This is a genomic window from Mucilaginibacter ginsenosidivorax (assembly GCF_007971525.1).
In the GTDB taxonomy this organism is placed as follows: Bacteria; Bacteroidota; Bacteroidia; order Sphingobacteriales; family Sphingobacteriaceae; genus Mucilaginibacter; species Mucilaginibacter ginsenosidivorax.
The window spans coordinates 2,875,433-2,933,103 of record NZ_CP042437.1 but is presented as its reverse complement, the minus strand read 5'-3'; the positions used below and the strand labels follow the sequence as shown (position 1 = coordinate 2,933,103).

Annotated in this window: 48 protein-coding genes (1 of these 48 cut by a window edge); 25 read left to right on the top strand and 23 right to left on the bottom strand. The window is 43.9% G+C overall.

Going from position 1 to position 57,671, the window contains the following annotated elements; translation table 11 throughout:
- Positions 1 to 497: 497 nt before the first annotated feature.
- Both FSB76_RS12170 and FSB76_RS12165 read left to right on the top strand, forming a co-directional pair.
- On the top strand, positions 498 to 3,737 hold the full coding sequence (locus FSB76_RS12170) for a SusC/RagA family TonB-linked outer membrane protein (protein ID WP_147053839.1): 3,240 nt from the start codon (positions 498 to 500) through the stop codon (positions 3,735 to 3,737).
- An 11-nt stretch (positions 3,738 to 3,748) separates the two neighbouring features.
- On the top strand, positions 3,749 to 5,215 hold the full coding sequence (locus tag FSB76_RS12165) for a SusD/RagB family nutrient-binding outer membrane lipoprotein (RefSeq protein ID WP_147053838.1): 1,467 nt from the start codon (positions 3,749 to 3,751) through the stop codon (positions 5,213 to 5,215).
- 391 nt (positions 5,216 to 5,606) lie between these two features.
- Here FSB76_RS12165 and trpC read toward each other — a convergent pair whose 3' ends face one another.
- From trpC to FSB76_RS12115, 10 genes are all read right to left on the bottom strand, one after another.
- On the bottom strand, positions 5,607 to 6,389 hold the full coding sequence (gene trpC / locus FSB76_RS12160) for an indole-3-glycerol phosphate synthase TrpC (RefSeq protein ID WP_147053837.1): 783 nt from the start codon (positions 6,387 to 6,389) through the stop codon (positions 5,607 to 5,609).
- A gap of 209 nt (positions 6,390 to 6,598) precedes the next feature.
- A complete protein-coding gene (locus tag FSB76_RS12155; RefSeq protein ID WP_147053836.1) occupies positions 6,599 to 7,216 on the bottom strand; it encodes an anthranilate synthase component II in 618 nt (205 codons plus the stop codon).
- Between the two features lie 74 nt (positions 7,217 to 7,290).
- Positions 7,291 to 8,700, bottom strand: coding sequence for an anthranilate synthase component I family protein (locus tag FSB76_RS12150; RefSeq protein WP_147053835.1), 1,410 nt, complete (start codon positions 8,698 to 8,700; stop codon positions 7,291 to 7,293).
- Positions 8,701 to 8,934: 234 nt separating this feature from the next.
- On the bottom strand, positions 8,935 to 9,363 hold the full coding sequence (locus FSB76_RS12145; RefSeq protein ID WP_147053834.1) for a cytochrome B: 429 nt from the start codon (positions 9,361 to 9,363) through the stop codon (positions 8,935 to 8,937).
- A gap of 70 nt (positions 9,364 to 9,433) precedes the next feature.
- Positions 9,434 to 10,222, bottom strand: coding sequence for a DoxX family protein (locus tag FSB76_RS12140; RefSeq protein ID WP_147053833.1), 789 nt, complete (start codon positions 10,220 to 10,222; stop codon positions 9,434 to 9,436).
- 234 nt (positions 10,223 to 10,456) lie between these two features.
- Positions 10,457 to 11,080, bottom strand: a complete 624-nt coding sequence (locus tag FSB76_RS12135) for a thiamine phosphate synthase (protein ID WP_147053832.1) — start codon at positions 11,078 to 11,080, stop codon at positions 10,457 to 10,459.
- A gap of 224 nt (positions 11,081 to 11,304) precedes the next feature.
- Positions 11,305 to 13,023, bottom strand: a complete 1,719-nt coding sequence (pafA, locus tag FSB76_RS12130) for an alkaline phosphatase PafA (RefSeq protein ID WP_147053831.1) — start codon at positions 13,021 to 13,023, stop codon at positions 11,305 to 11,307.
- 246 nt (positions 13,024 to 13,269) lie between these two features.
- Complete coding sequence (locus tag FSB76_RS12125; protein ID WP_147053830.1) at positions 13,270 to 14,355, bottom strand: acyl-CoA dehydrogenase family protein; 1,086 nt, start codon at positions 14,353 to 14,355, stop codon at positions 13,270 to 13,272.
- A 131-nt stretch (positions 14,356 to 14,486) separates the two neighbouring features.
- A complete protein-coding gene (gene pnuC / locus FSB76_RS12120; RefSeq protein WP_147053829.1) occupies positions 14,487 to 15,125 on the bottom strand; it encodes a nicotinamide riboside transporter PnuC in 639 nt (212 codons plus the stop codon).
- A 277-nt stretch (positions 15,126 to 15,402) separates the two neighbouring features.
- Entirely contained in the window at positions 15,403 to 17,859 is a 2,457-nt protein-coding gene (locus FSB76_RS12115; RefSeq protein ID WP_317131372.1) for a TonB-dependent receptor, read from the bottom strand.
- A 407-nt stretch (positions 17,860 to 18,266) separates the two neighbouring features.
- On the opposite strand from FSB76_RS12115, the gene FSB76_RS12110 reads away from it, so the two are divergent.
- The 11 genes from FSB76_RS12110 (at position 18,267) to FSB76_RS12060 (ending at position 25,414) form a co-directional block, all read left to right on the top strand.
- Positions 18,267 to 18,506, top strand: coding sequence for a hypothetical protein (locus FSB76_RS12110; protein WP_147053828.1), 240 nt, complete (start codon positions 18,267 to 18,269; stop codon positions 18,504 to 18,506).
- Positions 18,491 to 18,784 (top strand): type II toxin-antitoxin system RelE/ParE family toxin, encoded by a 294-nt coding sequence (locus tag FSB76_RS12105; protein WP_147053827.1) that lies wholly within the window; start codon positions 18,491 to 18,493, stop codon positions 18,782 to 18,784. Before FSB76_RS12110 ends, FSB76_RS12105 begins: the two co-directional genes overlap by 16 nt.
- Before the next feature lie 92 nt (positions 18,785 to 18,876).
- Positions 18,877 to 20,622 carry an aspartate--tRNA ligase gene (aspS, locus tag FSB76_RS12100; RefSeq protein WP_147053826.1) on the top strand — a complete coding sequence of 582 codons (1,746 nt, stop codon included), beginning with the start codon at positions 18,877 to 18,879 and terminating at the stop codon, positions 20,620 to 20,622.
- A gap of 62 nt (positions 20,623 to 20,684) precedes the next feature.
- Positions 20,685 to 21,164: an FKBP-type peptidyl-prolyl cis-trans isomerase gene (locus FSB76_RS12095; protein WP_147053825.1), complete on the top strand. Its 480-nt coding sequence runs from the start codon at positions 20,685 to 20,687 to the stop codon at positions 21,162 to 21,164.
- A 181-nt stretch (positions 21,165 to 21,345) separates the two neighbouring features.
- Positions 21,346 to 21,825, top strand: a complete 480-nt coding sequence (locus FSB76_RS12090) for an FKBP-type peptidyl-prolyl cis-trans isomerase (protein WP_158642888.1) — start codon at positions 21,346 to 21,348, stop codon at positions 21,823 to 21,825.
- A gap of 98 nt (positions 21,826 to 21,923) precedes the next feature.
- The gene (locus FSB76_RS12085; RefSeq protein WP_147053823.1) at positions 21,924 to 22,151 is read left to right on the top strand and encodes a hypothetical protein; all 228 of its coding nucleotides are present in this window, start codon (positions 21,924 to 21,926) and stop codon (positions 22,149 to 22,151) included.
- Positions 22,085 to 22,381, top strand: a complete 297-nt coding sequence (locus tag FSB76_RS12080) for an FKBP-type peptidyl-prolyl cis-trans isomerase (RefSeq protein ID WP_147053822.1) — start codon at positions 22,085 to 22,087, stop codon at positions 22,379 to 22,381. The genes FSB76_RS12085 and FSB76_RS12080 overlap by 67 nt, the downstream gene beginning before the upstream one ends.
- A gap of 119 nt (positions 22,382 to 22,500) precedes the next feature.
- Positions 22,501 to 23,796: an amidohydrolase gene (locus tag FSB76_RS12075; RefSeq protein ID WP_147053821.1), complete on the top strand. Its 1,296-nt coding sequence runs from the start codon at positions 22,501 to 22,503 to the stop codon at positions 23,794 to 23,796.
- A gap of 101 nt (positions 23,797 to 23,897) precedes the next feature.
- Complete coding sequence (locus FSB76_RS12070) at positions 23,898 to 24,404, top strand: nuclear transport factor 2 family protein (protein WP_147053820.1); 507 nt, start codon at positions 23,898 to 23,900, stop codon at positions 24,402 to 24,404.
- A gap of 22 nt (positions 24,405 to 24,426) precedes the next feature.
- Positions 24,427 to 25,092, top strand: a complete 666-nt coding sequence (locus FSB76_RS12065) for a hypothetical protein (protein ID WP_147053819.1) — start codon at positions 24,427 to 24,429, stop codon at positions 25,090 to 25,092.
- A gap of 7 nt (positions 25,093 to 25,099) precedes the next feature.
- Positions 25,100 to 25,414 carry a low molecular weight protein tyrosine phosphatase family protein gene (locus FSB76_RS12060; RefSeq protein ID WP_147053818.1) on the top strand — a complete coding sequence of 105 codons (315 nt, stop codon included), beginning with the start codon at positions 25,100 to 25,102 and terminating at the stop codon, positions 25,412 to 25,414.
- 44 nt (positions 25,415 to 25,458) lie between these two features.
- Here FSB76_RS12060 and FSB76_RS12055 read toward each other — a convergent pair whose 3' ends face one another.
- Positions 25,459 to 26,805, bottom strand: coding sequence for an energy transducer TonB (locus tag FSB76_RS12055; RefSeq protein WP_147053817.1), 1,347 nt, complete (start codon positions 26,803 to 26,805; stop codon positions 25,459 to 25,461).
- Positions 26,795 to 27,367: an RNA polymerase sigma factor gene (locus FSB76_RS12050; protein WP_147053816.1), complete on the bottom strand. Its 573-nt coding sequence runs from the start codon at positions 27,365 to 27,367 to the stop codon at positions 26,795 to 26,797. The genes FSB76_RS12055 and FSB76_RS12050 overlap by 11 nt, the downstream gene beginning before the upstream one ends.
- A gap of 80 nt (positions 27,368 to 27,447) precedes the next feature.
- Here FSB76_RS12050 and FSB76_RS12045 point away from each other — a divergent pair, with 80 nt between their 5' ends.
- Positions 27,448 to 29,412: a vWA domain-containing protein gene (locus FSB76_RS12045; RefSeq protein WP_147053815.1), complete on the top strand. Its 1,965-nt coding sequence runs from the start codon at positions 27,448 to 27,450 to the stop codon at positions 29,410 to 29,412.
- A 114-nt stretch (positions 29,413 to 29,526) separates the two neighbouring features.
- On the opposite strand, the gene FSB76_RS12040 is transcribed toward FSB76_RS12045, so the two are convergent.
- On the bottom strand, positions 29,527 to 30,360 hold the full coding sequence (locus FSB76_RS12040; protein ID WP_147053814.1) for a mechanosensitive ion channel family protein: 834 nt from the start codon (positions 30,358 to 30,360) through the stop codon (positions 29,527 to 29,529).
- Between the two features lie 483 nt (positions 30,361 to 30,843).
- Between FSB76_RS12040 and FSB76_RS12035 the strand changes: the two genes are divergently transcribed.
- Positions 30,844 to 32,745: a beta-N-acetylhexosaminidase gene (locus FSB76_RS12035; protein ID WP_147053813.1), complete on the top strand. Its 1,902-nt coding sequence runs from the start codon at positions 30,844 to 30,846 to the stop codon at positions 32,743 to 32,745.
- Between the two features lie 92 nt (positions 32,746 to 32,837).
- On the opposite strand, the gene FSB76_RS12030 is transcribed toward FSB76_RS12035, so the two are convergent.
- Positions 32,838 to 34,163, bottom strand: a complete 1,326-nt coding sequence (locus tag FSB76_RS12030; RefSeq protein ID WP_147053812.1) for a 3-deoxy-D-manno-octulosonic acid transferase — start codon at positions 34,161 to 34,163, stop codon at positions 32,838 to 32,840.
- 143 nt (positions 34,164 to 34,306) lie between these two features.
- Between FSB76_RS12030 and FSB76_RS12025 the strand changes: the two genes are divergently transcribed.
- The 8 genes from FSB76_RS12025 (at position 34,307) to FSB76_RS11990 (ending at position 46,530) form a co-directional block, all read left to right on the top strand.
- Positions 34,307 to 35,620 carry a UDP-glucose dehydrogenase family protein gene (locus FSB76_RS12025; RefSeq protein WP_147053811.1) on the top strand — a complete coding sequence of 438 codons (1,314 nt, stop codon included), beginning with the start codon at positions 34,307 to 34,309 and terminating at the stop codon, positions 35,618 to 35,620.
- A complete protein-coding gene (locus FSB76_RS12020; RefSeq protein WP_147053810.1) occupies positions 35,620 to 36,603 on the top strand; it encodes a UDP-glucuronic acid decarboxylase family protein in 984 nt (327 codons plus the stop codon). The genes FSB76_RS12025 and FSB76_RS12020 overlap by 1 nt, the downstream gene beginning before the upstream one ends.
- A 137-nt stretch (positions 36,604 to 36,740) precedes the next feature.
- Positions 36,741 to 37,763, top strand: a complete 1,023-nt coding sequence (gene galE, locus FSB76_RS12015) for a UDP-glucose 4-epimerase GalE (RefSeq protein WP_147053809.1) — start codon at positions 36,741 to 36,743, stop codon at positions 37,761 to 37,763.
- Positions 37,764 to 37,779: 16 nt separating this feature from the next.
- On the top strand, positions 37,780 to 38,832 hold the full coding sequence (gene rfbB, locus FSB76_RS12010; protein ID WP_147053808.1) for a dTDP-glucose 4,6-dehydratase: 1,053 nt from the start codon (positions 37,780 to 37,782) through the stop codon (positions 38,830 to 38,832).
- A gap of 2 nt (positions 38,833 to 38,834) precedes the next feature.
- Positions 38,835 to 39,575 (top strand): tyrosine-protein phosphatase, encoded by a 741-nt coding sequence (locus FSB76_RS12005; RefSeq protein ID WP_147053807.1) that lies wholly within the window; start codon positions 38,835 to 38,837, stop codon positions 39,573 to 39,575.
- Positions 39,576 to 39,922: 347 nt separating this feature from the next.
- Positions 39,923 to 42,307, top strand: coding sequence for a beta-glucosidase (locus FSB76_RS12000; RefSeq protein ID WP_147053806.1), 2,385 nt, complete (start codon positions 39,923 to 39,925; stop codon positions 42,305 to 42,307).
- A 195-nt stretch (positions 42,308 to 42,502) separates the two neighbouring features.
- Positions 42,503 to 44,839, top strand: coding sequence for a glycoside hydrolase family 3 protein (locus FSB76_RS11995; RefSeq protein WP_192910147.1), 2,337 nt, complete (start codon positions 42,503 to 42,505; stop codon positions 44,837 to 44,839).
- A 146-nt stretch (positions 44,840 to 44,985) separates the two neighbouring features.
- Positions 44,986 to 46,530, top strand: coding sequence for a carboxylesterase/lipase family protein (locus tag FSB76_RS11990; RefSeq protein ID WP_147053805.1), 1,545 nt, complete (start codon positions 44,986 to 44,988; stop codon positions 46,528 to 46,530).
- An 89-nt stretch (positions 46,531 to 46,619) separates the two neighbouring features.
- Here the strand turns inward: FSB76_RS11990 and prfH are convergent, their stop codons facing one another.
- The 5 genes from prfH to pdxA form a co-directional block, all read right to left on the bottom strand.
- Positions 46,620 to 47,234: a peptide chain release factor H gene (prfH, locus tag FSB76_RS11985; RefSeq protein WP_147053804.1), complete on the bottom strand. Its 615-nt coding sequence runs from the start codon at positions 47,232 to 47,234 to the stop codon at positions 46,620 to 46,622.
- Between the two features lie 4 nt (positions 47,235 to 47,238).
- Positions 47,239 to 48,639 (bottom strand): RtcB family protein, encoded by a 1,401-nt coding sequence (locus FSB76_RS11980; protein WP_147053803.1) that lies wholly within the window; start codon positions 48,637 to 48,639, stop codon positions 47,239 to 47,241.
- An 11-nt stretch (positions 48,640 to 48,650) separates the two neighbouring features.
- On the bottom strand, positions 48,651 to 49,376 hold the full coding sequence (locus tag FSB76_RS11975; protein ID WP_147053802.1) for a hypothetical protein: 726 nt from the start codon (positions 49,374 to 49,376) through the stop codon (positions 48,651 to 48,653).
- Between the two features lie 731 nt (positions 49,377 to 50,107).
- A complete protein-coding gene (locus FSB76_RS11970) occupies positions 50,108 to 51,292 on the bottom strand; it encodes a DUF5009 domain-containing protein (RefSeq protein WP_147053801.1) in 1,185 nt (394 codons plus the stop codon).
- Between the two features lie 83 nt (positions 51,293 to 51,375).
- Positions 51,376 to 52,431, bottom strand: a complete 1,056-nt coding sequence (pdxA, locus tag FSB76_RS11965; RefSeq protein WP_147053800.1) for a 4-hydroxythreonine-4-phosphate dehydrogenase PdxA — start codon at positions 52,429 to 52,431, stop codon at positions 51,376 to 51,378.
- Between the two features lie 460 nt (positions 52,432 to 52,891).
- On the opposite strand from pdxA, the gene rsmA reads away from it, so the two are divergent.
- A complete protein-coding gene (rsmA, locus tag FSB76_RS11960) occupies positions 52,892 to 53,671 on the top strand; it encodes a 16S rRNA (adenine(1518)-N(6)/adenine(1519)-N(6))-dimethyltransferase RsmA (protein WP_147053799.1) in 780 nt (259 codons plus the stop codon).
- Between the two features lie 146 nt (positions 53,672 to 53,817).
- Here rsmA and FSB76_RS32110 read toward each other — a convergent pair whose 3' ends face one another.
- On the bottom strand, positions 53,818 to 53,955 hold the full coding sequence (locus FSB76_RS32110; RefSeq protein WP_158642887.1) for a hypothetical protein: 138 nt from the start codon (positions 53,953 to 53,955) through the stop codon (positions 53,818 to 53,820).
- A gap of 127 nt (positions 53,956 to 54,082) precedes the next feature.
- Between FSB76_RS32110 and FSB76_RS11955 the strand changes: the two genes are divergently transcribed.
- A complete protein-coding gene (locus FSB76_RS11955) occupies positions 54,083 to 55,135 on the top strand; it encodes a hypothetical protein (RefSeq protein WP_225976489.1) in 1,053 nt (350 codons plus the stop codon).
- 358 nt (positions 55,136 to 55,493) lie between these two features.
- On the opposite strand, the gene FSB76_RS11950 is transcribed toward FSB76_RS11955, so the two are convergent.
- The 3 genes from FSB76_RS11950 to FSB76_RS11940 form a co-directional block, all read right to left on the bottom strand.
- Positions 55,494 to 56,252 carry a peptidase associated/transthyretin-like domain-containing protein gene (locus FSB76_RS11950; RefSeq protein WP_147053798.1) on the bottom strand — a complete coding sequence of 253 codons (759 nt, stop codon included), beginning with the start codon at positions 56,250 to 56,252 and terminating at the stop codon, positions 55,494 to 55,496.
- A gap of 325 nt (positions 56,253 to 56,577) precedes the next feature.
- Positions 56,578 to 57,438: a glucosaminidase domain-containing protein gene (locus FSB76_RS11945; protein ID WP_147053797.1), complete on the bottom strand. Its 861-nt coding sequence runs from the start codon at positions 57,436 to 57,438 to the stop codon at positions 56,578 to 56,580.
- A 50-nt stretch (positions 57,439 to 57,488) separates the two neighbouring features.
- Positions 57,489 to 57,671 carry the final stretch of a glycoside hydrolase family 73 protein gene (locus tag FSB76_RS11940; protein ID WP_147053796.1) on the bottom strand. Its footprint extends 354 nt past the window's final position, so 183 of the gene's 537 nt are visible here — the last part of the coding sequence; the start codon falls outside the window, past its right edge; its stop codon occupies positions 57,489 to 57,491.

The following is a 57,671-nucleotide window of genomic DNA, read 5'->3' as shown; positions in this document are numbered from 1 at the left end:
TTACTTTAAAGAAAATGGTATTTAATATGAATTATTTGCAATAATAAATATTGTTAATAAAGCCACCTGCTTGGCTTTTTCCGGCTTTTTTGTGGGTTTGGTGGCATCATTGCAAAATTATCTTTTGATGCTTTAAAATGTTTGCCTCAAAACAAGGCTTTGGGTGACTATGGTATGTCTTATCTTTTTTAAAGAATGAAGCTCGCTTTTTGATTTGTTTTGTGGAATAGGTAATAAAAGCAAACAGGGAAAATGCCTCGCGCATTTTCCCTGTTCTAATTAACTTTATTAACTGTCTTATTATTAACTAAAATGAATTAGTAATAGGAAAAGAACGCACAAAGAAACAAAATGTTTTATAACTTTTTATAAAAATATTCTTTAGGCGTAATAATATGTAGGTAAAGGAAATTTTACAATTATTAATTTGATTATAATATAAATGTTATATAGATTTAGCCTCTCAAAGTTTTTAACTATTAACTAACACATTATTCATGAAAAAAAGTCTACTTACGACTTTGTGCATCTTTTTACTTGCTGCAACACAGCTATATGCGCAAAACCATACCGTAACCGGAAGGGTTACGGCCAAGGAAGATGGCTTACCGGTGCCGGGGGTATCAGTAAGCATTAAGGGCACAACAACCGGTACTCAAACCGATGTAAGCGGTAAATACTCCTTATCCGTGCCCGACAATGCAACATTATCATTTAGCTTTATTGGTTACATCACCCAATCTTTGCCTGTAAACGGTAATAGAATGGATGTGGTATTGATAGCCTCGAGCCAGCAACTTGGCGAAGTTGTTGTAACCGGTGCATTGGGTATTTCCAGGACCCGCAACCAGCAATCTTATGCCGCACAACAAGTGTCGGGCGATGAGGTTAACAAAACACGGTCTTCAAGCTTTATTAATGGCTTATCGGGTAAAGTTGCTGGTTTAGAGATCCGCCAAAATAATGCCCTGGGTTCGTCTACCAACGTTGTATTGAGGGGTGTAAAATCAATAACAGGAAACAACCAGGCGTTGTTTGTTATTGATGGCGTTCCGGTAAATAACAGCAATAATAACAGCTCTACCCAGCAATCTGGCGGTGGCGGTTACGATTACGGAAGCCCTTCATCAGATATTAACCCTGACGATATTGAGTCGGTTACGGTGTTAAAGGGTGCTGCAGCCAGTGCGCTTTATGGTTCACGTGGTAGTAACGGCGTTATCTTAATCACCAGTAAAAAAGCAAAAAAAGGTGTTGGTATTACAATCAACAGCAGTGTTAGCGTTGGCGAAGTAGATAAATCTACTTTTGCAAAATATCAACATAGCTATGGCGCAGGTTACGGTAATTACTACAATGACCCAACCGGATATTTCTTTTACGGAGATGTAAACGGAGACGGCAAAAATGATTTAGTTACGCCAACAACAGAGGATGCATCATACGGTGCTAAATTTGATCCAAACCTGAAGGTTTACCAATGGGATGCTTTTGATAAAACATCTCCGAATTTCGGCAAAGCTACTCCCTGGGTTGCTGCAACAAACGATCCTACTTCGTTTTTTGTAAAACCGGTTTCAAATAACCAAAGCATCATGATTACCAACGGAACCGATGGCGGATCATTTAAATTAGGATTTACCCGTAATGATGAAAATGGTATTATTCCTAACAGCAGCATCAAAAAAAATATAGTTGATTTAGGTGGAACTTATAACATCACCTCTAAATTATCTGTAGGTGGTAGTGTTAATTACTACAATATTAATGGTGTTGGCCGCCCCGGAACAGGTTATGATGGTGCAAGTGCCAGAAACGTTATGACCAACTTCAGGCAGTGGTGGGAAGTAAATAATGATGTTAAGGCTTTGAAGGCTGCTTATGACAGGACAGGTAAAAACATTACCTGGAACTATGCCGATCCTTTAGCAGGTAATTTAACCCCGATATTTTGGGATAACCCATATTATGTACGCTACCAGAACTTTGAAAGTGATACACGTAACCGGTATATTGGTAACGTTAACGCTACTTACAAACCTGTTAGCTGGTTAACTATTACAGGAAGAACTTCGTTAGATTCTTATACAGAATTAGATGAGGAACGCAAGAACGTGAGCAGCGTTGGCGTGCCATATTATTCACGAAACAATAAGAGCTTTTCTGAAACTAACTATGACCTGTTGGCAAACGTTGATAAAAACCTGTCAAAATCTTTCAACCTGAAAGCTTTGTTAGGAACAAACGTGAGGAAAGAAAACACTCAAAGTGTATATTCAGTTACTAATGGTGGTTTAATTGTTCCAAGTGTATACTCGCTTTCAAACTCTTTAAATACGCCTAACGCACCTATAGAGTACAAAGGCCTAAGAGAGGTTGATGGTATTTTTGCCGGGGCAACGCTTACTTATAACAATTTACTAACGTTAGACGGAACTATCCGGAGAGATAAATCTTCAACCCTGCCAAAGGCCAATAATACTTATTACTATCCCTCGGTAGCAGGTGGTTTCATTTTCTCTGAATTGTTGAAACAGTATACCTGGTTATCATATGGTAAAATACGGGCCAACTACGCACAGGTAGGTGCCGATGCCCCTGTATATAGCGTTAATGATACTTACACTATTACTCCGCCATTTGGAGCAAGCCCGCAATCGGCTGTTAACACAACCAAAAATAACCCTAACTTAAAACCAGAGCGTACAAAAAGTGCCGAGGTTGGTTTGGAGTTGTCGTTCTTTAATAATCGTTTAGGTTTTGATGGTAGCTACTACGCAACATCAACCTTTGACGAAATATTGCCTGTAAACGTATCAACAGCTACAGGTTATTCTTTCAGCTATTTAAATGCCGGTACGGTTAAAAATAAAGGTATCGAGTTATCATTAAACGGCACCCCTATCCGCACACAGGATTTTAACTGGAAAATGACCTTGAACTTTACAAGAAACAGAAGTAAGGTTACCGAGTTATTTAAAGATGGTACAGGCGAAGAGTCTAAAAACCTGGAGTTGAATAGCTACCAGGGTGGTGTATCAATTAACGCCAGCTTAAACCAGCCTTTTGGCATGATAAGGGGTACTGATTATAAATACGCCTCTAACGGACAAAAGATTGTTGGTGCTAACGGACAATATTTACAAAGCGGCCCTAATGAAAACATTGGTAACTCAAATCCTGATTGGATAGGTGGTATTAACAACAGCTTTACTTACAAAGGCTTTAACCTTAGTTTCCTGGTAGATATCAGGAAAGGCGGCTCTGTATTTTCAACAGATATGTACTATGGTTTAGCTACCGGTTTGTATCCTGAAACAGTTTATACCAACGATTTAGGAAACCCCGTACGTAATACACTTGCAAATGGTGGTGGTTTTATCAGGCCAGGTGTAACTGAAAGCGGTGCGCCAAATACTGTACGTGTAAGTGCAAGTAACTATGGTGCTTTTGGTTATGCACGCCTGCCCGACAAAGCTTTTGTGTATGATGCGAGTTATGTAAAGTTAAGAGAAGCCCTTATCGGTTACTCTCTTCCACAAAAAACGATATCAACCCTTGGCCCGATTAAAGAAGTTACCTTCCAGCTTATTGGAAGAAACCTGTGGATAATACATAAAAATTTACCTTACTCAGATCCTGAAGAAGGTTTAACATCCGGCAATTTACAAGGCTACCAGGTAGGTGCTTATCCAACTACACGCACCATTTCACTGAATTTGAAATTACGTTTTTAAGTAAAAGAATTATGAAAAAAATATTAGGAGTATTTTTACTAACGTCGATAGTGTTTTCGGCGTGTAAAAAGGATCTTACGAGTCTGAATAACGACCCGAAGAATCCGTCGATAGTTCCTTCTTACGCCTTGTTTACCAATGCTCAGAGAAGGTTAACCAATACCGTAACGTCATCAAACGTAAATTTAAATATATTCCGTTTGATTGAACAGCAATGGCAGGAAACAACCTATACTGACGAGAGTAACTACGATATTACTACCCGTCCGATACCTGATGATATATGGAATGCATTGTACCGGGATGTAATTTATAATTTCGAACGTACAAAAGCGCTGATACCAACTGATGTAACCGGTGCTGATATACAAAAAAACGAAATTGCTATTACTGATGTGATGCAGGTATATACGTACTATTATCTTGTAACAACTTTTGGTGATATTCCATATACCGAGGCGTTGGATATAAGCAAGCCTTTCCCGAAGTTTGATGATGCCAAAACAGTTTATTACAGTTTGCTAACCCGTTTGGATGCTGATATTGCAGCTTTAAATACCGGGGCTGCAAGCTTTGGCTCGGCAGATGTGATTTACGGAGGTGATGTTACCAAATGGAAAAAGTTTGCTGCTACCCTTAAGCTTAAAATGGGTATCACCATAGCCGATCTGGATAATGCGAAAGCAAAAACGGTTGTTGAATCGGCTGTTGCTACAGGGGTATTTACTTCAAATAGCGACAATGCTCAATTTCAATATTTAACCAGCCCGCCAAATACCAACCCGGTATGGGTTGATTTGGTACAAAGCGCAAGACAGGATTTTGTTGCCTGTAGCACTATCATGGGTTTCTTAAAACCGCAAACTGCATTTGCTGATCCAAGGCTTCCATATTATTTTACAGTGAATTCTGCCGGCACCTATACTGGAGCAGATCCTGGATCAAGCGCAACTTTCAGCTTGTTTTCGAAGCCATCTGGCCCGTTATTGGTTAGCTCTTCAATCGGAAAAATAACAAACCCTGATTTCCCTGGTTTGTTATTAGATTACTCAGAAACTGAGTTTAACCTTGCCGAGGCGATATCAAGAGGCTATGCGGTTGCAGGTTCGGTTGCCGGGCACTATAACAGCGCGGTAACAGCTTCCATAACTTATTGGGGCGCTTCTGCAACAGCAGCAGCAGCCTACCTGTTACAACCTACAGTTGCGTTTGCAACAGCCACTGGCGGTACAGATTTGCATAAAATCGGGCTTCAGAAATACCTTGCCTTGTACAACAGAGGTTGGGATGCCTGGACAGAAACAAGAAGGCTGGATTACCCTGTGCTTACAGCACCGTCAACAGCTCAAACGGCGTTTCCAGTTCGCCTCACATATCCTGTTAATGAGCAAAACGTGAATGTAACCAACTATAACAAAGCTGCTACAGCAATAGGTGGCGATTTGGTAACCACCAAATTGTTTTTCGATAAACACTAATTTATAGTACCCATAAAAAAGCGGGGCTGCCAATTGGCGGCCCCGCTTTTTTATGGGTTTTTCTCCCGGTTTTATCGGTTCCGTTTTTAATTTATTTTATCGGCCGGGTTTAATTTATCCGCTCAACCCATTAATAAAATTGTGGCAATGCTAACAGTTTTGAAAACCTGGAGAACTCCGATTATTCAAGCTGCTTTTTTGGGGTTTTTTGTACAAAAAAGCACATTTCAATTTTTGTGTAAATAAATGTGTTATTTGTATCAATTAATAACGCATTTGTTGCTAAAAAGTACCAAATAATTGCTTGTTTTTTACCTATAAATACATGAATAAAGGGCGGTTTTGAATTAAAAAAGAAAGCGTGTAAATTTGTACTGTTTTCTGGCTTTCGTTACAACTGCGCCACAAATTCCCGCATAGCCAATCCCGGGTCTTGCTGTTTCATAAAGGTTTCGCCAATTAAAAAGCCGTTAAAACCGGCCAGCTTCAGGTGCCTGATGGTTTCCGGATCGCTGATGGCGCTTTCAGATATCTTCATAAATTCGGCAGGGATATGTTTAGCCAATTGGTAAGATGTTTCTACAGATACCGTAAAATCGGCCAGGTTGCGGTTATTTACCCCAATGGCATCCAGTTTTGGGTGGATGCTGCGTTCCAGCTCTTCCAGGTTATGTACTTCAAGCAGTACATTCAGATCTAAACTTTTGGCCAGGGTGGCAAGCTTGTCAATTTCTGCCGGGGTTAAAATGGCAGCTATCAGCAGGATAATATCAGCGCCTAATGCTTTGGCCTCAATTACCTGGTATTCATCTATCATAAAATCCTTGCGCAAAACAGGGATGTTATTTACAGAACGAGCTTTTTTTAAATCGGCTTTGCGACCCATAAAAAAATCGCGGTCGGTTAAAACAGACAGTGCGGATGCACCTGCAGCAGCGTAATCGGTTGTTACCTTGCTAACTCTTACCTTGTCATTAATAATGCCTTTTGAAGGCGATTTACGCTTAAATTCGGCAATGATACCGGTGCGGGCAGGATCGAGCAGGAAATCTTTGAATGAATATGTTTCCCTGTGAAAATATTCAGATTCCTCTAACTCAATGTATGATGTCCGTTTTTTGGCATATGCCACTTCCTTTTTTTTATTGGCAACTATTTTATCAAGTATCGTCATAAAGCCTAAGCCCCCTAACCCCCTGAAGGGGGAATGTTTAGTTAATATTTTAATAGTCCCCTTGTCATGCTGAGGGACGAAGCATCTATTCACGAACTATGCAGGCGGCAATGCATGGCGGTGGCAGATGCTTCGTTCCTCAGCATGACAGGGGTTGTAACCCGTTTTTAATATTGTGCTGTTAATGCAAAGTTATCAATATCTGTTAATTAGCCATTCAGCCAATTGCCCATCATTTCTTTACCATACTCGGTCAATATCGATTCCGGGTGAAACTGGACGCCGCGCACATCGTATTCGCGGTGTGACAGGGCCATGATAGAATTATCCTCCTCGTCGATAGCCGTTACTTTTAATACTTCGGGCAAATCATTCGCGCTTACAACCCATGAATGGTAACGCCCCACTTTAAAGTTTCCGGGTAAATCGCGAAACAATTGCTCGTCGGCATCGGTCACTTTTATGGGGGTGGCAATCCCGTGCATGGGCTGGCTCAGGTTATACAGGCTGCCGCCAAATACTTCGGCAATGGCCTGCTGCCCCAGGCAAACACCAAATATGCTTTTGGTTGGCGCATATTTTTTGATCACATCCAGCAACAAACCTGCTTCAGATGGTATGCCCGGCCCCGGCGACAGGATGATCTTATCATAAGCATCCACATCTTCCAAAGCAAATTTATCATTCCTCCAAACCTCGCATTGCAGGCCAAGCTCATTAACCAAATGCACCAGGTTATAGGTGAAGGAATCGTAATTGTCTATTATCAGGATATTGCCGCCCTGGCCTCCCGGCCCCCTAAAGGGGGAGTTTATATGTTCGTTCATTGTATATATCTAAAAAAATATCACTCAATTGTTTATTATCAAACCATCGTTCCCCCTTCAGGGGGTTAGGGGGCCTACAGCTCTTCGGCCAGTTCAACAGCCCGCCTTAATGCTGCAATTTTATTGTCCACTTCTTTCAGTTCGCTTTCGGCAACAGATCCGGCTACAATGCCGGCCCCTGCCTGGTAGTGCAGCGTGTTGTTTTTGCTCAGGAACGAGCGGATCATGATGGCGTGGTTAAATTCGCCATTAAAACCCATAAAGCCTATGGCGCCACTATAAAAGCTGCGTTTGGCTTTTTCATTTTCGTCAATAATTTCCATTGCCCTGTATTTTGGCGCCCCGCTCAGGGTACCTGCGGGATAGGTATCGGCAACTATTTTGAAGGATGACACGCCGGGCAATAACTTACCGCTTACATGCGATACCAGGTGGATAAGGTGCGAATAGTATTGTACTTCTTTAAATGCTTTAACCTGTACCTGCTCGCAATGGCGGCTCAGGTCGTTACGGGCCAGGTCAACAAGCATTACGTGCTCTGCCGATTCTTTAGGGTCATTTTCCAGGTTGCGGGCTATTTCGGCGTCCTTTTCATCGTCGCCGCTGCGTTTAAAAGTGCCGGCTATAGGGAAAATGCTGGCCACATTGTTTTTGATAGTGATTTGCGCTTCGGGCGATGAGCCGAAGATGCGGAAATCGCCATAGTCAAAATAGAATAAATAGGGTGATGGGTTGATGGAGCGTAAAGCCCGGTAAACGTTAAACTCATCGCCCTGGAAGGTACGGGAGAATGCCCTTGAAGGCACTATCTGGAAAACATCGCCCCGGTAAATGTGCTGCTTCATTTTTTCAACAATGGCGATAAACTCCTCGTTAGTAAGGTTCGATTTTTCTACATCGCTGCTTTTAAAGCTGTACTCGGGAAAGTTTTTGTTTTTGATGAGGTATTCCAGTTTTTCGATACCGCCGTTGGTTGGGCCGCCTTCGGCCTGGTTGTGGAAAATGTAAAGCTCATTTTTAAAGTGATCTACAGCGATAATATAGCGGTAAATGTGGTATTGCATTACCGGGATTTGCCTGGGATTATCGTCGGTTTGTTTTAGTTTGATGGTTTCAAAATGTTCAACCGCCTCATGAGTGAAATAGCCAAACAAGCCGTTCGAGATAATTTTTAATGGATTAGGGTCGGTTTCAAAACTGCCAACAAATTGGTTAAGCTGGTCAATCAATTCAAAGCTGCCGGCTTCAAGACTTTCGCCACTGCCATCTGGATAATGCTTTTTTAGTATGCCGTTGTTGAGCACAAAGCCAGCTATGGGTTCACAGCAAATGTAGCTTAAGCTGTTTTCACGGCTGTGATAGTCGGAGCTTTCCAGCAGCAGCGAGTTTGGGAATACATCGCGCAGGCGCAGGTAAATGCTCACCGGCGTGGTGGTATCGGCCAGTAGTTTTTTATGGGTGGTTGTTATTTTAAAAGTGCTCATGTTATGTTTTCAAAAAATATATAAATAAAAAAACCCGGCGAATTGGGGTCGCCGGGTTTTCCACTTAGGTTTACAATTGATTAGATCATCGCTGACTAAAAACGTATCCGGCTGCCAAATTTAATTGGTGCCACCAGCTGTTTTTATTTGTGTTTTTAATCATCGTGGGCACAAATTTATAAAGAAAAATGAATTATCAAATTTTTTTGAAAGTTTATTTGTTGCTAAATCCTATTAGCTACGTGGGATAAGTATAATACCGGCTAAAATTATCACTAAAGCTATCAAATAGAAGGTGACAATGGCTTTATGTTTGGCTTCGCCGGTAGCTGCTTTTTTTGATTTGCTATGACCAATGGTAATTAAGGCAAGTGCAATCAGCATGATAACCCAATGCTCTACAGTGAAATACCGGGTCACTTTGTTTTTCATGGTTTCGCTGTTAAACTGTACCAGCGGGCTTACAAAATAAAGTACTATACCAATAAGCAGCTGCGTATGTGCCGATATCATGGCAAACAAATTTAGCTTGCGGTTGCCATTGGTATAAGGCTTTTTGCCTGTCAGCCCAATAAACGCACCAATAATGGCGGCCAAAATTAATGCCAGTACAATATACCTGAAACCCGAATGGAGATGTTGTAAAAAGCTATAAGCTGTCATGAGTTTTAAATTTTGCGTGAATATACAACAAAACCATTTTAGCTAAAACATACGCAACTGATTTGACCAATTATTGACTGGCTGCCGTTTGCGCTGGTTTATAAGTACCGGCTATTAAAAATGCAATGCCGCTAAATGCTAAGGCCTCAAAAACGCTTGTCCATTCATTGGCGTGGTCGACTATGGAAGTATCGAGCCCGCGTGGGATGTGCACCATGATAAGCCATAAAAACAGCATTAAGCCTAACAGGGAAGCCGCAAGTTTTACTTTGAATTTAAGCATAATGGCCACGCCGGCAGCAATAAGCGCTATCCCTGCGAAACACACCCAGAATAAGTGAAACGGAATCCACGATGGTACCAGCAGCGCCACAAATTTTGGATATATAAAATGCTCGATGCCAAAAACAATCATAGTTGTAGCAAAAAAGTATGGCCCGGCCGGCCGTATTTTCTCGGTAACTGCGTCGATACCGCTAACCTTGTCAGATGGTATTGATGTGGCTACAATAAATGCCCCGCCGCATAAAGCCAGCAGTTTAAATGCATCGTTCCATCCCGCTAAAAAAAGCTGGTTTATTTTAATGTTATAAGGCACGTGCGAAAGGATAATCATCAACAGCATGAATGCCCCCAGGTAGTCGGCAACGATGTGCGAGTTGATGCCCGATATAATAGCAGCAGATACCAGTATGAGCAAAATGCCGGATACGCACATGCAAAAGGTACTTTGGCCTATAAATGCTGGCTCGGGAGGCATAATAACCGGCCTGAAACCAGAGCAAATAAATTGTTGAACCGCGATTGAAACTAACGCAATAGCAAAGAACAACCGCCACAGTCTATTATAGCTTTCCATAAAGAGGGATATAGGTTATATATTGGATTTACATGCAATATATAAAATCAACGGCTCATTTTGTTCAATGAACTAAAATATTCTTTGTTATAGTTAAATGTGCATCGTTGAAACAAAGCCCCAATCTTTTTTGACCAGCTATTTTGTAGCAGTTTTGGCATGTAGGAAAGGTGCCTTTGTTATTCAGAAATAACAAATACCAAAAATGGAACTTACTATGGGGTTATAATAAGTTTAGTACACTTTGCGGTAAAACTCCTTCACCATTCCGCCCGGATCAACAGAACGATTAATGGCCGATGAAACCGCTATACCGTAAATGCCAGTTTTAAGCAATAGTTCAACATCCTGTAACTGGATTCCGCCGGTTGCAATAACCGGAATTTCAACTGGGGCTTTTTCTAATTGACGGTAACCATCGTAACCCAGCAAGGGGAAATTATTTGGCCTGGTTTCAGTATGGGCGAACGGGCCCAATACACAATAATCAACTATGCCTGAATCCTGAGTTTTAAGCAGGCCGGCCAGGTTGGTGGCCGATGCCCCTAAAGTTTTATCATCATTAATTGCCTCGCGGATCGCGCTAAAATCGGCAGCTTCATCTTCGATATGCACACCTTGAGCATCAACTTTATCAAGCAGTTGATAATGGTTGGTAATAATAAGCGTAGCGCCCCAATCATCACAAATGGCTGCTATCTGGTCAATTTCAGCAATAAGCTCGTTTTCCGGCTTGGTGTTACAGCGATATTGTATCCAGTTGGCCCCGGCATTACACGCAATTTCAACCTGTTGTATATGGCTGCGCTGCGGCATATCCTGTGTGATGTAATGAAACCTGGAGATGTATTTTTTCATTTTGGTGGCGTGTTGCGTGGTTATTGTTGCCTGTAGCTAATCAACTAAAAAGAGACGCAAATATACGCTTTCAGAGGTTCGTGTTACGCGGGGCGTGTTGCCGGTAAAATATCAAATTCCTGAACCTGGCTATGTGGTTCGTGTTGCGAAGGGCGTGTTGCCGGTAAAATGTCAATTCCCGAACCTGGCGACACGCCCCTCGAACCACGCAACCCGCAACCGAACTACCGGATTACCTCGCTAATGGTTTTGCCTATACAGCCATCGGGGGCTTGTATGTGTAATAGTGATGCTACGGTAGGGGCAATATCCGTCATGTGGGTTTGGCGTGTAGTATTGCCATGGTTAATGCCCCAGCCCATAAATACCAGTGGTATATGAGTGTCATAAGGCGCCCAGGTGCCATGGGTTGTTCCGGTTGCTCCGTGGCCCGAGTAATAACCTGGTTTTAACACAATTTGTATTACCCCACTATGTTCTGTGTTATAACCGTTTACAATGCGGCTGCGCAAATCAACCGGGATTGTTGCATCGTTTGCGTTTTGCATATCAACGGCAAATTGTACAGCCGGTTGTTTTTGCAGATAGCTTATACAGTCAAGCCTTATGGCAGCTTCGCTGATGCCTGCTTTTTTTATGGCGGCATTGTTAAGGTTAACCTGGTAATTATCCATGCTGATAACAAGGTTTTGAACTTTGTATTTATCGTTTAATACTGTATTCATTTCTTTCTGTGCGGCTGCATCGTCCCAGGTTCCGGCAGGTACGTTGTGGTCTTTCAGGAATGTGGCGTTATGGGCAGCGCCATGGTCGGCTGTTAAAAATACCGAGTAGCTGCCTTTACCCAATGTGCCATCTAAATAAGCAAAAAAGGCAGCCAGGTCATGATCAAGCCTCAGGTAAGTGTCCTCTATCTCTACAGAGTTAGGGCCAAACTGGTGCCCAATGTAATCTGTTGATGAAAGGCTTACCGCTAAAAAGTCGGTAACTGTGTTTTTGCCTAATTGTTCATTTTCTATAGCTGCTTTGGCCATATCAAGCGTCATCGAATTGCCGTAAGGGGTAGATCGGATCATGCCTAAATGGCCGTTGTACAATGCCGATGTATTAACCGGCATGGTTGGCGCACTGGTGCCGGCAAATTTGCCCTCGTATTTGCCGCTGTTATCAGGGGCGCTTTGCAGGTAGGTGGCTATTGGGTAAAGGGTATTCCAATCCTGTTTAAGGTATTTTTCGGCAATTTTTTGGCTGTTAAAATTTTTAACCCAGGCAGGTAAATCGGTCATGTAGTAGGTGCTGCTTATCCAGTTGCCGCTGGCGTCATCAAACCAGTAGGCGGCATTGGCGGTGTGCCCGGCGGGCAAAATTCCACCACGATCTTTTAGGGCGATGCCGATAACTTTTGAGCGGAAATTGGTAGCCAGCCTAAGCTCGTCGGTAACGGTGGTTACCAGTAAATTGCGTGGCGACATTTGCCCTGCCTTTGACGTGCTGCCAACGGCGGTTACCGTGCTGTCGTCTGTGCAATACATCGATTTTCCGGTAGCCTGCACAATAAAATCATTGCCCGCGATGCCATGAATGGCAGGCACCGACCCGGTGTAAATGCAGGTATGGCCTGCGGCGGTTACTGTGGGGATATAATCAATATTGGTATTCTCGCAGGTAAAGCCTTCGCCCAACATTCGCTTAAAGCCGCCATCTTCGTAACGGTCAAAATAGCGGTACAGGTAGTCCCAACGCATTTGATCAACTACAAGACCTATAACCAGTTTGGGGCGTGGCAGGCCGGTAGGCATGGGCATAGAGCGTTCGCGGTGGTAGGTAATTTCGCTATCGCTGTTCCTCCTTGCGGTATGTTTATGTTTTTTTTTGTGAGATTGTGCCGATGCCGAAAGAGAGGCAGTGGCTAAAATTAAAAGCAACAGATATTTAAGCTTCATTTTTTTTGTTTTGGATCGCCAAATATCAACAATGAAATTAAAAAGCCATATGAAGTTTATGTTAAGTATGGGTTTTGTTACAAAATTAGAGTCAAGAATTAAGAGTCAAGAATCAAGACAGAAGTTTTACTTTGTGCGCACATCATGAGCAGGACATCTTAAAGTCTCCCTTCCGGGGGCGATTATTAGCATTTAGTTTTTTTACATTGAAGGAGCTAATGGGGGCTTCGCCGTTTAGAGGGGGGCTCAAATGCTATTTAACAAACTATGCTGGCTTGCGGTATGCAAATCGCGCCAGGTTTGGCTTATTTCGGTATCGGGGTTGGCAGCTTGCAGGCCGCAGTAGGGGTATAGCTTGTCGACACTCTCGCGTGCTGTTTTGGCCAGTTTGCGGCTGGTGGCGCTTACCTCGGTCAAATACCCGGCTGGGCCGGTTAAACCACTCTGCCAGGAAGCATCAACGGCCCGGTAAAATTCGGCCCGGGTGTTATTAAGCTTGGCGGTAAGTTCATCCAGCAGTTGTTTTGTGGCATCGCGATAGGTGCCTGGCTGGCGTTTGCCTAATTGTTTTTCATCAAATAAGGGCCCGCAGAGGTCAAGAAAGTGCACAGCCATGCCCGATATATTTGCCGCCAGCGTAGCTTCGGCTAATTGTAAAAAGGGGTATTTGTACAAAGGTTCGTTGATTACTGCATATGCCGGATCGATCTTAAAACACCTGTTTGCTTTAACAAACAGGTTGCTTACCTGGTAGGCATCGCTGCCGGTGGCCATCATGCCAATGTATTTCCAGGCGGGGAAAATTTCCACGTCTTTTTTATCAAAAATAAAAGGTAATATCAGTTCGTTTCCGTCGGCATCTAAAACAGGTTCGTCGCCATTTTTGATAATGCAGTTGGCTGTTATGTGGGTGGCATGGTGTGCGCCGCTGGCATATTTCCAGGTGCCGTTAATAATGTAGCCGCCATCTGTAATAGTTGCCGTACCTGTTGATGCGCCGCTGCCTGCCAGGCATAGTGCCGGATTGTTCAATAATTCCGGGGCGACATCTGCCGATAAAAAACCGCCGAACCAGCCCGCACCACTGCAAAGGGTAACCACCCAGCCCAAGCTGCCGTTGGCCCAGGCCAGGCTTTCTTCCAAGCGCACCATATCCGGCAAAGGCAGCTGTAAACCCGAATAGGCTTTCGGCACCAGAAATTTAAACCAGCCCTGCTCGTAAACCAGTTTCAATTGATCAGGGTGAAGCATGGCCAGTTTTTCGGCCTCTGCGCCAGTATCCCGGATTGTTTTTACCCATTCGGGCTTTAGTAAGTATGATGGATGGGGCATGGGGTAGATTTTAGATGTGCAGATTTCAAATTTCAGATGTGCAGATGATAGATTTTGGTCATGATAAAAAAGGCTGATAATGAACCTGTTTAAAAAGTAAACGGAATCCAGCTAACAACCTTATCCCTCGTTCAATTTCCTGTCTTAACTCTTGATTCTTGACTCTTGACTCTCGCAGCCCAGTCAAAGTATCCAAAAATAGCTACAACAAATAAAAAGATGGTGAGCAGCGCAAACATGGGCAGGTGTTTGTAAAACAGGATGGGTACGGCAAACAGGTTTGATATGTTTAAAAAAATCCAGTTCTCTATTTTTCGGCGGGCCAGCAGCCACATGCCTGCCCAGGCGGTCGACGATATCAGCGCGTCCCAAACAGGTACGTTTGATGGGGTGAAGTATTTGGCAGGCAGGTTTTTAAGCAGTACATAAAAAAATATCCAGCCAATAACAGATATGGCAATGCTTATACCCCATTCGTTTTTGGTGCTCCATGAAATTTCTACAGGCGGCTCGTTGCGCCGTTTAACCCAGTACCACCAGCCGTAAACGCTCATGATCACATAATAACCATTCAGTATCGATTCGGCATAAAGCCCAACATTCAATAACAGGTAAATAGCAATTGCGGTGCCCAAAATACCGGCCGGATAAAGCCAGATATTGTTTTTTCGCGCCAGCAAAACCTCGGCAACACCCAGGGCAACGGCAAGCCATTGTACCCAGGTGGTTTCTTTTATCTGATCAATAAAAAGCTTTATTAAATCATGCATAAACGCGGTTTTTAATTAATGTAAAAGCCCCCTCTAAATCTCCCCCGGTAGGGGAGACTTTTGGCTTCAGTAATGACTGAATCCAACATATAATAGCTACCTAAACACACTATCCGGCCAGAAGCCCCCTCTAAATCTCCCCCGGTAGGGGAGACTTTTGTTTCCGTACTGACTGAACCCAACGTATAACATCTACCCAAACACAATATCCGCCCAGATTCGTGAAATTCGCTCAAATTCGTGACCATTCGTGTGTATCAATTCGTGACCATTCCTGTCAGAAATTCAAACTAAGCATCGCCATAAAATTGCGCGGTGCCTGCGGAAAATAGTAATTATAGTTTACCATGTTGCCGCCTTCAATATCCGGGTACGTAGCACCGTTAGCCTCGTACTTTTTGCTGAAAACATTATTTACCTGCAAGCCCAAACCAATGTTTTTAACCTGGCTGATGCTGAAGTTATAACGCAGCCTTACATCGCTGGTAAAATAGCTTTTAAGGTAACGGTTGGCCGCGTATGGGTTGCTTTGGTTATCCGGCGCTATATTAAAACCTGCCGGGTTTTGGTTCATGGTATTATCCAAATACTGTTTGCCCACATATTTGCTGATAAAAGCGATCTCGCCGCCTTTAACCGGGCTATAGCTGATGATGCTGGCCCCGGTAAGCGATGGCGAATAAGCAATGGTTGTTTTTTTAAACGATTCTTCAACTAAAGTGCCGTCATCGTAATTAGAGAAAAACTGGTGATAGTTTTTGATCTTGTTGGCACTCCAGGTGGCGGTTATACCCCAGTTAAGCTGGCTGGTTATGCGTACTTTACCATCCAGCTCCACGCCGGTACGATAGCTATCGGGCACATTGGTGCGTATGGCGCCGCCCACATCATTAAGTGCCCCGGTTAATATCAGCTGGTTTTTATACAGCATATAAAAGCCATTAATGCCGCCGCTAAAAATTTTGCCAACAGTACGGTAACCTGCTTCAAAATCCTTCAGGTTTTCGGCTTTTGGCCTGGCCTGCGGGGTGGAGTTTACGTAATCGTCGCGGTTTGGCTCGTGGTTGCCTACCGCAAATGATGCGTATACATTGTTTTGCTCATTAAGCTGGTAAGTAATACCCACTTTGGGGTTAAAAAAGTTAAGCTCGATGCTTTGCTGCGCGTTCTGCTGGTTTTTGTCGATACCGTAAAAATTGTAGTAAAGGTGGCGGTATTGCGCATCGGCATAAAGTAATACCTTGTTTAAATGCCACTCGGCACGGTAAAAAATATTGAAGTCGTTCTTTTTGGCATTATCACGATAGTACTCATAGTTGGGGCCAATACCGGCGCTTTCTTTGGTGTAAATAATATTGCCGTAATGCGCGCCTTTGTATTCATTATAAGCACCACCCAGGGTCATGTTCAGGTTACTTTGGGGCTGATATTTTAATGCGTAGGTAACGCCATAAAATTCATTATCAAGCCAAAGCCTGCGCACCAGGTCGGTAGTTTTGATTGTATCCATACCCATAATAACCGGGGTTAAGCCATAATTGGCCACGGCATCCTGGCGGCGGTATTCCTCGTAATAACCCTTGCCCTTGGTATAATGTAGTGCACCGCTAAAAGATAGCTTACTGCTTATCTTTTGGTCGTACAGTAACTGATAGTGGTTTTGCAGGTAATCATCTACCTGGTCTTTATAAAAATTACCGGCATCGTCCATCAGGCCAAGCTCGTTATAAGTGCGGTTATCCTTGCGGGTATTATCGCCAATAACATAGTCGGCAATACCGTTCCAGGCCTGGTATGTACGCTCGTGGCCCGATATTACGTTGGCCCTGATGGTGCTGTTTTTGCCATACCATGCAGCACTCAAATAAAGCGATTTTAAATCGGACGTAGCCCTGTCAATATAGCCATTGGAGTGGATGCGCGATAAACGGCCATCTAAACTGAAATGCCCATCCAATAAGCCGGTACCGGCATTAACGGTGTTTTTGATAGAGCCGTAGGAGCCGGCCGATGTGTTGATTTCGGCATAAGCGGTATCACGGCGTGTGGTAGTCTGGATATTGATGCTGCCGCCAAACGCGCCCGCACCGTTGGTTGATGTACCCACACCGCGCTGCACCTGTATGTTATCTACAGACGAGGCCAGGTCGGGCAGGTCGATAAAGTACGATCCCTGGCTTTCGGCATCGTTCAGCGGGATACCGTTAATGGTAACGTTTACCCGGGTATTATCAGAGCCACGAATGCGGATACCGGTGTAACCAATGCCCGCGCCGGCATCGGATGTGGTAACTACCGATGGGGTGAGGCTTAACAGGTAGGGCAAATCCTGCCCGAAGTTGTTTTTTGCTAAATCTTTTTTGCTGAGGTTGGTAAATGCTGTTGGCGAGTTTTTAACCGCGCGGGTAGCGCTGATGGTCACTTCCTCGGCAGCAAGGGTGCCGTTAACGAGTGCCAGGTTGATAACCTGGTTTGCAGCCAATACTATGTTTTTGCTGATGGTTTGATAACCAATAAAACTGGCATTTAGCGTGTAGCTTCCTGGCTTAAGATTAGTAAAGCCATATTTGCCGGTTGCATCGGCAACTACGCTGGCAGCAGGGTTATTAATGGTGATGGTTGCACCGGGCAGTGCTTCGCCCGATTGGTTGGTTACTTTTCCGGATATGGAAAGTTGGGCCGATGCCAAAACAGGCAACAGCAGGGCCATGATAGCCGCGAATACATTTTTCAAAATTTTTAAACTAAAAATTAGTTAAACCATCTGCTCACCAGGGTACAATGGCAGTACACTTAACTTGTTACCTCTCCCTACGCCGGCATTACCCGGATCAGGTGCGAGTGCCCCCCCGCGCCCCTGAAGGGGGAGTAAATACACCTAAAGTTTTTGCTTTAAGTTTTATCACTCCCCCTTTAGGGGGCTGGGGGGCTCTCTGGGTTTGATCTCAGCCTGTCTTTCAGTTTGGTTAAAAACGCTCTGCAGTTCGTTTTTGGTTACACCAAAGCAAGGCACCCCTTGAGAATTATGGGGCAAAGATAGTTTTTTAGTCGGAAAGTCAAAAAAGTCGGGAAGACGGAAAGTCCCGCTTTCATTTCTGATTTTTAAAATGTTATTTGTAAATTTGGATAAAGACCATTGCTATGTTAACCGATATAGAAATAAAAGAAAAGCTGATAGCCACAATAAGCAATACCGATAACATGGAATTGCTAAGGGAGTTATTGATGATTACAGAAATGGAAGATGAAATTAGCGGCGTTTATCAATTAAGCCCGGAGGAAATAATTGCAGTAAATGAAGGTATTGAGCAAATTGAGAAAGGAATGTTTGTAACTAACGAAGAGGCGAATAAACTTATTGATAAATGTTTAGGGAGATAGTATGGTCCCAGAGAGCTATTAAAGAATGGATTAAAATTTTAGAATATTGGAACGAAAGAAATAAATCCTATGCTTACAGTTTGAAACTTGATCATCTGGTTAAAGCAAGCTTTGCCATTGTTGCCAACTCCCCTGAGATTGGCAAGGCAACAGACTCTCCGTCAATAAGGATAAAAGTTATTCTTGATTACCTATTCTATTACCGAATTACACCAGGACACATAGAAATTCTAAGTGTTTGGGACAGTCGCCGAAATCCTAAAAAATTCAAATTATAAGTACCAATCCCACTGTATTTTCCACCTTTCTCCTTTTACCTTTCTCCTTTCACCTCAAAAACGTACTTTTGCAAACTTTTATAAATATTGTTATGCTAAGAACTCATACCTGCGGTGAATTAAATATCAGCAACTTAGGCCAATCAGTTACATTGTGCGGCTGGGTACAAAAATCGCGCGATTTGGGCGGTACCACATTTATTGATGTGCGCGACCGTTATGGTTTAACCCAACTTGTTTTTAATACAGATACTGATGCCCTGCTGCGCGAGAAAAGCCGCGAGCTTGGCCGTGAGTTTGTGATACAGGTTACCGGCAAGGTGCTGGAGCGCTCAAACAAAAACACAAAAATACCAACCGGCGAAATTGAAATTGCTGTTGCTGGTATAGAGATATTGAACTCGGCTAAAATTCCGCCGTTCCTGATAGAAGACGAAACTGATGGTGGCGAAGAACTGCGCGCCAAGTATCGTTACCTTGATTTGCGCCGTGCGCCTGTTCGTAATAATTTAATCCTGCGTCACAAAATGGCTCAGGAAATACGCCGCTATTTAAGCGATATTGATTTTCTGGAGGTAGAAACCCCGGTACTGATTAAATCGACCCCGGAAGGCGCGCGCGATTTTGTGGTGCCAAGCCGCATGAACCCGGGCGAGTTTTACGCTTTGCCGCAATCGCCGCAAACATTTAAGCAATTGCTGATGGTAAGCGGGTTCGACCGTTACTTCCAGATTGTGAAATGTTTCAGGGATGAAGACCTGCGTGCCGACCGCCAGCCAGAGTTTACCCAGATTGACTGCGAGCTATCGTTTATTACCCAGGAGGATATCCTGAATATTTTTGAAGGCCTTACCCGCCACCTGTTTACTACCGTTAAAGGTATCGACCTGGGCGATTTTCCGCGTATGCAATATGCCGACGCGATGCGCCTTTATGGTTCTGATAAACCTGACGTAAGGTTTGGGATGGAGTTTGTAGAGCTGAATGATATTGTAAAAGGAAAAGGTTTTGGCGTATTTGATAATGCCGAACTGGTTGTGGGCATCAACGCCAAAGGCTGTGCAAGCTATACCCGCAAGCAATTGGATGAAATTACCGAATGGTTAAAACGCCCGCAAATTGGCGTTGCCGGCATGATATATTGCCGCTATAACGAAGATGGTACTTTAAAATCATCGGTTGATAAATTTTACAGCGAAGATGAGCTGAACAACTGGGCAGCGGCATTTGAAGCCGAACGCGGCGATTTAATGCTGGTATTGGCCGGCAATGCCGATAAAGTACGCAAACAACTGAACGAATTGCGCCTTGAAATGGGTAGCCGTTTAGGCCTGCGCGATAAAAATAAATTTGCGCCGCTTTGGGTGCTTGATTTTCCGCTGCTGGAGTGGGACGAGGAAACCGGGCGTTACCATGCCATGCACCACCCCTTCACTTCGCCAAAACCAGAGGATATCGCCTTGCTGGATACCGATCCGGGAGCTGTGCGAGCCAATGCTTATGACCTGGTTATTAATGGTACCGAGGTTGGCGGTGGATCTATCAGGATCCATGACCGCGCCATGCAATCATTAATGTTTAAGCACCTGGGCTTTTCGTCCGAAGAAGCTCAAAAGCAATTTGGCTTTTTGATGGATGCCTTTGAATATGGCGCCCCACCACATGGTGGTTTAGCGCTTGGGTTTGACAGGCTGGTATCTATTTTTGCCGGGTTAGATTCTATCCGTGATGTTATCGCGTTCCCTAAAAATAATTCGGGCCGCGATGTGATGATCGATTCGCCATCAACCATTGCCGATACACAGCTTAAAGAGCTTAATATTAAAACAACAGTATAAGTTTTTTATTGTAGCATTTATGGTAGCTATGCCGTATAGGCACTAAACTGATCTGATTAAAAATGAAAAAAATTCTACTGTTACTCTTATTGCCAATGGCGATGCTGTCATCATCATGCCTCAAATCAAATAATAATGTGGTGCCTTTTGACGCTGCTAAACAGGCTGCTACCGATGAGACAACCATCCAGGCTTACCTGGCTGCACATACCGAAATACATGCGGTAAAGGATACAACAGGTGTTTATTACCAGATAATTACACAGGGTACCGGTGCTACCCCGGCCTTAACAAGTACAATATCTGCCGCTTATACCGGTAAATTAACCAATGGAACTATTTTTGATTCAAGCACAAACCTGGTGTATAAACTCAATGGCCTGATACCAGCGTGGCAAATTGCATTGCCATACCTTAAAACAGGCGGGCAAATGCTGATAATTACCCCATCGCGCTACGCCTATGGCAATGCGCAGGCCGGTATTATTCCCGCAAATTCAGTATTGATATTTTCTGTCAATTTAACTGCGGTAGCCAATTAGCACTACAGTTTTTACGGGGGATGAGTAAAAAAATATCCCTGCCTGCCGGCTTAAATTGATTTGGATTGTATATTTACACCCGTGTATTTTGCCGAAATGGAAATACCTGCCTAAATACGTTTTCACAATTTGCAACGTTTAGTGTCTTTAACCCTATTAATGTTAACTGATCTGTATGAAAATGAAAAAACTTTTACTTTTAATTCTATTTCCTTTAGCCCTCTATTCGCTGTCGTCATGTACAAAAGTTAGCGACCCGACAATAACAACAGCAATACAGCAGGCTGCCGACGACGATGCAGCAATTAAAGCTTATTTAACCGTTCACCCCGAAATTACCAATGTTAAGGATACTTTAGGATGTTACTACCAGGTAGTTTCTACTGGCGCAGGGGCATATCCTACGGCTACAACCACTATCAAAGGAACTTATACCGGGTCGTTGCTTGGCGGAACTGCATTTGCCACAAATGCCTCTATTAGCGCCCCGTTGAGCAGTTTGATTTATGGATGGCAGATAGTTTTACCTCACGTACCTATAGGATCGAAAATTATTATGCTGATACCATCCATTTACGGGTATGGTACCTCGGGCTCAGGAGCAATTCCTGCAAACGCGGTATTGAGGTTTGATGTAGACCTTTCGCCTCCGGGCGCTTAAATTTTTTAATTTACCTTAAGCTTAGGCCCGGGATATTATTCCGGGCTTTTTTGTTGCTATATTTCTGTAGTTTTAGCTGTTCGATTAATGTCTGATAGATGAACAAACTACTTTTATTATTTGCCGCGGTTATTGGCATCTCGTCATGCAAAACCGCACCGCAGGTTGATGCTGTTAAACAAGCCCGTATTGATGATTCGCTTATCCGGGTTTATCTTTCCAATAACCCGGTTGTAAAGGCCGTAAAGATTCGTCGGGACTGTACTACCAGGTTGTTAAACCGGGTACGGGCGCCGCAGCAACCATCAATTCTACGGTTACGGTAAATTATAGGGGCAAACTGCTTAACGGGCCACCATTTGATTCGGCAAATGGTTACTCTTCACCATTAGCCGCCTTGGTAAGGGGGTGGCAAATAGGTGTACCACATATAAAAGCGGGTGGTAATATTGTACTGTTTGTGCCATCGGCTTTGGGCTATGGCGGCGCATCGTTAGGGCCTATCCCGCCAAATTCGGTGCTTATTTTTGATATTGATTTGACTGGGGTAAAGTAACCGGCCTATACCAGCCTTACAATAATTTTGAATTGAAAAGGCATCAGCTTCAAATTCAAACCGGTACATTAAATTATCCGGCGTTTTGTTCTTATATTAACGGTTCAAAACTTGCGCCCATGAAATTACGCATCGCTCCCCTTTTTTTGGTGTTTGCAACACAGGTATTTGCCCAGCAAAGCCAGGTGAGTACTAAAGCCGATGCCCTTAAAGACCAGGTAATAGCCTGGCGCCGCGATTTTCATGAACACCCCGAATTGGGTAACCACGAAGTGCGTACTTCGGCAATTATTGCCAAACATTTGCAGTCGTTGGGTATCCAGGTGCAAACGGGCGTAGCTACAACCGGCGTTGTGGGCATTTTAAAAGGCGGCAAGCCTGGCCCGGTAGTTGCCTTAAGGGCAGATATGGATGGTTTGCCGGTTGTTGAGCGCACCGATGTTCCTTTTGCATCAAAGGTAAAAACCACCTATAACGGCCAGGAGGTTGGCGTAATGCATGCTTGCGGACATGATTCGCACATGGCTATTTTGATGGGTGTGGCCCAGGTGCTTTCGGGCATGAAAAACGAGTTGCACGGAACTGTTAAATTTATTTTTCAGCCTGCCGAAGAAGGGGTAGAGCCCGGCCAAAAAGGCGGTGCCGAAGAAATGGTGAAGGAAGGTGTACTTGAAAATCCTAAAGTTGATGTAGTATTTGGCCTGCACATTAATTCGCAAACCGAGGTTGGTAAAATAACCTATCGCCCGGGCGGTACAATGGCAGGCGTTAACGATATGCAGATTATCGTAAAAGGGCGGTCGGCACATGGAGCTTATCCATGGTCGAGCGTTGACCCGATTGTGGTTTCGGCCGAGATCATCAATAACCTGCAAACTATAGTAAGCCGTAATATAAACATAACCGAAAACCCGGCAGTGGTAACCATTGGCTCCATCAAAGGCGGTAACCGGTCGAACATTATTCCCGAAAGCGTTGAAATGCTGGGTACTTTGCGTTCATTTACTGCGGCCGATGAAAAGATGCTTGTTGAACGGGTAAAGCAGATAGCAACAAAAACGGCTGAAGCGCAAGGCGCTACTGCCGAGGTGAAGATTCCGTATAGCAGCCATTACCCGGTTACTTATAACGATCCGGCGCTTACACAGCAAATGCTGCCCAGCCTGCAAAAAACAGCCGGTGCCGATAATGTGATGTTAAAGCCGCCTGTTACCGGTGCCGAAGATTTTAGCTTTTACCAGGAAAAAGTACCTGGCATGTTCATTTTTTTAGGTGGCATGCCTAAAGGTGCCGATCCGCTAAAAGCACCATCGCACCATACGCCCGATTTTTATATCGACGAAAGTGGCTTTAGCCTGGGTGTAAAAGCATTGTGCAATTTAACGCTGGATTATATGAATGCTAAAGGAAAATAGATATGAGGTGCTATTTAAAAAGATATTATCTTTAAATAGATGATTGATGCTTAACTTTATAAGCCCAAAAAGCGCATGGCCAGTAATTTTAACAGTATAAAATGAGGAAAAGCATATTAACAATGGTGTACACAAGCTTGTTATTAATTTTAATAACAAGCCAAAAAACCATTGCTGCCGATATGGCCGCCGAAGATACCGTAAAGAAAATTAACCCCGAGGTTTTGCAAACCATTAATACGGTATTAAAGGCATCTTATACTTTTGATATTGATAAAGTTACCGATGTTTACGCCCCCAACGCCGTGGTTACCGACGAGCAGCAGCCTTATTCATGGAACGGGCAGCTGGCCGGTGTACAGTGGGTAAACTCGGTACAAAAGGCGGTGAGCGATTTTAAAATCCGAGATTTTACCGTAAACATAAAAAAGATAAAAATTTTTCAGCAAACCGAAGAGGTAGCCTACCTGATTGTACCCGTTGAATACACCGGCACCGTTAACGGCGACCCGTTTAACGAAGAAGGTGCGTTTTCCTTTGTGTTTCGGTACGTAAGCGGAAAATGGCTCATTAAAAGCCAGGCCTGGGTACCCAAAAACGGCTTGTAACAACTTATATGCCTAAACACTTATGACACCCGGATTGATATTGTACAAACGTTTTAATGATGCCGCGCTGGCCAATGCTCTGGTTGATGTGCTTGAAGAAGGAGATATTGAATATGATATGGAGGAAAGTACCCCGTCATTTGATCCCGGTTTCAGGAGTAATGACCTTACTGTTGAGTATTCAATAAAAATAAACCCAGGAGATTTTGAGCGTGCAAACCAGCTGTTGAATGATAAAGAGCAGGAAAACGTAAACCATGTGGATAAGGACCATTATTTATTTGACTTTACCGATGCCGAGCTGACAGACGTGCTGGCAAAAGCCGACGAATGGAGTCCATTCGATTACCAACTGGCTCGCAAAATATTGATTGACCGCGGAGTTGCTATAAGCGAAAATGTATTATCCGATTTGAAAAGTGACCGCCTGGAAGAGTTAAGGAAACCCGAGAAGCCCCAGAATGCATGGATAATTTTTGGTTATATAATTTCATTTGCCGGTGGTGTATTTGGCATATTTATAGGATGGCATTTATCACATTACAAAAAAACGCTCCCCGATGGTGAACAGGTTTACGGCTACGATGAAAACGACCGCAAGCAGGGAGAAAGGATTTATTACTTATCGATAGCCGTTTTTGTGCTTGCCATAATTTACCGCATAGCACCGGCTTTTACCGGAAATTAAATTACCCTTGGCCAACCTCCTTTTCATCTGCAGCAAAAACCAATGGCGCAGCCCAACGGCCGAGTTGTTGTTTAAAAATCATCCGGAACATACCGCCCACTCGGCAGGTACCAGCGCCACGGCCCGTATCCGGGTAACCCAAAAAATGATTGACCGGGCCGATGTTATATTTGTAATGGAGCGCAGGCATAAACAGCTGCTAAGCCAACGCCTGGACGTAAGCGGCAAGCAGGTAAAAGTGCTGGATATTGAAGATAACTATCAATTTAACGATCCCGAACTGATTGAAATATTAAGGACTGTTTTAAGCGGATACCTATAGCATCAATTACGAATTTTTTCCGTCTTGATTCTTGCCTCTTGATTCTATTTCGTAGCGAATTTTACCTTAACAGTAACCTGCTCGGGTTTTCCATTGCTGTTGCCTACCCAGGTTGGGCCGGCTTTTATCAGGTCAATAGCCTTTTGATCGGCAACCGCCGAAAGGCTTTTTTTGATCTTGAAATCGCTTAAAGAACCGTCCGTATTCACAGTAAATTGTACCGATACTGTGCCGGTGGCGTCACCATCGGCCACGATGGCATTTGCCTGCAGGTATTTTTTTAAGCCCGCCATTTCGCCCTGCGGATGTGCGGCTACCGGTTTTGATACTTTATCGGTGCCATAGCCAACTGTCGTAACCTCGGCAAGGGCTTCATTATCCGGGTTGAGTACTACCTTAAGGCTATCGCCACGTTTTACACTTACCTGTCTTGGCTGGTAACCTATGGATGCAATATCAAGCGTCTCTTTATTTTTGGTAACAGGCATAGTAAAGTAGCCATTTACATCGGTCACTGTACTCTTGTTGGTGCCCGAAATGCGTATAGCCGCCCCAACAACCGGCATGTTATCGCCTTTGCCTACTATAACACCATTTATACTGCTATAGCCAAACTGGGTTTTGGCATCTTTAGATGTAACTACCTGCAAACCGCCAACGTTGCCCATTAATTTTGATTCAATGGGAGTAGATGCTTTTTCACGGGCTTTTTTGGCAAGCAGCGCAAGGCTGTCTGCTTTCGCTTTGTTGTCGGTGTAGTTCATCACTACCATTTCGCTTACCGAGCTGTTTTCCTGCTTAGGCTCAACAGTAGGTTCGGCAACCTGGGGGACTTTTTTTAACACATCCCCGGCAGGGGCGGCAGTTTTATTATCGTTGGCGGAAATCTCCTGTTGATAAACCGATTTACCGGCAGTGTATTTCCGGGGAATAAACGGCCTGTCGGCACTGGTCAAAACGGGTTGTTTTGCCGCATTATTTGCCAGTAAGGTTTCCTGTGTGGTATGAGGCGGCGGCGTTGCCACAGTGTCTTTACTGACAACCTGTGTTTTATCTTTTTGTAACTCGGCAAGTTGCTTTGTTTGTTCCGGCGAGGTCCTTTTAATCCACAAGCCGCCAATGGTAAGCACAATAAGAACTGATGCCGCTATTGACCATACCTGCCATGATATTACACGACCTTTCTTTTGTTCGGTACGTTGTTGTAGTCTCGCGGTAAGGTCGGCAAGGTTGGCCTGCTGGTTTTTAGGGGCTTGTTCAAAACCCTCCAGTGCATCCATCAAAAAAGGATCGTCAAGGGCGTCGTGCTCCAGCCGGTGCATAGCTTTGGCATCAAGTTCCCCGTTAAGGTACTTTCTTACTTGCAATATGTCGGCCTTTTTAGTGTTCACTGCTCTTCTCCAGGCAAATTTTAAGGTTGCGTTTGCCGTTTTGTATATAACTTTTTACCTCGTTCAGGCTAAAACCTGTTACTTCGGCAATTTCTTTGTAGCACTTTTCTTGTAAATAAAACAAATCGATGCTTTGTTTTTGGGCACCGGCCAGTTTATCAATGCACTGCTCCAAAGCTTTATAGGCTTCTTCGCGGTTATTATCATCATGATGCAGTAATGGGGTAAATTCCATAACATCATCTAAATTAATTACATCCAGCTTTTTGCCGGCCCTTAACTGCATCAGGCAATAATTGCGGCCCAATACGTAAAGCCAGTTCCTGAATATGCTGATGTCGTGTTTTTTAACTTTATCTACCAGTTCTTCAAAAATGCCCATTACGGCATCTTTAGCGCCATCTTCATCTTTCAGGTATTTTAAACATACGCCGTAAACCAGGCCCATATAGCGTTCATATAGTTGTCCTAAAACCGCAACATCGCCGTTTTTACGGTAAATGTTAAGCAGTTCGTCATCCGTTGATGTGCTTGTTTTGCCTGGTTTAATAAAATTGGTCATTAAAAAGGTGCAAAATAAATTTTTTTAACGGTTTATGGAAATTATCCGCCGCCTGCATCCTTATTAAAAAATAACCAGGGATGAAAAAGTTAGTTTTAATTATTTTATTGTTTGCCGGTTTAACTGGGTTTAAGCCTAATAACAGCCACCGCATTAGCGGAACCGTATATGATGCCAAAGATAGTTTAGCAATACCGGGGGTATCGGTTTTGCTTAAGGGCTCAGGTTTTGGAACACAAACCGATGCCAAAGGCAACTATTCCATTATTGTACCCGATGACAACGCCGTACTTACCTTCAGCTTTATAGGTTACACCACGCAGGATGTAAAAGCAGGTAAAGGCAACACGTTGAAAGTTTACCTTCACGCAACGTCAAACCAGTTAAACGAGGTTGTTGTAACCGGTTATGGGATACAAAAACGGATGGCAGTTACCGGAAGTGTAAGTAGTATAGCTGCAAAATCATACAAGGCAAAAGGCTTAAGCGGCAAAGCATCTGGCCTTGTAACAATAGGAAATGCATCAGCCATTTACGGTTATTCGGCTAATGCTGATGTTTTGAAAAGCTACCAGCCTCCTGTGGTTACCGATGAAAGTTACAAAGGCATCGAAGAAAATGGTTTTAAAGCAGTGTCGGCCGAACCGCTCTCTACATTTTCGGTTGATGTAGATGCGGCTTCGTACAGCAATGTAAGGCGCTTTATCAATAGCGGCCAGTTACCACCTGCAGATGCTGTGAGGATTGAAGAAATGATAAACTATTTTAGCTACAACCTGCCGGGGCCAACAGATAACGGCCCCGTGGCCATCCATACCGAACTATCCGCAGCCCCATGGAATAGCAAACACCGCCTGCTGCGCATAGGCCTTAAAGCCAGAACAATACCAACCGAAAAACTGCCTGCATCAAACCTGGTATTTTTAATAGATGTATCGGGATCCATGAACGAGCCTAATAAATTGCCCCTGGTGCAATCGTCATTAAAAATGCTGGTTAACCAACTGCGGGCGCAAGATAAGGTTACCCTGGTTGTTTACGCCGGCGCGGCTGGCGTAGTGCTGCCTGCAACCGGCGGCGATAAAAAGGAAACCATTAACAATGCCATTGATAATTTAAGCGCGGGCGGCTCAACAGCCGGCGGACAAGGCATTAAGCTGGCTTACCAGATTGCTAAACAAAACTTTATGAAAAGCGGCAATAACCGGGTGATTTTAGCTACCGATGGCGATTTTAACGTAGGTGCATCAAGCGATGATGACATGCAAAAGCTGATTGAGCGCGAAAGGGAAAGCGGCATCTCGTTATCGGTTTTAGGTTTTGGCATGGGTAATTACAAGGATAGCAAGATGGAAACCCTGGCCGATAAAGGCAACGGGAACTATGCCTATATTGATAATATAACCGAAGCCCGCAAAACCCTGGTAAGCGAATTTGGCGGCACCTTATTTACCATTGCCAAAGATGTAAAACTACAGGTAGAGTTTAACCCCGCCAAAGTACAGGCCTACCGCCTGGTTGGTTACGAAAACCGGGTACTGGCCAAAGAGGATTTTAATGATGATAAAAAAGATGCCGGCGATATGGGCTCGGGCCATACGGTTACCGCTTTTTATGAGATAGTGCCTGCGGGGATAAAGGATGATTATTCGGTCAGTGTCGATCCGTTAAAATATCAGAAACCTAAACCTGTTGCCTATTCAAATTCATCTGATGAAATGATGACCATCAAATTCAGGTATAAGGAGCCAACATCCTTAAAAAGTAAATTGAGCCAGGTTACGGTTAAAGATGAGCCAATTAACCTGAAATCAACATCAACCGATTTTAGGTTTGCCGCCGCTGTTGCCGAAATTGGGATGCTACTGCGCGATTCGAAATTTAAACAAAACTCTGGTTATGATCAGGCTATTAAAATGGCCCGGGCCGCCAAGGGCGATGACACCGAAGGCTACCGCGCCGAATTTATTAAACTGGCCGAAAGCGCCAGGCTGTTAGGCAAAACAGAACTTGCTGCAAAAGAAGACAATAATGCAGACGAATAATAAAAATCACACCTATACCATATCAATCAAAAGCCCGGCATTTTTTTGCCGGGCTTTGTTATTAATTACAGCACTTGATATAATTGTCTAAGTTTTTGCTAATTCGGCTATAATTTAATTATGTGTTGTTGCAGCGCCCGGCACCTGGGTAATAAACAGGTGCGGAGAATGAATGCCTATTTTATGCTCATCAAAAGCCTTTTTGATAAGCTCCTGCGCGCCAAAAAGCACCGACCAATAATCCTGGGCTTTGGTAAATGGGCAAACGCCAAGACCAATTTTACCTTCGTTTATTTTAGATACGTTTACAATGGGCGCAGGTTGTGCCAAAACAAGTGGGTGGTTCAGGCAGGCTTCCGTAGCTATTTTACGCACAAAGTCCATATCGTTTTGTGGTTCAATCTCCAGCGAAATATCAACCCTGATGCTGCCATGCCTGCTATAATTTACAATGGTATTGTTTGATACAGCCCCGTTTGCCAGTATAACGGTTTTGTTATCTGGGGTAAGCAATATGGTGTTAAAAATCTGGATTTCAATAACAGCGCCGTTTTGCCCTTGCGAGTCAATAATGTCGCCTATTTTAAATGGTTTAAAAATCAGGATAAGTACACCTCCGGCAAAGTTGGCCAATGAGCCTTGTAGTGCCAGGCCTACCGCCAATCCTAAGGCACCAATAATAGCTACAAACGATGTTGTTTGAATGCCCAGCATACCGGCAACTGTTATCAGCAGTAAAACCCTTAGGCCGGCCGTCATTACACTGCCTAAAAATGATTGGAGCGATACATCAATTTTTCCTTTGGCCATTGATACGCTGAGCAACCGGCCTACCCAACTGATAATATAAAGGCCAATAACAAATACAAGCACGGCACTCAATAAGTTGATGCCGAAAGTACTTAACCAGGCAAAAATTGCTGTGGAGTAAAAAGAAACATTTTGCATAAAAAAAATTGTTTTGGGGTGATTAATTTGGGTTGATGATTTTTATATGGTTACCTGCAAGATTACTTTACCTTGTTAAAGTACATAATAAAAACAAAAAATATAGCGCAAACTAAAGATTAACAGAGACTTAATGTTAATAAAAAACACAGGAGAAGCTGCCAGGAAGTTTTTTTACTTAATTATAAAATAGTTTTTTTATGATTTAAATTGACTGTGTTTTTGGGACGATTTTCTGAACACGTGCCTGGGCAGAACGTAACATTGGTATCAGCAATATTGGATTATGGCTGATCTTTTTGTTTTTTTATTGACAGTAGTTTAAATGTTATGCAATAATTGTTCAATCATTTTTTTTAATGTGGCGAATTTTAATGTGGCAATACAAATTTTATATTGGCAACACTTTTTAATATTATTTAAAAAGTATAATTTGCGTAACGTTTCCAATTATAAACGCTTTCAAAAAACTAAGTTTTCTTTATGAAAAAATTAATCATGTTACTCGGTTGCTGTGGACTGCATGCTTTGTCGTTTGGCCAGGCGCCTAACAATGGCCTGTCAATTATTCCGGAGCCCGTTAAGGTTACCCAAAAGGCAGGTAAGTTTGTGTTGCCCAAAATTGTTGTGCTTGAAACAGGTAACCCAGCCGGGCTGGCACCGGTTATAGCGTACATGAAAAAGAAGCTTGGTGCGGCGGCAGGTACTGCTGTAGCGGTAAAAACCGTTGCGCCAACGGCATCCATAAAGTTTGTTATTAATAAAAAAAATGACCCGCCGATTGGTGCCGAAGGTTATAACCTATCGGTAACTGCAAAAAAAGTGGTGATAAAGGCAAATGCCCCGGCAGGCTTATTTTATGGTGTGCAAACCTTTATGCAGCTATTGCCAAAAGAAATAGAAAGTAAGGAATTTGTGAAAGGCGTGAAATGGACAGCCCCCGCGGTTGATATAACAGATTACCCAAGGTTTGAATGGCGGGGCCTGATGTTTGATGTTGCCCGCCACTTTTTTACCAAAGCCGAGGTGGAGCAGTATATTGATAATATGGTAAAATATAAGCTTAACCTGCTGCACCTGCATTTAACCGACGATGAAGGCTGGCGGGTAGAAATTAAAAGCCTGCCCAGACTTACTACAGTGGGCGCTTATAACGTAAAAAAGGTTGGCCAGTTTGGCACATTTACCCCACCGGCTGCCGATGAGCCACGCACTTATGGTGGCTTTTATACCCAGGAAGATATAAAAGAACTTGTACAGTACGCCAAAGACCGTTTTGTTAATATTTTGCCCGAGGTTGACGTTCCGGGGCATAGCCTTGCAGCAGTAGTGGCTTATCCTGAACTTTCATGTACGCCGGGTGCCGATAAATATGTAGTAAACTCCGGCGAGCCCTTTATGAACTGGAACGGGCCGCATAATACCGCCATTGTAGATAATACCCTTTGCCCGGCTAATGAAAGCGTTTACGTTTTTTTGGATAAGGTGATGACCGAAATTGCCCAGCTTTTCCCCTTTGGTTACATCCATGTTGGTGGCGATGAGTGCGCTAAAAACTTTTGGGAACAAAGTGAGGCTATTAAGGCGCTTATGGTAAAAGAAAACCTGAAAACCCAGCAGGAGGTGCAAAGCTATTTTGAAAAACGGCTTGAAAAAATTGTAGAATCAAAAGGGAAAAAATTCATGGGATGGGACGAGATACTGGAGGGCGGCCTTGGGCCCAATGCGGCTGTAATGAGTTGGCGGGGCGTTAAAGGCGGTATTGAAGCCGCTAAAATGGGCCACGATGTGGTGATGAGCCCAACAACATTTGCCTACCTGGATTATATGCAAAGCGATGTAAACGAAACCAAAGTTTATGCAAAGCTACGCCTGAACAAAACTTATGAATATGAACCAGTACCCGATAGCGTTGATGCCAAACTTATAAAAGGCGCACAGGCCAACCTTTGGACAGAACAGGTGTACAATATACGCCAGGCCGAGTACATGACCTGGCCACGTGGTATGGCCATTGCCGAACTGGTATGGTCGCCCAAAGAGAAAAAGAGCTGGCCATACTTTTTTGGCAAGGTTGAAAAACATTTTGAACGCTTTGATGAGGCTGAAACCAAATACGCGCCAAGTGTTTACGACCCTTCGTTCAGCGCTACTAAAAATCCGGATAATACACTTAAGATAACCCTTACCAGCGAGGCGCCGGGTTTGGATATCTATTACAGTTTTGATAACTCGTTCCCTGATAATTTTTATCCGAAGTACACGGCCCCTATTGATGCGCCTAAGGATGCAACGCAATTAAGGGTGATAACCTATCGCGGTAAAAAAGTAATTGGCCGCATGACAACCATGCCATTGGCCGATTTAGCTAAAAAGGCAAAGTAGTTTATTGAGCCCTCGGAGTAAAAAAGAGACCTGGCTTTGAAAAGAGCCGGGTCTCTTTTTTTGCGATGTGGTTGATAAAATGGCCTATCTTATCAGGCGGATGGCAGCGTTATAATGTGGTCCAATATCATCTGGGTTGCCCCGATATGTGTGTTTACGTAATCACCAGCTTTTTTACTTGTAATGTTGTAAAAAGCTTCGTCATTAACCAATGTATCAACAATGCCTTTAAGCTGGCTGCCATCACCGATACTAAAACCTGCCTTTAAAGCGATAAGATCTCTTGCCTCATTAAATCTTTGATAATTAGGGCCAAAGATGACGGGCAAGCCAAACGCGGCTGCCTCCAGTGTATTGTGTATCCCTACGCCAAAACCACCACCTATATAAGCGATGTTGGCGTAAGCATATAAAGAAGAGAGCATGCCGATGTTATCAATAATCAACGTAGTGAGTAGTGAGTGGTGAGTAGTGAGTGGTGAGTTGCGAGTGGCAGGTTCCTGATTTTGAATTTTGAGTTTTTCACCAGTTGTTGTTTCTTCGCGGCGTTCAAGAGTGCTTCGCAGTTTTGAATTTTCACTTAACTCCGAGTATTTAACTGCCGATCCTGCAGGTAATAAACTAACCAGGTTATTTATCCTGGCTTCGCCAATTTCATGGGGGGCAAAAATAAATTTCCAGCCGGGGTATAATTCAGGGAGGGCGGCCAGTAATGCTTCGTCCTGTGGCCAGGTGCTGCCGGCAATAAAAACTTTTTGACCGTTTATAAATTCGGCAATGCCTGGAATTTCTCTGGGATGTTGGGCATTGGCCCATACCCTGTCAAAGCGGGTATCGCCGCTAACAGTAGCGTTAGTTATACCAATGGATTGTAGTAGCTGTTTTGATGCCTCGTCCTGCAAAAAAAAGTGGCTTACAAAGCTTAATATTTTGCGGTGCAGGCCGCCGTACCATTTAAAAAAAATCTGTTTCGGCCTAAAAATTCCCGATACAATATACAAGGGGATTCGTCTTTTATACGACTCGTCAAAAAAATGATACCAATACTCATACTTGGTAAAAACCGCCATACTGGGCTGTATGGCATCAATAAATTGTGTGGCATTTTTTGCCGTGTCCAATGGTAAATAATACACAAAATCGGCAAGTGGTGTATTTTTCCTGATCTCGTAACCCGACGGCGAAAAAAATGAAATTACAATCTTTTCCTGCGGATATAAGGCCCTTATCGCTTCTAAAATAGGCCTGCCCTGCTCAAATTCGCCTAATGATGCAAAATGAAACCAAATACTGCTATCTATACGTATAAGCTCCTGGTTCTTCCGGCCATTTATCCACTGGCTTGCTTTTTGATTAAACAGCGAGGCTATATAAATGGTTATAAAATAGAGCCGTAATCCAATAGTATATAATATCATTTTAGCGTATGAATTGTATATTAGCAAAGGTTAAAATTAACAACAAAAACTTATACTGTAATATTTAATAACCCAGTGCTGTTAAAGCCTGCTTGCATGTTATCTTGTAAACAAATACTAAACACTCAAAACAAAAATAAATTATGAAAATTGCTGTAATCGGTACAGGCTACGTTGGACTGGTAACCGGAACCTGCCTGGCCGAAACCGGAAACGAAGTTATATGTGTTGACATTGTAGAAGAAAAAGTGAACAAGATGCGGGCGGGCGAAATGCCGATTTATGAACCCGGGCTTGATTTGTTATTTAACAGGAATATAAAACAGGAAAGGTTAACCTTTACCACCAACCTTGCCGAAGCGATTGCTCCGGCAAAAGTTATATTTTTGGCCTTACCCACCCCTCCGGGCGCCGATGGATCTGCCGACCTAAGCTATGTGCTTGGTGCCGCGAAAGATATTGCAAAACTTATTACCGAATATAAGGTTATCGTAACCAAATCAACTGTGCCGGTAGGTACTGCCGATAAAGTAACTGCGGTGCTAAAAGCTAATACCGATGTGCCTTTCGCGGTGGTATCAAACCCCGAGTTTTTACGCGAAGGTGTGGCCGTTGAAGATTTTATGAAACCAGATAGGGTAGTTATTGGTACCATGGACGAGAAAGCCCGCCAGATTATGGGCGATTTATATGCTCCATACGTACGCCAGGGTAACCCTATCCTTTATATGGATGAACGCTCTTCTGAGCTTACAAAATACGCGGCAAATTCATTCCTGGCCACCAAAATAACCTTCATGAACGAAATTGCCAACATGTGCGAACTGGTTGGCGCCGATGTGGATATGGTGCGTAAAGGCGTAGGTGCCGATGCCCGCATAGGCAAACGCTTCCTGTTTCCGGGTGTTGGCTATGGTGGTAGCTGTTTCCCTAAAGATGTACAGGCGCTTTCAAAAGCAGCCGAAGAAAACAAATATGAGTTCAAGATACTGAACTCGGTAATGGAAGTTAACGAAACACAAAAAAGACGCCTGGTAGTTAAGCTGCGCGAGTATTATGGGGCCGACGGGCTGAAAGGCAAACACTTTGCGCTTTGGGGATTGGCTTTCAAACCCGAGACCGATGATATCCGCGAAGCACCGGCTTTATACATCATAGATGATCTTATTGCAGCCGGAGCTACGGTAACCGCCTATGACCCCGAAGGAATGCCAAACGTTAAAAAATTACTCGGCGATAAAATTGCCTATGCAAAGGACAGGTATTCGGCTCTTGAAGATGCGGATGCTTTGTTGATTGTTACCGAATGGCCTGTTTTTCGTACCCCGGATTTTGATTTCATGAAAGAAAAGTTAAATGCGCCTGTTATATTTGACGGACGTAATTTATATGACCTGGACAGGATGAAAGACTATGGTTTTTATTACAGCAGCATCGGACGTAAAGTAGTTAGTTAATGACAGAACGTAAAAGAATTTTAATTACCGGGGCTGCGGGCTTTTTAGGCTCGCACCTTTGCGACAGGTTTATTAAAGAAGATTACCATGTAATAGGCATGGATAATTTAATTACCGGCGATTTGCGCAATATTCAGCACTTGTTCAAACTGGAGAATTTTGAGTTTTATAACCATGATGTATCCAAGTTTGTATTTGTTCCGGGCGAATTGCATTACATTTTGCATTTTGCCTCGCCTGCAAGTCCGATAGATTACCTTAAAATCCCTATCCAGACGTTGAAGGTGGGCTCATTAGGTACACACAACCTGTTGGGTTTGGCAAGGTCAAAAAGTGCCCGGATGCTGATAGCTTCAACATCTGAAGTTTATGGCGACCCCAATGTGAACCCGCAACCAGAGGAATACTGGGGCAATGTAAACCCTGTTGGGCCAAGAGGGGTTTATGACGAAGCCAAGCGTTTCCAGGAAGCCATTACCATGGCCTATCATACCTTTCACGGTTTAGAAACGCGCATTGTTCGCATTTTTAATACATACGGACCAAGGATGCGGCTAAACGACGGCCGGGTATTGCCAGCCTTTATTGGGCAGGCGCTAAGAGGCGAATCATTGACCATGTTTGGCGATGGGTCTCAAACCCGTTCATTTTGCTATGTTGATGACCTGGTTGAAGGTATTTACCGCCTTTTACACAGTGATTACGCACAGCCGATGAACATTGGTAATCCCGACGAGATCACTATAAAGCAATTTGGCGAAGAGATTATTAAATTAACCGGCACCGACCAGGAATTGATTAGCCTGCCATTGCCTACTGATGATCCGAAACAGCGCCGCCCGGATATTACAAAAGCAAAAGCTATTTTGGGCTGGGAACCAAAGGTATCAAGGAGCGAAGGTTTAAAGATTACTTTGGACTATTTTAAATCGTTGCCCGAAACCGAAATAAATCATAAGGATTTTACGTACTATAATAAATAGTCAAAAAATGCCCTTCCTATAAATAATACCCGGACAACCATCTTTTAGTAAAGTAAAAGGTGGTTGTTTAGTAAAAGGAGGTATGTAAATTCATCCATTTGCTTACCTTTATGGCTTACTATATACCCTACTTAAAAATGAAGATATTAGTGACCGGTGGCCTCGGATTTATTGGCTCCCATACCGTTGTCGAACTGGTAAATGCAGGCTACGAACCTGTTATTGTTGACGACCTATCAAACTCAGATCCTAAAATTTTAGATCAGCTTGCCAAGATCATCGGCTACAAACCGGTTTTTCATAAGCTCGACCTGTGCGATGAAGCAGGCGTAAAGGCGCTGGCCGTTGCCGAGCCTGATGTTGCCGGTATCATTCACTTTGCTGCATTTAAGGCAGTAGGCGAGTCGGTTCAAAAGCCATTAAAATACTACCGTAACAATTTTTACTCGCTTATTAATTTACTGGATGCCTATTATAGCAAACCATTAAATTTTGTGTTCTCATCAAGCTGTACTGTTTACGGCCAGCCCGAGCAGTTGCCGGTAACCGAAGAAGCGCCGGTGCAACCCGCCCAATCGCCTTATGGCAATACCAAGCAAATAGCCGAGGAGATTTTGAAAGATATGATAGCTTCTGGTACCAGCAGCTATAAAGTAGTATCATTAAGATATTTTAACCCGGTTGGTGCGCACGAAACCGCGCTTATAGGCGAATTGCCAATTGGTGTGCCGCAAAACCTGGTGCCTTTTATTACTCAAACCGCTATTGGCAAACGCGAAAAAATAACAGTATTCGGCAATGATTACGATACCCCGGATGGCAGCTGCGTACGCGATTATATTCACGTAGTTGATTTGGCCAAGGCACATGTTGCCGCGCTGAAATTGGCCGAACGTGACGACTACCAGGGGTACGATGTGTTTAACCTGGGTACCGGCCAGGGAAGTACGGTATTGGAAGTAATCCACGCGTTTGAAAAAGCAACAGGAGTAAAGGTAAACTACCAGATTGGCCCGCGCCGTGCCGGCGATGTGGAAAAGGTTTGGGGCGATGTTACCAAATCAACTAATAAACTTGGCTGGAAAACAGAATTGGGTTTAGAAACCATGATGTCATCGGCCTGGGAATGGGAAAAATATATAGCTCAAAATCCGCTATAAACTAAAATTTCAGCAAATGCAAAAAATCATTATTACGGGTGGCGCAGGTTTCATAGGATCGCACGTGGTGCGCCGTTTTGTGAAAACGTATCCGGATTATAAAATCATCAATTTAGATAAGCTGACATACGCCGGTAACCTTGAAAATTTAAGAGATATCGAAAACGAGCCAAATTACAGCTTTGTTAAAGGTGATATTGTTGACCTTGAGTTTATAAATAATCTTTTTAATACCGAGAAGCCCGATGCGGTAATCCACCTCGCAGCTGAATCACATGTTGACCGGTCGATTACCAACCCTTTGGAATTTGTAATGACCAATGTGGTAGGTACCGTAAATTTGCTGAATGCCGCCCGCGAAAGCTGGAAAGGACGTTATGATCAAACCCGTTTTTACCACGTATCAACTGATGAAGTGTATGGTACTTTAGGCGAAGATGGAATGTTTACCGAAGAAACGGCGTATGATCCGCATTCGCCTTATTCGGCATCTAAAGCAAGTTCAGATCATTTTGTGCGCGCTTACCAGGATACTTACGGTATGAATGCCGTGATATCCAACTGCTCAAACAACTATGGCTCGTATCATTTTCCTGAAAAGCTGATACCGCTGGCTATCAACAATATTAAGCAAAGCAAATCTGTACCAGTTTACGGTAAAGGCGAAAATATTCGCGACTGGCTTTGGGTAGAGGATCATGCAAGGGCCATTGATGTAATATTCCACAATGCCAAAGCCGGCCAAACCTATAATATTGGCGGCCATAATGAATGGAAAAACATCGACCTGATTAATTTGCTTTGTACTATTCTGGATAAAAAACTGGGCCGTGCCGAAGGTGAATCAGCCAAATTGATCACCTATGTTACAGACCGGGCGGGGCATGATTTGCGTTATGCCATAGATGCCACCAAATTAAAAACCGAGCTTGGTTGGGTACCAAGTATTACTTTTGAAGAAGGATTGAAAAAAACCGTAGATTGGTACCTGGCGAACGAGGAGTGGCTTAATCATGTTACTTCGGGTAGTTACCAGCAATATTACAAGGGGCAGTACAATAACCGTTAACTATGTTTGGTTTTTTTAAAAGTAAAAAAGTAAAAAAAGAAATAACTTTCAACTATGAGTCTATCATGGTTGATATGCACTCGCATGTTTTACCCGGAATTGACGATGGTGCGCAAACACCGCAGGATTCGGTAATCCTCATCCGGAAGATGATGGACCTGGGTATAAAAAAGATTATTGCCACGCCACACGTCATGATCGATTTTTACCGCAACACCCCCGAAACAATTGCTGCATCGCTGGAGTTATTGAAAGCCGAACTGGTAAAAGAAAATATAGATATACCTGTAGAAACCGCCGCCGAACATTATTTTGATGAAACCTTTGAGGCGCGCGTAAATGAAGGGAAGTTAATGACCATGGGCGATAATTATGTACTGTTTGAGTTTTCGTTTATCAATCAGCCACCTAATGTGATACCTGTTTTGCAAAAAATGAATGACCTGGGATATAAGCCAATTTTGGCACACCCCGAAAGGTATCCTTACATGGATATTGAACAATACAAAAACATCCATGGCTGGGGTTGTAGTATGCAACTAAACACTATATCGTTAACAGGGTACTACGGCAGCGATGTAAAAAGAAAAGCAGAATTGCTGGTAGATAATCAACTGATAGATTTTATATCAAGCGATATGCACCACGAAAGGCACGCCATGGCTCTTAAAGATGCCTTACGCACCACTTACCTGGAAAAGCTAATGTTTGATACCCCGTTAAAAAATACGCTGCTTTTTTAGGAACAACCATAGCCAAGCTAAATTGGTATTTTAGAGCATTAAATAAAATAAAAGACACCCTAACAGGTGTCTTTTTGCATTTCGGGCCTTTAGGCTTAAACCACACCTGGTTGAAACAAACGTTGCTATTTATCATTTACCCCGCAAAGGCCGGGCTTTTCAACGAACGCAAATCTCGCACGTTGTCCATCTGATTTAAAAAACAACCCTTTAAAAATATTTAGCCAGCCCTTGTTATTACCAAAGATAATATATACTATTGTGTTATATTGACACAATAGCATTTGCTGCTGTTAATAAACAAGTTATAACCAATTATTACGCACTTTCTTTTTTAACCCTTAATCATGAAAATAAGCTACAGATCTGGTGTTGCTATTGTAATTATGTGGGCGGCCGGGAGTTTAAACTCGTCGGTACAGGCTCAAACCAAAAAACAACCGCTGCAATTGCGGGCGAACAATGTAAAGCAGATAGTAGCTGCAATGACGTTGGAAGAAAAATCAAAACTGGTAGTAGGTATGGGCTTTAAAATGCCCGGAGTGCCGCCACCGGTAAAGGGTAAAAAGCCCGAAGCCATAGATATTGGCGGGTTTAAGCTGCCTCCGTCAGATCCTGACGCTTATAATATCCCCGAAAAAGTTCCGGGAGCTGCCGGCCGCACGCATGCTATTCCGCGTTTGGGAATTCCATCCATAACTGTTTCAGACGGACCTGCCGGCTTACGTATCGAGCCTATCAGGAATGGCGATAAATCAAAAACGTATTATGCAACAGCCTTCCCGGTGGCAACTTTGCTGGCCAGCAGCTGGGATACCCAATTGGTAAATAAAGTAGGTGTAGCCTTTGGTAACGAGGTGCGCGAATACGGCGTGGATATTTTATTGGCGCCAGGCATGAACATTCACCGCAATCCGCTGGGTGGCCGTAACTTTGAGTATTACTCAGAAGATCCGCTGGTAGCAGGCAGTATGACAGCTGCTATCGTAAATGGTATCCAATCTAACGGTGTTGGTACATCTATTAAACATTACGCTGCCAATAACCAGGAAACCAATCGTAACTCCATCAACACCATTGTGAGCGAAAGGGCCATGCGCGAAATTTACCTTAAAGGTTTCGGTATCGCTGTAAAAAAATCGCAACCGTGGACAGTGATGTCATCCTACAATAAATTAAATGGAACATTTACTTCGGAGAGGCGCGATTTGCTGACAACAGTTTTAAAAAACGAATGGGGGCTGAAAGGTTTTGTAATGACCGACTGGTTTGGCGGTAAAGACGCCGTAGCGCAAATGAAAGCCGGTAATGATTTGATAATGCCGGGCAGTCCAGATAAATCAGAAGCTATTGTGGCAGCGGTAAAAAATGGGTCGTTAGCTATCACGCAGCTAAATGCCAACGTGGAGCGGATTTTAAATGTCATTATTAAATCCCCATCGTTCACCAAATATAAATATTCAGATGCGCCTGATCTGGCGGCCCATGCTAAAGTAGCACGCGAAGCAGCTGCCCAGGGAATGGTTTTGCTTAAGAACGACGACCATGCTTTGCCATTTTATCCGGCAAAAAGGATAGCTGTATTTGGCAACACCAGTTATGATATTATAGCAGGCGGCACTGGTAGCGGCGATGTTAACAAGGCTTACACCATTTCGCTGATGCAGGGTTTAACAAACGCTGGTTTTAAAGTACAGGAAAAGCTATCAGGCAGCTACGCCGCTTACCTGGCCGATATGAAGCTGAAACAGCCTAAGCCTAAAAACTTCTTTGATCATCCCGCCCCTATTCCCGAAATGGATGTAAATGGCATTGTGGCCGATGAAGCTGCCGGTGCCGATGAAGCACTCATCACCATCGGCAGAAATGCCGGCGAAGGGGCCGATAGGAAACTGGATGGCGACTACTATTTAAATGATGCCGAAAAAGGCCTGATCAGGGGCGTAGCGGATGCTTTCCATGCTAAAGGAAAAAAGGTTGTTGTAGTGTTAAATATTGGCGGTGTTATTGATGTTGCCAGCTGGCGCGATGAAGTAGATGGTATATTATTGGCCTGGCAGCCGGGCCTTGAGGCAGGTAATGCTATTGCCGATGTTTTAAGCGGTATGGTTAACCCATCGGGCAAACTGGCTACCACTTTTCCAATGGATTATAAGGATGTACCATCTGCCGGTAATTTTCCGGGCACACCGGCAGCTAAACCAGAAACCGTTACCTACGAAGAAGGAATTTATGTTGGCTACCGTTATTATGATGCAGCCAGTATAAAACCGGCTTATGAATTTGGTTATGGCCTGTCATACACGAAATTTAAATTTAGCGACTTAAAGCTAAGTGCTCCTAACTTTATGCACAGCATTACTGCTACCGTAACAGTTAAAAATACGGGAGATATTGCAGGCAAGGAAGTAGTGCAATTATACCTGGGCGCGCCTAAAAAAGACCTTGATAAACCAGAGCAGGAGTTAAAAGCATTTGCCAAAACCCGCCTGCTTGCAGCCGGCGAATCGCAAACGCTAAGCTTCACCATCAAAGCAGCCGACCTGGCATCTTTTTACACCAGCCGCGAAGCCTGGATAGCCGATGCAGGTAAATATGAAGTAAGAATTGGTTCATCGTCAAGACAGATAGAAGAAAAAGCCTCTTTTAAACTGGCTAAAGACATCACTGTTGAAAAAGTGGTTAAGGCTTTGGTACCCGAGGTTGCTATCAATGAGTTGAAGCTGAAGTAAAAAAGAATCAAGAGATTAGAGTCAGGAATCAAGATAAAAACATAAACATATATATTAACTAAACTAAACTATCAAGCCTTTGCGACTACGGTTGCAAAGGCTTTTACAGGTAACGGAGGGATAGTAATAACTTAATAAAGCTTTGCTATCTTGCATTTACACACCAATTATTAACATACACCAATTACAATCTTCATGGCAAATCAATTCAAATTTATCGCGTTGCTCTCGCTGCTGCCTGCAACTGGCGCTATGGCCCAAACTAAATGGACGGAGAAAAAATCGGGCGATATTGTTTTTGTAAGCAATACTGGCGGGCAACAGCTGGGTTATGCCACCACATCGGGCGTAAAGATATTGACGGTTGATGGCCTGGCTTTTAAAGATCTGAATAAAAACGGTAAGTTGGATAAGTATGAAGACTGGCGTTTGCCTGTTGATGTGCGGGCCAAAGACCTGGCATCGCAAATGAGTGTGGAGCAAATTGCCGGACTGATGCTATACAGCAGGCACCAACCCATACCGGCAGCACCCGCAGGCCCATTTAAAGGTACTTATGGCGGCAAGGTATTTGCCGAGAGTGGTGCCAGCCCCTATGATCTATCCGACCAACAGAAACAGTTTTTAGAAAAAGATAATGTACGCCATGTGCTTATTACATCGGTACAAACCCCCGAGATTGCAGCAAAATGGAATAATAACGCCCAGGCATTTGTTGAAGGCTTAGGATTGGGTATCCCCAACAATAACAGTTCCGATCCGCGCCACGGAACCGTTGCCACTGCCGAGTACAACGCCGGTGCGGGTGGGGCTATCTCTATGTGGCCAGGCTCGTTGGGTTTTGCGGCCACATTTGATCCAAAGGTGGTTGAAAACTTTGGCCATATAGCGGCTTTGGAATACAGGGCCCTGGGTATTGCCACCGCGCTATCACCACAGGTTGACATTGCTACCGAGCCCCGCTGGGCCCGTGTAAGCGGCACTTTTGGCGAAGATCCGCAATTGTCTGCTGATATGGCCCGGGGCTACATTGATGGCTTCCAGGCATCTACCGGCAATAAAGAAATTAACGGCGGCTGGGGCTATGGCAGCGTTAACGCCATGGTAAAACACTGGCCGGGCGGTGGCGCAGGCGAAGGCGGCCGCGATGCGCATTATGGTTATGGTAAATACGCGGTTTATCCAGGTAATAATTTTAAGCAGCATTTAATCCCCTTTACTGAGGGGGCTTTTAAGCTGAATGGAAAAACCGGTATGGCTGCCTCGGTTATGCCCTACTATACCATATCCTTTAACCAGGATACCAAAAACAAAGAGAATGTTGCCAACAACTATAACTCGTATATTATTAACGACCTGCTGCGCAAAAAATACAAATTTGACGGTGTTGTTTGTACAGATTGGCTGGTTACCGGCGACGAAACCGCTGTAGATGTTTTCCTGTCGGGAAAGTCATGGGGGGTAGAGGGCTTATCTGTGGCGCAGCGCCATTATAAAATATTGATGGCCGGTGTTGATCAGTTTGGTGGTAACAACGAGGTTGCACCAGTGATTGCTGCTTACCAAATGGGCGTGAAAGATCATGGAGAAACTTTTATGCGCGCAAGGTTTGAGCAATCGGCTGTACGCTTGCTGCGCAATATATTCAGGACAGGTTTGTTTGAAAACCCATATTTAGATCCCGAAGATACCAAAGCTGTGGTAGGCAATCCCGAATTTATGAATGCGGGTTATGTCGCTCAGCTTAAATCAATAGTTATGCTTAAAAATAAAGGGAATGTATTGCCCTTGCAAACAGGCAAAACTGTTTACGTACCTAAAAAATTCACGCCGGCCGGGCGTAATTTCCTGGGAATGGAAACTCCCGAGAAATTAGAATACCCGGTTAATATGGAAACAGTAAAAAAATATTTTAAAGTAACCGAAAGTCCCGAAGAGGCCGATTATGCCCTGGTATTTATCAGCAGCCCTAATAGCGGTGGTGGTTACAATAGCCAGGATGCCAAAAACGGCGGCACGGGTTATGTGCCAATCAGTCTGCAATATGGCGAGTATAAAGCGGTTGATGCCCGCGCCACAAGTATAGCCGGTGGCGATCCGTTAGAAAAATTTACCAACCGAACCTACAAGGATAAATCAGCAACAGCCATTAACGTTACCGACCTGGCAATGGTGAATGATACCTATGCAAAAATGAAAGGCAAGCCCGTTATTGTATCGGTAAATATGGCCAACCCCATGGTGTTCTCTGAATTTGAAAAAAACGCGAATGCTATAGTGGTAGATTTTGGCGTACAGGGCCAGGCCACATTAGATATCCTCACCGGTAAAACCGAACCATCGGCATTATTACCGCTGCAAATGCCTGTAGATATGAAAACCGTAGAGCAACAGTTTGAAGATGTACCCCATGACATGAAATGCTATACCGACGACCAGGGCCACGTATATGATTTTGGTTTCGGTTTAAACTGGAAAGGTGTTATCAGCGATGCCCGCACGGCAAAATATAAGGTGAGTGTAAAGCCGTAATGGGGGTTAAACGAATATTCCAAACTACCGTCATTGCGAGGTACGAAGCAATCCCGAACTACGTAAGACAAGTATGTAGAGGATTGCTTCGTACCTTGTAATGGCGGAATTGTAACAGTTGAAAACATGGTATAAATAAAATCTATATGAAAAATCATTTTGCATTGTTTTTATTGATATTTGCAAGTAGCGCCATATGCTATGCACAAAGCACTAGCCTCAACACGGTAAAAACCGACGCCGGCTTGGTATCAGGCAGCACTAACACCGATGGCACTGTTCATATATTCAAAGGCATCCCATTTGCCGCCCCGCCGGTTGGTAGTTTGCGCTGGAAAGAACCTAAGCCCGTGACACCATGGGGCGGTGTTAAACAATGTACCACCTTTTCGGCCAGCCCTATACAGCCAAAACCAGATGAGTTTGGTGTTTATACCCGCGAGTTTTTGATTCCCTATCAGCCCATCAGCGAGGATTGCCTGTACCTGAACGTATGGACCAATGCCAAATCATCCGCTGATAAAAAGCCGGTGCTGGTGTATATTTATGGAGGTGGTTTTGGATCGGGTGGAGCGGCTTGCCCTATTTACGATGGCGAAGCAACAGCCAAAAAAGGAGTTGTTTTTGTAGTGATTAATTATAGGGTCGGGATTTTTGGTTTTTTCGCCCATCCGGAACTTAGTAAAGAGTCGGGCCACAACGCCTCTGGTAATTACGGTTTGATGGATCAGCTGGCGGCGCTTAAGTGGGTAAAACAAAACATCAAAAATTTTGGCGGCGATCCTGGTAATGTTACCATAGCCGGACAGTCGGCGGGTGCCATGAGCGTAAATTGTTTAGTAGCCTCGCCTTTAGCAAAGGGATCGTTTCAAAAGGCTATCGCCGAAAGTGGAGCCATGTTTATTAGTGGCCAGTTCGGATCGCCAACATTACAGGAGGCCGAACAAAGCGGATTGAAATTAGCACAGCAATTGAAAGCAAACTCCATTGCTGATATGCGGAATATTCCTGCCGAAGATTTGCTTAATAAATGGCAGGCGCGCCCCATTGTTGATGGTTATGTATTGCCCGAAACCATTGCAGGTACTTTTACAGCGAACAAAGAAAACCACGTAGCATTACTTACCGGCTGGAATGAAGATGATGCCTTTGTTGGTAAATTAAAAACCGCCGAAGAATACAACAAGCAGATAGCCGAACAATACGGCGAAAAGGCTACGGCTTTTTTACAGCATTATCCCGGTGAGACGGACGCTGAAGCTGCGAGGTCGCAGATCAATATCAGCCGCGATCAAATTTTCGGCGTTCAAAATTATACATGGGCAAATGTGCAGAGTGGTAAAAAGCAGGCAAAAGTATATGTTTACCGGTTTACCCGCCGCCTGCCTGCCGCGGCCGATTTTGTAAAATACGGCGCATTCCATACCGGTGAGGTGGCTTATGCTTATGATAACCTTAAATTCCTGAACCGCCCGTGGGAGCCAATCGACCAGCAATTGGCCACAACGATATCCACCTACTGGACAAATTTTGCCAAAACCGGCAATCCAAATGGAGCCGGTTTACCGCCATGGCCCACCTATAACACCACCGATGCTCAGATAATGATACTAGGCGAAACGCCGGCTGCCAAGCCGCTACCTGATAAAGCCGCTTTAGATTTTATGGTTGGGTTGATGGGAGCAAAATGAGTTAGCAGTAAGAATACTTCCGAAGTTTTTTAAACTTCGGAAGTCTGGGCGATGTTATCCGGGTTTAACGTTTAGCAGTTGGATGCGCCTTACAATGCCGCCCTGATTACTTTCACCGGGTTGCCCCGCTCAAGGGAGTGGTGTGCCAGCCATTGACTTTCCAGTTGCGCTATCTGCTTTTCGGCCTGCATAGCCATTAGCTTAGCCTCCAGGCGTTCGGCACAAAGTTTTTTATTTTGTAATTGCGAGCGGCTGTCCATAACTAATACTTGCAACCCTGTGGGTATATGCGTCCCCCGTACCGCTGTTTCTACCTTGTTTACATTTTGCCCTCCGGGGCCCGATGCACGCAGGGTTTCAAACTTTACATCGTTAGGATTAAACTTTGCCTGCTCGCCCACACTAAAAATACCCACCCCAACAAACCAGTTTTTGCGCTTGTGGAATTTGCGGTACGGGCTTTGCGCTATCCATTGTACGGTGCCGTTCCATTCGTTTATAAATTCATCAGCATTGTCGCCTTGTAACAGGAGTGTTGATGATAATAACGTGTTATTTAATTCTGCCTTTTTGTTTTCTATCACCGATAAATCCAGCCCGGCACCCGAGGCCTGTTTCAGCATCAAATCCTGTACTTTGGCTACAACCAGGCAACACTCCAGGGGGCCTTTGCCTGCTGTTATTTGTATGATTAATTTTTTCATTTTACTATTCTTTATTCATGCGTACTATGCGCGGCCAAAATTTGCCCTGTATGGCAACCAGTTCGGTTTGAGCATTCATTACCAATTCAATATCCTTATAAGCTGCCGGGTTCTCCTCAATGCTGCCATCAATCAACGTTACATCAGCCCCGGCCAGCATTTTTTTCATGGCCGATTTGGTGGTGCTGCCTCTGGCGTCATGCCTGCTCATGGCCCGGCCGGCACCATGCGATGCCGAGTATAAGGCATCAGCATTACCCTTACCCATTACCAAATAAGCAGGAGTTGCCATACTGCCGGGGATGATGCCCAACTCGCCAACATGTGCAGGCGTTGCCCCTTTACGGTGAATGATGGCTTCGGTGCCATCTGCAAGTTTGTCTTTCCAGGCAAAATTGTGATGGTTTTCTATCTTGCAAAGCGTTTTTAGTCCAAGGCTTTTTAACAGGTTGCTATGTATCCGGTCGTGACAGGCTTTGGCATAATTGCCGGCCAGGGTCATGCTTAACCAATACTCCTGCCCGGCTTCGGTATCCAGATCAAGCCAGGCCAGGGGCTGCGCTTCGCGCGGAAGCTTGCAGGTATTCATGGCCACCTGTGTATAATGGCGGGCAATATTTGCGCCCAGCCCACGGCTGCCCGAATGGGTAAGCAAGGCCATATAGGTTTTAGCGGGTAAGCCCGTCGCGTTGTTTTGGGCCAGTTCTATCGCACCAAACTCCACAAAATGGTTGCCGCCGCCCGATGTACCTAACTGCTGCTCGGCCTTGCCGCGCAGCTTTTTAAGCAGTGGCGTTTCATTAAATAGGGGGCTATCCAATACCTCATGGTCCTGGGGTACAGGCAGGCTACCTTCCATGCCAAAATGTGTCCATTTGCCTATCGCCTGTTTAATTTGATGATCATACCTTTTCATGAACTTTTCATCGGCATCAATAATAGTTAGGGCCATACGGCAGCCAATATCCATACCTACCCCGTAGGGAATCACCGCGTTGCGGGTGGCCAACACGCCCCCAATGGGCAAGCCATAGCCGCTGTGTGCATCGGGCATTAAGGCACCACGGATACTGATGGGTAATGACAGTGCCAGGGTCATTTGCTTTTTGGCTATCTCTTCAATTTCATCAGCCCCATAAATTTTAATAGGGGCGGGCTCGTCCATCAGCTTAAATGTTTTTAAGGCCGGTTCTGCCTCAGCCTCAATAAATGCTTCCGCTATTTTTTGTAGCCGGTCATCGGCGGTATAGGCAGCCGGGTTATCCCGCACAGCTGTTAATAATGCCATTACATCGGCTTTATTGCTGTGCTTATAGTGCCTGGCTACAGCATTGATGGCGAGGCTTTTTAATGCATCGCCTGTGTAGCCTATTTTATCTAATTCTTTTGTTTTTAAATTGCCCATAAGGGTGCTGTTTAATAGCCCATGTATTCCTCTTGTAAGGTATACACGGGTTTGTTTTTTAATTCGTTCTTGTATTTTTCAGGTTCGTCACGCCACTTCCAATATTTGTACCGGCTACCGCCAACCAGCTTCGACATTCGTGGTTGTAGGTTTTCGCGGTTAATCCTGTTTTCGATTTGCTTGATCTCCTTTTCCAGCAATTCATCGTGTTGCTTTTTCTCATATATTATATGGGGTTTTACAACTAACACAAACCGCCAGGTCTCTAGAAAGTGATATTCGGTTATCAGCGCTTTTTTCCTGACTGACCATGTTTCTTTCGGACTGAAAAGGACTTTTTCCTTATCAGTTAACTTAAGGGTGTTGCGTAGCCAATCGTATTCGTCAATTACTCGCAAAATCTGCGGCTTTTCAGAATACACATATTTCCCTCGCTTTCTTTTTCTCTTTTTGAAAGCGCGGTCATGATGATATTGAACGGTATTAATCTTTTTGAGCAGGGTTTGGTAAAATTCTCCCTTAGCGCTGCGTAAGATATCACCACGCAAAGCAAACAGCCGTTTCCAGCCACTTTGGTAAGGCCTTTCTAATGGTACCATAGGCAACTTATACTTTGTTGCCCACAATATGTCACGCTGTTTATCCAGCCCGATCAATTTTTTATCGAAATCTTTTTTTACGAGCCGTTTCTTTCTCCGGGCCGACTTTTTAATGTACGGCCAATCATGCATGTCCATCGGACTTGTTCGTTTAATTTTTTGCCAATCTGTTTATGATTTTCAAAAGTTCATCCGCCGTGGCGGATATACCCATTTTGAAATTGCAGCAAACCACGAAACTTAAAAATCCGGCGACATGCAAAACCCTGAGGCGTTAAAAAAACGACAATTACAAAATGCTATTTCAGTAAAAAAGGATTGCTGTCCACCTGTTTCAGGTAGCGCACTAATGGGATATGGATGAGATACTCTGCGTCATGATTCCTGATTATTATGGGTTAACAATTAAGGAATTGCTGCAAATGTGCAATTATTTTTTGAAAAGAAGAAGAAATAAAATCAACCGCGATGAATGAGCGGGGCAGGTGGTATGATCGTTATTGCCTCGTACCGGGCATCATGTATTGGAATTTACAACACATTCGCTTGAATGCTGGCTAAGACTCACCCGGTCGAGGCTACGCCCGACCACCCACTCTTCACCTGTGGTGGGAAGAGGTTTTTTATATTTAATTATTTAATAATCAATTATTTATTAACTGCAAATTTCCCAAACCCTCTTTGCGGCTTCAGCCGGAGAGAGGGTGGTCGGGCGTAGCCTCGACCGGGTGAGTCGTAACCGACATGCTAAATAGTTATCCATTCATTAGAAGCATAAATGCATTAGTAAACCGAATTTAGCCAGGTTCTAAATCAAAAATCTTCGACTTATGGCTTCGGGCTCAATACTTAGTACTCAAGGCTTAACACTAAATCTTCAGCCTTACATTTATCTTATCCAACAGCCCGGTAAGCCATACCATTACAAAGGCAAAAACAATACACTTAATAAGCCCGCCGGTGCCCTGGCTCAGGTACTCGGGGTAGCCAATATTGCTCATTTCATATAGCGGATAAAATATAAAGGGTACAATATAGCAGGTAAAGGTGTTGGTGCCTGCCGGTTCAATAATTTTAAACCAGTTGTATTTGTGCTTAAAATCAACCACAAAAATAAATATGGCATAGGCTATAAGGCTGATGCCGGTGCAAATTAAAACCCACGAAGGAGTATCCCTTGTTTTATTAATGCCGCCGCTAAAGTAGCGCACAATAAAGCCCAGGTTAAACAATATAATGGCTATAAGGATAAGCGCCGCCCATAACATTTTAAGCTCGTTGTTGGCCTTAAGGCGCATGTACAGCACCGATACAAACACCCCGGCCATGGTAAAGGCCTGCATGGCGCCATTGCCTGCTATCCAAACGTATTTTTGTACAGGTTCTAAAAAATTCAGGAACCCAAAGTGCACATCCAGGTTAAACATCATGAAAAATATCCAGGCGGTGGCCTGTATCCATAAATGCCCGCCCGAGTAATAGTAAATAAGCGCACATACCAGGTAGCTCCAGCCTATGAGGCCCAGGATACCCCACCATGTAAAATGCAGCCAGGTATGCCCCGGATCTGTTGTACGGTACAGGGCCGACATGGCTATCAGCAACGCTATACCAAAACCCTGTAGCAGGTAACGTTTCAGGTTGCTGGTTTCTTTGCCGTAATCTAAAAATATAAAAAAGAAGCTAAAGGTAACCAGGCTTTCCCATACCGGCTTGGGCAGGGCGGTGGCAGCCTCATTATAGGTTTCCATATTGGCGTGAAAAAAACCAATAAACACCAGTGCCAACGACCGGCTGGCTATGCGCGACAATAATTTATAGTTACCCGTTTTTAACCTGTTTTGAAATGCGAAGGGAATAGATAAGCCTACAATAAATAAAAAAGCAGGGAAAATAGTATCTGCCAAACCCAATCCGTCAGCGTTTTCGGCAACGTGCTTGAGCCATTGAGGCGTACCCGGAATACCGTCAAGATCATTCACAAAAATCATGAGCAGCATCGTAAAGGCACGAAAAGCATCAATGGAGCGTATCCGGTCCGGGAAAGTATTCATTAAGGGAGTAAATGCATTAGTAAAGCAAATGTTTTAACTAAACGGCAATTAATTTGAAACATTATGGTTACTCAATGGTTTTTTTAGTCCCTGTCTCGGCTCAGTTTGCTAAAAGCCAACGGATTTTCGTTCAGCTCGAGCGTTTCGCGGCGATGCTTAACTATATGAATGGCAGTAAATAAAGCTTCGCGGAACGATACCTCCGATGCCTGGTTTTTACCGGCAATATCATAAGCGGTACCATGATCTGGTGATGTACGCACAAATTTTAATCCCGCTGTAAAATTCACCCCCGATTCAAAAGCAATTTGTTTAAAAGGGATCAGCCCCTGGTCGTGATACATAGCCAGCACAGCATCAAATTGCAGGTAAGTGCCATTGGCAAAAAAACCATCGGCAGGGTAGGGGCCAAAAGCCAGTACGTCGTTATCGCGGGCAAGTTCAATAGCCGGTATAATGGTGTCCTTTTCTTCGTGACCAATTAAACCGTTATCGCTGGCATGCGGGTTTAGCCCCAGCACGGCAATTTTGGGTTTGCGTATCCAGAAATCATTTTGCAAACTGTGGTTCATCAGCTTAAGCTTGGCCACAATTTTATCAACAGTAATACTTTCAGATATTTTTGATACCGGGATATGGCCGGTAACCACACCAACACGCAAGGTATCGCTCACCAAAAACATTAACGATTCGGCAGCGCCGTCACGCTCCTGCAAATACTCGGTATGGCCGGGGAAGTTAAATTTATCGCTCTGTATGTTATCCTTATTAATAGGCGCGGTAACCAGGGCATCAATATAGCCCTCTTTTAAATCGTACGTAGCACGCTCTAATGATATAAATGCGTATTTACCACCGGCTTCGGTAACCATACCGGGTTCAATTTTTACATCTTCTTCCCAGCAATTAATCATGTTGGGTTTTTTATGCTGTGTTTGCGATGGGTCGTTAATTACCTGGAAATTCAACTCGGCAACGCTGGTAGCCCTGCGGTGAAACGATGCCACCTTGGTATGGCCATAAACAATAGGCGTACAATAATCATAAATTTTACTATCGGCCAGGGTTTTAATAATTATCTCTAAACCTATCCCGTTAACGTCGCCTATGCTAATGCCTACTTTTATTTTATCGCTCATGATTTTTTATGATTTCACCTATTATTTTATGATTTCACCTATTATTTGGAGGTGATTTCACTGATTGATCGGTGATTGAATTTATATTGGTTTATTTTGTCTGAACCAGAATTCTCCGAATTTTTGAATTTACAGAATGCCGGTTTAACAATTTTTTGTTCCTGTCTTGATTCTTGACTCTTAACTCTTAATTCTTCTTCTACAAGCCGGTATCCACTTCAATCCCTAACGCAACCTGTCCGAATCAGAATTTGCAGGATTTTAGAATTTTCAGAATTACAGCTTGTTATCCGGTTCCAATTCCTGCTTTTCACCCTTTGCCCTTCGCGTTTTACCACTTTTTGACGTGAGCCTTTTGCCTTTTACCTTTCGCCTTTCACCTCTTTCCGCCCGCAAATAAAACATTTGTTCCCAATCAATGCGCAAATATCACGTAATTTGCTCAAATATTTGACAGATAATGACATTGGTAAGGGCAAAAAAACATTTAGGGCAACACTTTTTAACCGATAAAAATATTGCAGCCAAAATTGTAGACAGCCTGAAACCCGAAGGCAGGTTTACCAATGTGCTGGAAGTTGGCCCTGGCATGGGTGTACTAACAGACTTTTTATTGCTCAAAACAGACTATGAAACCTCGGTGATCGATATCGACGATGAATCAGTACAATACCTTAAAAAGAAATACCCCCAGCTGGGTACCCGCCTCATGAATGCCGACTTTTTGGAAATGGATTTTAAAACCGTTACCGATAAGCCCTTTGCTATCATTGGTAATTTTCCTTATAATATTTCGTCGCAAATACTTTTTAAGGTGTTGGATAACCGCAGCCAGGTTATCGAGGTAGTGGGCATGTTCCAGAAAGAAGTGGCCGAACGCTGCGCCGCCAAACCGGGCAGTAAAGAGTACGGCATCCTGAGTGTGTTTTTGCAGGCCTATTATAAGGTAGAATATTTGTTTACCGTAAAAGCCGGCGTATTTAATCCGCCGCCCAAGGTGCTCTCGGCTGTTATCCGCCTTACCCGCAACCAGGCCGCAAACCTCAACTGCGACGAAAAACTATTCTGGCAAATTGTAAAAGCCGGTTTCAACCAGCGCCGCAAAACCCTGCGTAACGCCATATCATCCCTCATCAACAAAGAAAAAATGACCGAAAACCCGACGCTTGACCTACGCGCCGAGCGCCTGAGCGTGGATGATTTTGTAAAGCTGACGAATGAGGTGATGGCGGCGAGGTAAATGTACCCTTGATTACTTCGAATGAAAATTGGTGCCATACCCCCTCAAATTAACCAACTTAAACCGACACGATGAGTAACCAATTCGAACAGGTAAATGTCAGAAAGAACAGGTGCAAAACTACTGCATCGTTTCATTAGCGATTGCTACAAAGTTGAGGTATTCGTCAAAACTGCCTGCTGACTGGTTTTTATAGCTGCATTTATTTTTTGCTGGTTTGTTTGCGCTGATAGCAGTTGGGCACCCAAAAACATCAGGGCGATAAAACAGGTATTTGTTTTCATAGGGATGGTAAATGACCAATATAAGCAAATTATAAGTTCAATCATTTGGGTATATTTGACATGCTATAACGTTGTTAATACCAGTTACCAACTACCAGGGTAAACCATTCTCATTTAAAAATTAATTATGAAAAAAGCATTGCTGTCTGTCCTCCTCGGGATTATATTATTAGCGCCAGCCATTAAAGCACTTGCGGCAGAAGGCGCTATATCAACCGGAAGCCAGCCAGAGGTTAGCGCCGACGGTAAGGGCATCATCAGGATAGTATTTGGCGATAAGGATAATATTTTTTGCGCTACATCTGTTAATCAGGGAGTCTCGTTTTCAAAACCGGCGCTGGTGGGGCATATAACAAACATGCATTTGGGCATGTCAAGAGGGCCGCAGCTGGCCAGTTCGGCCAATTATTCGGTGATTACGGCAATGGATAAATCGGGTAATATCCACTGGTTCCGGTTAAAACACTCCTCTTCAAAATGGGAAATGATGGGTGTAATAAATGATATTAATCAATCGGCGCCCGAAGGGCTGATGGGCATAGCCGCAGATAAAAAAGATAATTTTTATGCCGTTTGGCTGGATACCCGGACGGGGCACAGGAACCAGGTTTATTTTTCGGGCTTGGCGGCCAAAGGCACCGGCTGGTCAAAAAATATATTAGCCTATCAATCGCCGGATGGGCATGTGTGCGAGTGCTGCAAGCCCAGCATCGCGGTACATGGGCAGGAAGTGGCCATTATGTTCAGAAACTGGTTGAATGGATCGAGGGATTTGTATGTAACCAAATCTGTAGATGGTGGCAAGGTTTTTCAACCGGCCCAAAAAATGGGTACCAATACCTGGGCGCTTAATGGCTGTCCTATGGATGGCGGCGGCATTGTTGTTGACGAAGCAAATAGCATCCATACCGTGTGGCAACGTAAAGGGGAGATTTTTTATGCGCAGCCGGGCGGATCGGAAATACTGATAGGCAAAGGCCGAAATTGCGCCATTGCCGCGGCCGGTACCAAAACTATAATTTCATATCAGGAGAATGATACGCTAAAGGTTTTATCGGCCTCCAATAAAAATGCCGTTATGGTAGGCAAAGGTGGTTTCTTAAAATCTATCCCGCTGGGCAGCAATCAAATGCTTTGCGTATGGGAGCAGGATAACGTGATAAAATTTAAAAAGATTTAACATAACCGGTGTAAGTAACCAGGGAAATTGCCTTTAAGATTTGTTGGTAAAAAGGTAGCCCCTACGGGGCAATGTCATTAAGTTAAGGATTTTCTCCCCCAGCGGGGGAAAAGCTTTGTAGTAAAAATATCAAAATGAGCTTCCCGTGCCAGAGGTACGGAACGTTAGGTGGCGTACCTCTGGCACGCAAAAACGTTAATTCATTTATGCTACAAAGCTTTTGCTCCTCTGGAGCATCCTGTCAATTGTTTAACTTAATGACATTGCCCCTTAGGGGCTACCCTTTTGGAACATTACAAGCACCAGTAAAAAGTTAAAAGAGATTTCTCGGCATAAGTAACCCGCTATTAAAAAAACTTTAATTATTGGTTACCGCGGGCGTAATTAACGGAGCCAGCGTATACGATGATTTACGGGGCGAACGCATAAACCGGCGCAAGTTGGTTTTTATGCTGGTGATAAACTCGTAATCGGTAGCAGTTTTTACCAGGAAGTAGCCGGGGCGGTAGCGCTGCATAAAATCGGTAAGCTGCTGATCTTTAAGGCGGGTTACGCTGGCCACAAACGCGCGGTTAAAACGGAAATCAATCTCACGCTGGTGGTAATCTTCCTCGATGGTTGCGCGTAACTTAGCGGCGTTGCGGCCACTGCGGCTAAAGGCATTGTACAGGGCATCAATACCAATACCCGCCCCAAGGCCGGGCGCAACAGACAACAGGCTTTGGCTATATTCCGATCCGTAAATTTTAGTAAAATCGCGTTTGGTGGCTGCAAATTGCTTTTCGGGCGTGAGCAGCGTATCGCGGATGTATACCTCCCTGAGCATGATGGCCGACCGCTTCATATAAACGGCCATGGCATTACTGCTTTGTACCTTCAGGGTATCGCTGTAATGATCGGCCTTTATAAATATCAGCATATCGCCCGGCTGGGCATCTATGGTAAATTCGCCCTTAAGGTTGTTGTAAAAAGATTTGCCCGTAGTGGCGTTCACAATATTTACCTTGGCAATACGGTCTTTGCTGTCTTTATCAAACACAATGCCCTCTACCTGCTTTTGCTGTGCAAAAGTCCGTATAGATAACATGCAGATAAACAGGAACAACCATTTTTTCATTGTGGCGCCAAAAATAAACTTTAGGCTTTAATTAGCCGTTTTTTTTAACAACAATTAACTTTTAAGGGAAAGAATCAAGAGGCGAGAATCAAGAGTTAAGACTTTTTTCCGTCCGTCATTTCGAGGTACGAAGCAATCCCCGACGTGCTAAGTCCCACATAGTTCGGGATTGCTTCGTACCTCGCAATGACGGTAGCTTAGGACATTAATTTAACTATATTTCGTTGCACGTCATTCTCATTTTTTTCAGGTTTTACCTGATGGGCACTCGCAATGACGGTGCTTTTTTGCTTTTGTCTTGATTCTTGACTCTAATTTCTTGATTCTATTTCACTACCACCAGTTTTTGCCCAATGTGGATATTATTATCTGGTATACTGTTTAACGCTTTTAGCTCGTCAACAGTTATACCAAAACGTTTAGATATGTTGTATAGTGTATCGCCCTGTTTTACGGTGTATATCTTATCGTCGGGTTTGGTTTTGGTAAGGGTATCTGTATTGGCTTTGCCAATGTTGTCATTAATTTGCGATAGTACACGGTCTTCGCGTTTTATTTTGGCTGCTTCACCTTCGGCACGATCATACTGGTCCAGGTTGTATTTTACAATAAGGTTTATCAGTAGTTCAGGATATTTGGGGTTGGTAGCATAGCCGGCTGCCTTCAAACCGCGGGCCCAGCCTTCATAATCGTTTTTATCCAGCTCAAATAGTTTGGCGTAGTTTTTACGTTTTAAAAAGGTGGAGTGGTCGCGGAACGAATCTTCGGGGTTATCATACACCCTGAAACAATCGTTCACCTGGTCGTCATCTTTATAATAGCTTTTTCCTTTCCAGTCGGCAGTGCATTTTATGCCAAAATGGTTGTTGGCAATGCGGGCCAGATCGCTGTTGCCGGCGCCCGATTCAAACAGCCCCTGGGCAAGTGTAATACTGGCAGGAATGCCATACTGGTTCATTTCCTGTATGGCAATGGCCTTAAAACGATCAATATAATCTAAACTCGACAGCGATTTATAGCCCGCCATAGAAGCGCTGTTGGCTTTTTGGATATTGCTGTTGTTGCGATGTGCATCGCGGTTGGAGATAGAATTCTTGGAGTTTTTTGAAGATGATACTGTTTTGCGTGCCGAGCAGGAGCTAAAACAAATAACACCAATTAAAAAAAAGTAACACGTTTTATTCATACAGCTAAACCTGTGGTATTTGGCATTTTTATTAAAATGCCAAAATAGGTTTATTGTTTGGCTTCTGCTAATTCTTTAGGCTGTGTTGCAGGGTTTTCGTCCAAATCGTTCAGGTCGTATTTTTTAATGATACCTAAAACCTGCGCTGCCCATTTGCGGCTGCTGGCATAACCACTGCGCTGGATGCCTTTTGCCCAGCCGGTGTAATCATAGTGGGTAAGCGCATCGGCCAG

Excerpts from the sequence above, each read along its gene's own strand:
- FSB76_RS12140 (WP_147053833.1), bottom strand. The coding sequence starts at position 10,222 with ATGGAAAGCTATAATAGACTGTGGCGGTTGTTCTTTGCTATTGCGTTA.
- FSB76_RS12110 (WP_147053828.1), top strand. The coding sequence starts at position 18,267 with ATGTTAACCGATATAGAAATAAAAGAAAAGCTGATAGCCACAATAAGC.
- rfbB (WP_147053808.1), top strand. The coding sequence starts at position 37,780 with ATGCAAAAAATCATTATTACGGGTGGCGCAGGTTTCATAGGATCGCAC.
- FSB76_RS11995 (WP_192910147.1), top strand. The coding sequence starts at position 42,503 with ATGGCAAATCAATTCAAATTTATCGCGTTGCTCTCGCTGCTGCCTGCA.
- FSB76_RS12170 (WP_147053839.1), top strand. The coding sequence starts at position 498 with ATGAAAAAAAGTCTACTTACGACTTTGTGCATCTTTTTACTTGCTGCA.
- FSB76_RS11975 (WP_147053802.1), bottom strand. The coding sequence starts at position 49,376 with ATGGACATGCATGATTGGCCGTACATTAAAAAGTCGGCCCGGAGAAAG.
- FSB76_RS12005 (WP_147053807.1), top strand. The coding sequence starts at position 38,835 with ATGTTTGGTTTTTTTAAAAGTAAAAAAGTAAAAAAAGAAATAACTTTC.
- FSB76_RS12150 (WP_147053835.1), bottom strand. The coding sequence starts at position 8,700 with ATGAGCACTTTTAAAATAACAACCACCCATAAAAAACTACTGGCCGAT.
- FSB76_RS12155 (WP_147053836.1), bottom strand. The coding sequence starts at position 7,216 with ATGAACGAACATATAAACTCCCCCTTTAGGGGGCCGGGAGGCCAGGGC.
- pdxA (WP_147053800.1), bottom strand. The coding sequence starts at position 52,431 with ATGAGCGATAAAATAAAAGTAGGCATTAGCATAGGCGACGTTAACGGG.
- FSB76_RS12085 (WP_147053823.1), top strand. The coding sequence starts at position 21,924 with ATGAACAAACTACTTTTATTATTTGCCGCGGTTATTGGCATCTCGTCA.
- FSB76_RS12025 (WP_147053811.1), top strand. The coding sequence starts at position 34,307 with ATGAAAATTGCTGTAATCGGTACAGGCTACGTTGGACTGGTAACCGGA.
- pnuC (WP_147053829.1), bottom strand. The coding sequence starts at position 15,125 with ATGCATGATTTAATAAAGCTTTTTATTGATCAGATAAAAGAAACCACC.
- FSB76_RS12030 (WP_147053812.1), bottom strand. The coding sequence starts at position 34,163 with ATGATATTATATACTATTGGATTACGGCTCTATTTTATAACCATTTAT.
- FSB76_RS12095 (WP_147053825.1), top strand. The coding sequence starts at position 20,685 with ATGAAAAAAATTCTACTGTTACTCTTATTGCCAATGGCGATGCTGTCA.
- FSB76_RS12165 (WP_147053838.1), top strand. The coding sequence starts at position 3,749 with ATGAAAAAAATATTAGGAGTATTTTTACTAACGTCGATAGTGTTTTCG.
- FSB76_RS12035 (WP_147053813.1), top strand. The coding sequence starts at position 30,844 with ATGAAAAAATTAATCATGTTACTCGGTTGCTGTGGACTGCATGCTTTG.
- FSB76_RS32110 (WP_158642887.1), bottom strand. The coding sequence starts at position 53,955 with ATGAAAACAAATACCTGTTTTATCGCCCTGATGTTTTTGGGTGCCCAA.
- FSB76_RS12040 (WP_147053814.1), bottom strand. The coding sequence starts at position 30,360 with ATGCAAAATGTTTCTTTTTACTCCACAGCAATTTTTGCCTGGTTAAGT.
- FSB76_RS11990 (WP_147053805.1), top strand. The coding sequence starts at position 44,986 with ATGAAAAATCATTTTGCATTGTTTTTATTGATATTTGCAAGTAGCGCC.
- pafA (WP_147053831.1), bottom strand. The coding sequence starts at position 13,023 with ATGAAGCTTAAATATCTGTTGCTTTTAATTTTAGCCACTGCCTCTCTT.
- FSB76_RS12045 (WP_147053815.1), top strand. The coding sequence starts at position 27,448 with ATGAAAAAGTTAGTTTTAATTATTTTATTGTTTGCCGGTTTAACTGGG.
- galE (WP_147053809.1), top strand. The coding sequence starts at position 36,741 with ATGAAGATATTAGTGACCGGTGGCCTCGGATTTATTGGCTCCCATACC.
- FSB76_RS12145 (WP_147053834.1), bottom strand. The coding sequence starts at position 9,363 with ATGACAGCTTATAGCTTTTTACAACATCTCCATTCGGGTTTCAGGTAT.
- FSB76_RS12135 (WP_147053832.1), bottom strand. The coding sequence starts at position 11,080 with ATGAAAAAATACATCTCCAGGTTTCATTACATCACACAGGATATGCCG.
- aspS (WP_147053826.1), top strand. The coding sequence starts at position 18,877 with ATGCTAAGAACTCATACCTGCGGTGAATTAAATATCAGCAACTTAGGC.
- FSB76_RS12020 (WP_147053810.1), top strand. The coding sequence starts at position 35,620 with ATGACAGAACGTAAAAGAATTTTAATTACCGGGGCTGCGGGCTTTTTA.
- FSB76_RS12105 (WP_147053827.1), top strand. The coding sequence starts at position 18,491 with ATGTTTAGGGAGATAGTATGGTCCCAGAGAGCTATTAAAGAATGGATT.
- FSB76_RS11970 (WP_147053801.1), bottom strand. The coding sequence starts at position 51,292 with ATGAATACTTTCCCGGACCGGATACGCTCCATTGATGCTTTTCGTGCC.
- FSB76_RS11955 (WP_225976489.1), top strand. The coding sequence starts at position 54,083 with ATGAAAAAAGCATTGCTGTCTGTCCTCCTCGGGATTATATTATTAGCG.
- FSB76_RS12070 (WP_147053820.1), top strand. The coding sequence starts at position 23,898 with ATGAGGAAAAGCATATTAACAATGGTGTACACAAGCTTGTTATTAATT.
- FSB76_RS12125 (WP_147053830.1), bottom strand. The coding sequence starts at position 14,355 with ATGCCCCATCCATCATACTTACTAAAGCCCGAATGGGTAAAAACAATC.
- FSB76_RS11980 (WP_147053803.1), bottom strand. The coding sequence starts at position 48,639 with ATGGGCAATTTAAAAACAAAAGAATTAGATAAAATAGGCTACACAGGC.
- FSB76_RS12075 (WP_147053821.1), top strand. The coding sequence starts at position 22,501 with ATGAAATTACGCATCGCTCCCCTTTTTTTGGTGTTTGCAACACAGGTA.
- trpC (WP_147053837.1), bottom strand. The coding sequence starts at position 6,389 with ATGACGATACTTGATAAAATAGTTGCCAATAAAAAAAAGGAAGTGGCA.
- FSB76_RS12065 (WP_147053819.1), top strand. The coding sequence starts at position 24,427 with ATGACACCCGGATTGATATTGTACAAACGTTTTAATGATGCCGCGCTG.
- FSB76_RS11945 (WP_147053797.1), bottom strand. The coding sequence starts at position 57,438 with ATGAATAAAACGTGTTACTTTTTTTTAATTGGTGTTATTTGTTTTAGC.
- FSB76_RS12050 (WP_147053816.1), bottom strand. The coding sequence starts at position 27,367 with ATGACCAATTTTATTAAACCAGGCAAAACAAGCACATCAACGGATGAC.
- FSB76_RS12090 (WP_158642888.1), top strand. The coding sequence starts at position 21,346 with ATGAAAAAACTTTTACTTTTAATTCTATTTCCTTTAGCCCTCTATTCG.
- FSB76_RS11950 (WP_147053798.1), bottom strand. The coding sequence starts at position 56,252 with ATGAAAAAATGGTTGTTCCTGTTTATCTGCATGTTATCTATACGGACT.
- rsmA (WP_147053799.1), top strand. The coding sequence starts at position 52,892 with ATGACATTGGTAAGGGCAAAAAAACATTTAGGGCAACACTTTTTAACC.
- prfH (WP_147053804.1), bottom strand. The coding sequence starts at position 47,234 with ATGAAAAAATTAATCATACAAATAACAGCAGGCAAAGGCCCCCTGGAG.
- FSB76_RS12000 (WP_147053806.1), top strand. The coding sequence starts at position 39,923 with ATGAAAATAAGCTACAGATCTGGTGTTGCTATTGTAATTATGTGGGCG.